The organism is Neglectibacter timonensis (genome assembly GCF_900048895.1).
Classification (GTDB): domain Bacteria; phylum Bacillota; class Clostridia; order Oscillospirales; family Acutalibacteraceae; genus Acutalibacter; species Acutalibacter timonensis.
This window is the reverse complement of record NZ_LT160639.1, coordinates 466372-524042: the sequence shown is the minus strand read 5'-3', so window position 1 is coordinate 524042 and position 57671 is coordinate 466372. Positions and strand designations below refer to the sequence as shown.

General features: G+C 53.5%; 48 protein-coding genes (2 of these 48 only partly in view). 31 read left to right on the top strand and 17 right to left on the bottom strand.

What is annotated here, in order from left to right:
• Positions 1 to 527, bottom strand: the 5' portion of a protein-coding gene (locus BN3911_RS07465) for a Gfo/Idh/MocA family protein (RefSeq protein ID WP_066863495.1). It extends 694 nt beyond the left edge of the window; only the first 527 of its 1221 coding nucleotides appear in the window; its start codon is at positions 525 to 527; its stop codon lies beyond the left edge, outside the window.
• Between the two features lie 14 nt (positions 528 to 541).
• Positions 542 to 1333 carry a sugar phosphate isomerase/epimerase family protein gene (locus tag BN3911_RS07460; protein WP_066863491.1) on the bottom strand — a complete coding sequence of 264 codons (792 nt, stop codon included), beginning with the start codon at positions 1331 to 1333 and terminating at the stop codon, positions 542 to 544.
• Positions 1334 to 1649: 316 nt separating this feature from the next.
• Here BN3911_RS07460 and BN3911_RS07455 point away from each other — a divergent pair, with 316 nt between their 5' ends.
• Complete coding sequence (locus tag BN3911_RS07455) at positions 1650 to 3149, top strand: carboxylesterase/lipase family protein (RefSeq protein WP_066863488.1); 1500 nt, start codon at positions 1650 to 1652, stop codon at positions 3147 to 3149.
• Between the two features lie 99 nt (positions 3150 to 3248).
• Here the strand turns inward: BN3911_RS07455 and BN3911_RS07450 are convergent, their stop codons facing one another.
• Positions 3249 to 4760: a sensor histidine kinase gene (locus BN3911_RS07450; RefSeq protein WP_066863485.1), complete on the bottom strand. Its 1512-nt coding sequence runs from the start codon at positions 4758 to 4760 to the stop codon at positions 3249 to 3251.
• Complete coding sequence (locus tag BN3911_RS07445) at positions 4747 to 5472, bottom strand: response regulator transcription factor (protein ID WP_066863482.1); 726 nt, start codon at positions 5470 to 5472, stop codon at positions 4747 to 4749. The genes BN3911_RS07450 and BN3911_RS07445 overlap by 14 nt, the downstream gene beginning before the upstream one ends.
• Before the next feature lie 196 nt (positions 5473 to 5668).
• Between BN3911_RS07445 and BN3911_RS17485 the strand changes: the two genes are divergently transcribed.
• The 3 genes from BN3911_RS17485 to BN3911_RS07425 all read left to right on the top strand — a co-directional run bounded on the left by BN3911_RS17485 (position 5669) and on the right by BN3911_RS07425 (position 11367).
• Positions 5669 to 6265: a hypothetical protein gene (locus BN3911_RS17485; RefSeq protein ID WP_207644507.1), complete on the top strand. Its 597-nt coding sequence runs from the start codon at positions 5669 to 5671 to the stop codon at positions 6263 to 6265.
• Between the two features lie 260 nt (positions 6266 to 6525).
• On the top strand, positions 6526 to 8124 hold the full coding sequence (locus BN3911_RS07435; RefSeq protein WP_066863479.1) for a peptidoglycan D,D-transpeptidase FtsI family protein: 1599 nt from the start codon (positions 6526 to 6528) through the stop codon (positions 8122 to 8124).
• A 405-nt stretch (positions 8125 to 8529) separates the two neighbouring features.
• Positions 8530 to 11367 (top strand): alpha-mannosidase, encoded by a 2838-nt coding sequence (locus BN3911_RS07425; RefSeq protein WP_187127705.1) that lies wholly within the window; start codon positions 8530 to 8532, stop codon positions 11365 to 11367.
• 65 nt (positions 11368 to 11432) lie between these two features.
• On the opposite strand, the gene BN3911_RS07420 is transcribed toward BN3911_RS07425, so the two are convergent.
• From BN3911_RS07420 to BN3911_RS07390, 7 genes are all read right to left on the bottom strand, one after another.
• Positions 11433 to 13106, bottom strand: coding sequence for a sensor histidine kinase (locus BN3911_RS07420; RefSeq protein WP_066863473.1), 1674 nt, complete (start codon positions 13104 to 13106; stop codon positions 11433 to 11435).
• A 9-nt stretch (positions 13107 to 13115) separates the two neighbouring features.
• Entirely contained in the window at positions 13116 to 13793 is a 678-nt protein-coding gene (locus BN3911_RS07415) for a response regulator transcription factor (protein WP_066864297.1), read from the bottom strand.
• A gap of 77 nt (positions 13794 to 13870) precedes the next feature.
• Positions 13871 to 14557, bottom strand: a complete 687-nt coding sequence (gene phoU / locus BN3911_RS07410; RefSeq protein ID WP_066863470.1) for a phosphate signaling complex protein PhoU — start codon at positions 14555 to 14557, stop codon at positions 13871 to 13873.
• Positions 14558 to 15307: a phosphate ABC transporter ATP-binding protein PstB gene (gene pstB / locus BN3911_RS07405; RefSeq protein ID WP_066863466.1), complete on the bottom strand. Its 750-nt coding sequence runs from the start codon at positions 15305 to 15307 to the stop codon at positions 14558 to 14560.
• Positions 15308 to 15359: 52 nt separating this feature from the next.
• The gene (gene pstA / locus BN3911_RS07400; protein WP_147578544.1) at positions 15360 to 16250 is read right to left on the bottom strand and encodes a phosphate ABC transporter permease PstA; all 891 of its coding nucleotides are present in this window, start codon (positions 16248 to 16250) and stop codon (positions 15360 to 15362) included.
• Positions 16247 to 17128: a phosphate ABC transporter permease subunit PstC gene (pstC, locus tag BN3911_RS07395; RefSeq protein ID WP_066863463.1), complete on the bottom strand. Its 882-nt coding sequence runs from the start codon at positions 17126 to 17128 to the stop codon at positions 16247 to 16249. Before pstC ends, pstA begins: the two co-directional genes overlap by 4 nt.
• A 91-nt stretch (positions 17129 to 17219) precedes the next feature.
• On the bottom strand, positions 17220 to 18176 hold the full coding sequence (locus BN3911_RS07390; RefSeq protein ID WP_306286934.1) for a substrate-binding domain-containing protein: 957 nt from the start codon (positions 18174 to 18176) through the stop codon (positions 17220 to 17222).
• Between the two features lie 300 nt (positions 18177 to 18476).
• Here BN3911_RS07390 and BN3911_RS07385 point away from each other — a divergent pair, with 300 nt between their 5' ends.
• The 14 genes from BN3911_RS07385 (at position 18477) to BN3911_RS07320 (ending at position 38845) form a co-directional block, all read left to right on the top strand.
• Complete coding sequence (locus BN3911_RS07385; protein ID WP_066863459.1) at positions 18477 to 19943, top strand: UDP-N-acetylmuramoyl-L-alanyl-D-glutamate--2,6-diaminopimelate ligase; 1467 nt, start codon at positions 18477 to 18479, stop codon at positions 19941 to 19943.
• 94 nt (positions 19944 to 20037) lie between these two features.
• Entirely contained in the window at positions 20038 to 21372 is a 1335-nt protein-coding gene (locus BN3911_RS07380; RefSeq protein WP_066864291.1) for a C1 family peptidase, read from the top strand.
• 128 nt (positions 21373 to 21500) lie between these two features.
• Positions 21501 to 22865 (top strand): UDP-N-acetylmuramoyl-tripeptide--D-alanyl-D-alanine ligase, encoded by a 1365-nt coding sequence (locus BN3911_RS07375; protein WP_066863457.1) that lies wholly within the window; start codon positions 21501 to 21503, stop codon positions 22863 to 22865.
• Positions 22866 to 22887: 22 nt separating this feature from the next.
• Positions 22888 to 23271 carry a VOC family protein gene (locus BN3911_RS07370; RefSeq protein ID WP_066863454.1) on the top strand — a complete coding sequence of 128 codons (384 nt, stop codon included), beginning with the start codon at positions 22888 to 22890 and terminating at the stop codon, positions 23269 to 23271.
• A 190-nt stretch (positions 23272 to 23461) separates the two neighbouring features.
• Positions 23462 to 24235: a PHP domain-containing protein gene (locus tag BN3911_RS07365; protein ID WP_066863451.1), complete on the top strand. Its 774-nt coding sequence runs from the start codon at positions 23462 to 23464 to the stop codon at positions 24233 to 24235.
• Positions 24236 to 24719: 484 nt separating this feature from the next.
• On the top strand, positions 24720 to 25175 hold the full coding sequence (gene spoVAC, locus BN3911_RS07360) for a stage V sporulation protein AC (protein WP_372496197.1): 456 nt from the start codon (positions 24720 to 24722) through the stop codon (positions 25173 to 25175).
• 13 nt (positions 25176 to 25188) lie between these two features.
• Entirely contained in the window at positions 25189 to 26193 is a 1005-nt protein-coding gene (locus BN3911_RS07355) for a stage V sporulation protein AD (RefSeq protein ID WP_066863445.1), read from the top strand.
• Between the two features lie 526 nt (positions 26194 to 26719).
• On the top strand, positions 26720 to 27673 hold the full coding sequence (locus tag BN3911_RS07350; RefSeq protein ID WP_066863443.1) for an ABC transporter permease: 954 nt from the start codon (positions 26720 to 26722) through the stop codon (positions 27671 to 27673).
• A gap of 14 nt (positions 27674 to 27687) precedes the next feature.
• Entirely contained in the window at positions 27688 to 28611 is a 924-nt protein-coding gene (locus tag BN3911_RS07345; RefSeq protein ID WP_207644506.1) for a carbohydrate ABC transporter permease, read from the top strand.
• Between the two features lie 75 nt (positions 28612 to 28686).
• A complete protein-coding gene (locus BN3911_RS07340; protein ID WP_066863437.1) occupies positions 28687 to 30348 on the top strand; it encodes a type 2 periplasmic-binding domain-containing protein in 1662 nt (553 codons plus the stop codon).
• Positions 30349 to 30466: 118 nt separating this feature from the next.
• Positions 30467 to 33058 carry a glycoside hydrolase family 2 protein gene (locus BN3911_RS07335; protein ID WP_066863434.1) on the top strand — a complete coding sequence of 864 codons (2592 nt, stop codon included), beginning with the start codon at positions 30467 to 30469 and terminating at the stop codon, positions 33056 to 33058.
• Between the two features lie 36 nt (positions 33059 to 33094).
• The gene (locus BN3911_RS07330; protein WP_066863431.1) at positions 33095 to 35956 is read left to right on the top strand and encodes a glycoside hydrolase family 3 C-terminal domain-containing protein; all 2862 of its coding nucleotides are present in this window, start codon (positions 33095 to 33097) and stop codon (positions 35954 to 35956) included.
• A 75-nt stretch (positions 35957 to 36031) separates the two neighbouring features.
• Positions 36032 to 37579, top strand: coding sequence for an ADP-ribosylglycohydrolase family protein (locus tag BN3911_RS07325; protein WP_066863427.1), 1548 nt, complete (start codon positions 36032 to 36034; stop codon positions 37577 to 37579).
• A 159-nt stretch (positions 37580 to 37738) separates the two neighbouring features.
• Complete coding sequence (locus BN3911_RS07320; protein WP_066863424.1) at positions 37739 to 38845, top strand: class I mannose-6-phosphate isomerase; 1107 nt, start codon at positions 37739 to 37741, stop codon at positions 38843 to 38845.
• 44 nt (positions 38846 to 38889) lie between these two features.
• On the opposite strand, the gene BN3911_RS07315 is transcribed toward BN3911_RS07320, so the two are convergent.
• Together BN3911_RS07315 and BN3911_RS07310 are read right to left on the bottom strand one after the other, a co-directional pair.
• Positions 38890 to 40398 (bottom strand): phosphohexomutase domain-containing protein, encoded by a 1509-nt coding sequence (locus tag BN3911_RS07315; protein ID WP_066863421.1) that lies wholly within the window; start codon positions 40396 to 40398, stop codon positions 38890 to 38892.
• 23 nt (positions 40399 to 40421) lie between these two features.
• Positions 40422 to 41075, bottom strand: coding sequence for a CatB-related O-acetyltransferase (locus tag BN3911_RS07310; RefSeq protein WP_066863419.1), 654 nt, complete (start codon positions 41073 to 41075; stop codon positions 40422 to 40424).
• Between the two features lie 741 nt (positions 41076 to 41816).
• Here BN3911_RS07310 and asnB point away from each other — a divergent pair.
• The 4 genes from asnB (at position 41817) to pyrE (ending at position 45698) form a co-directional block, all read left to right on the top strand.
• The gene (gene asnB / locus BN3911_RS07305; RefSeq protein WP_066863416.1) at positions 41817 to 43397 is read left to right on the top strand and encodes an asparagine synthase B; all 1581 of its coding nucleotides are present in this window, start codon (positions 41817 to 41819) and stop codon (positions 43395 to 43397) included.
• 213 nt (positions 43398 to 43610) lie between these two features.
• Positions 43611 to 43877: a hypothetical protein gene (locus tag BN3911_RS07300; protein ID WP_242871088.1), complete on the top strand. Its 267-nt coding sequence runs from the start codon at positions 43611 to 43613 to the stop codon at positions 43875 to 43877.
• 103 nt (positions 43878 to 43980) lie between these two features.
• Complete coding sequence (locus BN3911_RS07295) at positions 43981 to 44961, top strand: ComEC/Rec2 family competence protein (protein WP_066863413.1); 981 nt, start codon at positions 43981 to 43983, stop codon at positions 44959 to 44961.
• A 74-nt stretch (positions 44962 to 45035) separates the two neighbouring features.
• Positions 45036 to 45698 carry an orotate phosphoribosyltransferase gene (gene pyrE / locus BN3911_RS07290; RefSeq protein WP_066863410.1) on the top strand — a complete coding sequence of 221 codons (663 nt, stop codon included), beginning with the start codon at positions 45036 to 45038 and terminating at the stop codon, positions 45696 to 45698.
• 277 nt (positions 45699 to 45975) lie between these two features.
• Here the strand turns inward: pyrE and BN3911_RS07285 are convergent, their stop codons facing one another.
• The 4 genes from BN3911_RS07285 to BN3911_RS07270 form a co-directional block, all read right to left on the bottom strand.
• On the bottom strand, positions 45976 to 46557 hold the full coding sequence (locus BN3911_RS07285) for a GNAT family N-acetyltransferase (protein WP_066863407.1): 582 nt from the start codon (positions 46555 to 46557) through the stop codon (positions 45976 to 45978).
• A gap of 204 nt (positions 46558 to 46761) precedes the next feature.
• Positions 46762 to 47184, bottom strand: coding sequence for a hypothetical protein (locus BN3911_RS07280; RefSeq protein WP_066863404.1), 423 nt, complete (start codon positions 47182 to 47184; stop codon positions 46762 to 46764).
• Positions 47185 to 47451: 267 nt separating this feature from the next.
• On the bottom strand, positions 47452 to 49950 hold the full coding sequence (locus BN3911_RS07275; protein WP_066863401.1) for a cation-translocating P-type ATPase: 2499 nt from the start codon (positions 49948 to 49950) through the stop codon (positions 47452 to 47454).
• Positions 49951 to 49974: 24 nt separating this feature from the next.
• Complete coding sequence (locus BN3911_RS07270; protein ID WP_066863398.1) at positions 49975 to 50814, bottom strand: sugar phosphate isomerase/epimerase family protein; 840 nt, start codon at positions 50812 to 50814, stop codon at positions 49975 to 49977.
• A 301-nt stretch (positions 50815 to 51115) separates the two neighbouring features.
• On the opposite strand from BN3911_RS07270, the gene BN3911_RS07265 reads away from it, so the two are divergent.
• From BN3911_RS07265 to BN3911_RS07230, 9 genes are all read left to right on the top strand, one after another.
• Positions 51116 to 51808, top strand: coding sequence for an RICIN domain-containing protein (locus BN3911_RS07265; protein ID WP_066863396.1), 693 nt, complete (start codon positions 51116 to 51118; stop codon positions 51806 to 51808).
• A 184-nt stretch (positions 51809 to 51992) separates the two neighbouring features.
• Positions 51993 to 52430: a LytTR family DNA-binding domain-containing protein gene (locus BN3911_RS07260; RefSeq protein ID WP_066864286.1), complete on the top strand. Its 438-nt coding sequence runs from the start codon at positions 51993 to 51995 to the stop codon at positions 52428 to 52430.
• 13 nt (positions 52431 to 52443) lie between these two features.
• Positions 52444 to 52920, top strand: a complete 477-nt coding sequence (locus BN3911_RS07255) for a hypothetical protein (protein WP_147578543.1) — start codon at positions 52444 to 52446, stop codon at positions 52918 to 52920.
• Between the two features lie 29 nt (positions 52921 to 52949).
• Positions 52950 to 53084 carry a hypothetical protein gene (locus tag BN3911_RS17690; RefSeq protein WP_256191449.1) on the top strand — a complete coding sequence of 45 codons (135 nt, stop codon included), beginning with the start codon at positions 52950 to 52952 and terminating at the stop codon, positions 53082 to 53084.
• Between the two features lie 139 nt (positions 53085 to 53223).
• Complete coding sequence (locus tag BN3911_RS07250) at positions 53224 to 54153, top strand: ABC transporter ATP-binding protein (RefSeq protein WP_066863390.1); 930 nt, start codon at positions 53224 to 53226, stop codon at positions 54151 to 54153.
• Positions 54146 to 55000, top strand: coding sequence for an ABC transporter permease (locus BN3911_RS07245; RefSeq protein WP_066863387.1), 855 nt, complete (start codon positions 54146 to 54148; stop codon positions 54998 to 55000). The genes BN3911_RS07250 and BN3911_RS07245 overlap by 8 nt, the downstream gene beginning before the upstream one ends.
• A 150-nt stretch (positions 55001 to 55150) precedes the next feature.
• On the top strand, positions 55151 to 55297 hold the full coding sequence (gene scfA / locus BN3911_RS07240; RefSeq protein WP_066863385.1) for a six-cysteine ranthipeptide SCIFF: 147 nt from the start codon (positions 55151 to 55153) through the stop codon (positions 55295 to 55297).
• Between the two features lie 79 nt (positions 55298 to 55376).
• On the top strand, positions 55377 to 56753 hold the full coding sequence (gene scfB / locus BN3911_RS07235) for a thioether cross-link-forming SCIFF peptide maturase (RefSeq protein ID WP_066863382.1): 1377 nt from the start codon (positions 55377 to 55379) through the stop codon (positions 56751 to 56753).
• 26 nt (positions 56754 to 56779) lie between these two features.
• Positions 56780 to 57671, top strand: partial view of an Orn/Lys/Arg family decarboxylase gene (locus BN3911_RS07230; protein ID WP_187127704.1) — the 5' portion only. It continues 458 nt past the right edge of the window; only the first 892 of its 1350 coding nucleotides appear in the window; the start codon lies at positions 56780 to 56782; its stop codon lies beyond the right edge, outside the window.

Genomic DNA, 57671 nt, shown 5'->3' with positions numbered 1-57671 from the left:
TGAGATCCGGCCTTGGGGTCTGCGGGGTCGCCTGCCGCATAATGGCTGTTATAACCGCGGTAGCACATTGCGTGGGCAATCAGGGGCTTGCCGATGGCGCCGTCGTCCAGCAGCTTCCGGGCAGTCTGGAAAGCTGAGCCCATGTAGCAGTCGGGCGCGCAGCCCAGGCGCAGGCCTTTGGAGGCGGCTAGGTCGTAGTTCGCCTTGGCTCCCTCGTAGGTGTCGCCCATAGCTTTTTCAGAGTAGACATTTTTGCCTGCTTCCAGGATCTGGCGGGTGACGGCTGAATGATTCCACAACTGGGTAGTATTGATGACAATTTCAATTTCAGGGTCGTTCAGGATTTCCTCGTTGGTCATCTGGCGGATGCCGAACAGTTCGGCCCGGGCCTTGCTGCGTTCCGGAATCAGGTCGGAACAGCCCACTACATCGATGATGCTGAAACCGCCGTTGACCAGGGTGTTCAAATAAGTATAGCTGATATTTCCGCTGCCGATCAATGCAACTTTGACTGGTTTGATAGACATGATAAATTTCTCCTTTATACGATTTTCAACGTGCCGCGCATATAGTCGATGCTGATTTTCAGGCTTTCGAAGACAGGCCGTTTGGTCTGGTCCTGCTCCACGCAGTACCATTCCACACCGGCCGCCCGGCAGGCCTCGGTGATCAGGGGCCAGTTCAGGTTGCCCTGGCCGATCTCAGCAAATTGTCTCGGTACTTCTCCCAGGCCTGTGTTTTCCGCCTGACAGTTCATAGCCATGTCCTTGTAATGAACAACGGGAATTCTTCCGGTAAGCTTATGGATCCACTGGGCGGGATCGCATCCGGCGGCGGAAGCCCAGAAAACGTCCAGTTCAAAGGCTACGGTTTCAGGATCCGTCTCATCGATCAGAATATCCATTCCAGATTTGCCGTCAAGCTCGGGGAAGTTGCGGAACTCCTGGCTGTGGTTGTGGTACTGCAGCCGGATTCCGGTACCCTTGAAGGGCTTTGCCCAGGCATTGATCTGTTCGGCATAGGCATGGAAGCCGTCCGGAGAACGCATCATCTCCCCGGGGATAGAAGGCATTCCGACAACGCTTGCGCCATAAAGACGAGCCGCTTTTATGACTTCCTCCGGGTTTTTAATATCCCCATAGGCGCCGCAAACGCGCAGGCCATTGGAACGGATCAGTTCCAGATCCTCTTCCGGACTGAGGCCGGCGCTGCGGCCCATTCCATTTTCCAGTCCGTCATACCCCAGTTCGTGCAGGGTACTATAAATTGTCTTCACCTGTTCCAGGTTGAAGGCGTGGTGACGCAGCGTATAGGGCACTACTGCAATTGACATTGATAACTCCTCCTTGTACGATCATGTCTCCCTAATTGGTTTCATGGTTTGAAGCCGCCGGTTTACGCCTGTTTTTATCCCTTCCTTTCCCGGCGTTTTATCCCGGATTTGGAAATTGCTTCTTCATCCCACAGTGTAGAGGAAAAAACTGCATTTGTCAAATAAAAAAAGATATTTATGAGCTGAAAATAGTGCAGATTGCCGAGAAAAAATAGATTTATCCAGGAAATCGCACTTTTCTCTTGTTTCCTTTTTTATCTCTTTCGTAGTAAGATGAAAAGCAGGATTGCTGAAAGCAGAAGAAGGAGAGGTATCTATGAGAAAAGGGATCGGCATTGTCGACATGGAATACGGCAGGGTAGCGGGGGAGGAACAAAACAGTATCACTCTGTTCCGGGGCATTCCCTATGCGAAACCGCCTGTGGGGGAGCTGCGCTGGAAGGCGCCGCAGCCGGCGGAACCTTGGGAAGGTGTGCGGGAATGCCGCAGGTTTAGGGATATGTGCATTCAAAATCCCGGATGGGTGGGGATGGACGCCTTCGAACACCATTCCCAGAGTGAGGACTGCCTGTATCTGAATATCTGGACACCTGCAGCTTCAGCGGAAGAAGAACTGCCGGTGCTGTTTTGGATTCACGGCGGCGGTTTCCAGGGAGGTCTGGGGGATGAGGAACTCTACCATGGATGGTCCCTGGCAGCAAAAGGCGTACTTGTGGTCAGTATCAATTACCGGCTGGGCGCTTTGGGCTTTCTGGCCCATCCGGAGCTGAGCCGGGAGTCGGAGCATGGCGTCAGCGGCAATTACGGGCTTTTGGATCAAATCGCGGCTTTGCGCTGGGTCAAAAAGAATATTCGCGGCTTTGGCGGAGATCCCAACCGGATTGTGCTGGATGGCCAGTCCGCAGGCGGAATGAGCGTGGGCGCGCTGATCTCCTCTCCTCTGACCAGCGGATTGTACTCCGCGGCCATCATCCAGAGCGGCGGGCCAACTGCCGGAAGGGCGGTGACGCTCAGCCAGGGGGAACAGATTGGCGTGGAGCTGCTGGAAAAGCTGTCCTGCAGAAATTTAAGGGAGCTGCGTTCCCTGCCGGTGGAGCAGGTGCTTAAGGCTTCCTGTCCCGAGCCGGGCGACCCTCTTCAATACCAGCCCTTTGTGGACGGTTACGTGCTTCGGGAGGATCCTTATGAGGCCATCTCCGCAGGGCGTATCGGCCAGGTACCTCTTATCATCGGCGGAAATGCGGACGAAGGCCTTTTTGCCCCGTTTGGAGGAAAGGAATATGTGGATTTTCTTGCGAGCGTGCGTGCCATTTTTGGAGAAAATACAGAGGACTTCCTGAAACTTTACAAGGTGACGGAGGAAAATTTTCAGCGGGCCTGCCTGGACGCACAGCGGGATTACGGGTTTTTGAATATTCAGAGGGTTTTGTCCCGGCTGAGTAAGGTTCATCCCTGCCCGGTTTATCAGTATTATTTTGTGGAACCCATCGTCCTGGAGGATGGAACCTTTGTAGGGGCCACCCATTCCGCAGAACTCTTCTATGTATTCCATACCTTGTCAGTCATGGGGGGCAGCACGCCGGAGGGGAAGCCGATGAAGCCCAGGCTCTCCCAGGCGCAGTATGCCTTGTCGGATGCGATGGGGAGTTATTGGAGCAATTTTGCCAAACATGGAGATCCCAACAGTCCGGGGCTTCCGGGCTGGGAACCGCTCAGCAGCACGGCGCCGCAGTACCTTCGGTTGGAAGCGGAAGGAATCCAGACGGAAGCCACCCGTTTCCCGGAAAAGCTGGAACTTCTGAAATCCAAGCTATAAACAGAGAAATGCCCCAGAGTCTTTGCGGAAGCATAGACCCGGGGCATTTCTCTGCCGTAGTTATGGAGGAGACATTCTCAGGAAAAGGTTTTCCGGCGGTTACTCGCCATCGGCACTTCGAAACAGAAAGGTAAAAACGGTGTTCCCGGGACGGCTTTCTACCTGAATGGTTATCCCGTGCCGGACGGCAATTTGCCGGGCGATGGGAAGGCCGAGGCCGGTTCCGGTTCGGTTTTCCACTGTCCCGCTTGTGCGAAAGCGTTCAAAAATACGGGGCAGGTCTTCAGGGGAAATCCCCGGTCCGTGGTCTGTGATGGAAAGGGCTGGTTCGCCGTCCTGTTGGAACAGACGCATAGAGACTGTTTCGTCCGGAGGGGAAAACTTTATGGCATTGTCCACCACAACAAGCAGCATCTGACGGAGTCTGCCATAATCGCCGGTAAAGGAGAATTCCTGAGGGCCGCTCTCCAGGTGCAGGACGACGCCCTTGGGTTCCGCCAGCCTTCGTGCGCTGCGCCTGACGTCCTCTGCCAGCTGACGAAGCTCCAGCGGCGCCTTTTCAATCCGGAAATCGGCATTTTGCAGCCGGGTCAGTTCCAAAAGGTCATCGACCAGGCGCTGTAGGTGCAGGCTTTCCCGGAGCATCTGCTGTTGATACTCCTGTATCTGAGCAGGCTCCGTTATAATGCCGTCTGTGATGGCCTCCAGGGAACCCCGAAGCACGGTGACAGGGGTGCGCAGTTCGTGAGAAACGTTGGAGATAAAATCTCTGCGCATCTGTTCCAGCCGGCTGCTCTCTTGAGAGGCATCCTTCAGCCGGACAGCCAGCAGGTCCATAGTAGCCGCCAGTTCCCCAATCTCATCGTTTTGCCGCAGGGCGTTTACCGCGGAAAAATCACCGTCTGCCAGGCGGACGGCGGTGTCCTTCATCCGATTTAACGGTTTTGTAAATTTCAGGGAGAGCAAAACCGCAGCAGGAACCGCTAAAAGCAGGGCGGCCAGTACACTGAGTAGCAGAAGCCACAGGCCGTCTGACACCGCATCGGAGATTCCCTGGACCGGTGTGTGAAGCAGAACGGCTCCGACAGGCTCTGCCGTGTCGTCTTGTCTGATTGGAACACCGACCGACAGAGTGCGTTCCCCCAAAACATCGCTGAAGCTTTCACTGAAGGAAATACTGCCGTTCAAGGCCTCGTCTATGACGGCCTCCCCGTCTTCAGGGAGCTCTTCATACTCGATTACATCGCTGTGTTCGGAACCCGGCGTAATGGTTTTGGAATTGGAATCTACCACCCAGACATCAGCCATGGCAATGTCGTCTAAAAACCGCATGTAAGCGCCGAAGCCAGTTCCGTGGAGAGGATTCCCGCCTGAGGCTTTCCCCTGGCCTTTGCCGGAATGTTCCCCATTCATAGGTTTGGCTGTGCCGCTGAGGAAGCCGTAAACCGTTTTGGCAATGGTTTCCGCCCTGCCCTGCAAATCCTGCCTGCGCAGTTCCATGGTATGACGGGCAGACAGGAAAGTGAAGGCGCCTCCTACGATCAGGGCGAACAACAGCAGGGCGGCGGAAAAGTAGAGGATCAGCCGACATGCGATTTTACTGTGTTTCATGGCCTGCATCCTTTCCGGAGCTGGACGGAAGCTCAAAACGATACCCCATTCCCCAAATCGTTTTTATTTCCCAGGGACCGTGGGAATGAGCATCCAGCTTTTGGCGCAGCCGCTTAATATGAGAATCCACAGTGCGGGTATCGCCGTAATAATCGGCGCCCCAGAGCAGGTCCAGCAGAGTGTCGCGGGTGAAGACCCGTCCCGGCGAGGAGGCAAGCGTCCACAGCAGCTCGATTTCCTTTTTGGTGAGAGCTACGTCCGTGCCGGATATACTGGCAGTAAAGCTGTCGAGATCTACGGTCAAATCCCCGGCCCGAAGAATTTGGGAGGATCCTTTTGGCACACCGGTACGCTCGATCCGACGGAGCACAGCACGCACCCGTGCCATCACCTCGTTGGGGGAAAAAGGCTTGACGATATAGTCGTCTGCCCCGATGTCCAATCCCATAATACGTTCAAAATCCTCTCCCCGTGCGGTGATCAGTATGACAGGTACATTGGATTCCTCTCGGATATTCCGGCAGACCTCGAATCCGTCTTTTTTCGGCATCATCACATCCAGCAGGACCATTTCATAAGCTCCGGCCCGGAAGAGGCGCAGCGCCTCTTCTCCGTCATAGGCACGGGTAACGGAAAAGCCTTCTTTTTTGGCGTATTCAGATAGGATATCGGTAATCTGACGGTTGTCATCGGCAATGAGCATGCTTGGCATCAGCACCACCCGCTTTCTTATATATAGGATTGCTGCCTATTCATACTATCTGTTGGATTTGTCTTTTTTGTGTCTTTTTTTCTTATTTTATCATAGATTTATACCGGGAAAAACATATATTTGCCATAAGTACGCGGTAAACTGTATTCACAGCCCGGAGATACGGGAAGATTTCATGAAAGGTATGTGATTTAAAATGAAAAAGATGGTTAAAAGGCTGGCCCTGATTGGAGTGGCGGCATTGATGGCTGCTACGGTGGGAGTGACCGCATCCGCAAAAGGGCATCGCGGTGTGGGCTATCAGGAAAACATTCAGGCGGCTGCCAATGTAGTCGGCGAATCGGTGGAATCCATGATTGACCGTCTGCAGGAATACCGCTGCGTAGGTACCCTGATGGCAGAACTGGGGCTGCTGGAGGAGTTTCAGGAGGAAAAATTTATTCTGGCTTCTGACAGGCTGAATGAGTATGTGGAAAACGGTACCATGTCTCGGGAAACAGCAGATGCGGCGCTGGCTGCTATACAGGAACGTCAGAAGAACTGCGACGGCACTGGAAACGGTCAGGGCAACGGCCAGGGGAACGGCCAGGGGAACGGTTATGGTCAAGGCAATGGAGTCTGTGATGGAACCGGGAAAGGCCAGGGTAACGGCGTCTGTGACGGAACTGGAAACGGCCAGGGCAACGGCATCTGTGACGGTACTGGAAATGGCCAGGGCAACGGTGTCTGCGACGGTACCGGGTATGGCCGGGGCAATGGCGGCGGCCACGGCAGGGGAAGGCACTGCGGCTGACAAAGAAAAAAGCGGAGCTATAAGGCTGCCGCTTTTTTTTCTTTGTCAAAAAGAAGCTGTATCATGGAATGGATGAATGGAAAAAGAAGAAAAACGCATACTGTTTAAAAATGGTATTTCATGAATTTGTCTTTCAGACCGCTATGAAGCTTACAGACATAGCGGATCTTCCGACGCCTGAAGCGGGGACAAGAAGAAAGACTTAATGGGGCGGAATAAAATATCCGTCTGGAATCCCAAAGAAAGCAGAGGGTCTTTTTGTGAAGAAAAAAGCGTATGCGTTTTTCTGCGTCTTAATGGCATTGCTGTGCGCAGCCTGCCTGTCCATCGTCAATGTCTCCAGCGGGGCGGAATACGTGATGGCAGCGGGCAGTCAGAGCATCTATCGGTTGGATGTGGCAAAGGCAAGGGGCTCCATTTACGACTGCAATCTTCAGCCTTTGGTAGGGGAAAAGAAGCAGAATGTTGCTGCAGTAGCCCCCACAATTGAATCTATCGGCGCCCTGGATCAGGCTACAGAAGGGGAAAAAAGGGGATATCTGGCCAATGCGTTGGAAAATGGAAAGCCCTTTGCCATGGAGCTTTCCCGGAAAATTAAGGACAGCTGCATCAATTTTTTCCAGGTGCCGGAGCGGTATTCAGAAGAACAGCTGGCTCCCCACGTGGTGGGCTATGTAGACGGGACAGGCCATGGCGTAACTGGCGTAGAGTTAGCCATGGACGATCTTTTGGGCCGGAGTTCCGGAGAAGTTACCGTATATTACCAGGTGGATGCTTTAGGGAGGGTGATTCCCGGTGCGGAGAAAAAAATTGTGGATACATTGGAAGAGACCAAGGCCGGTGTGGTGCTGACGCTGGACAGTAAAATACAGCGTTTGGTGCAGGATGCATCGGAGAAGCTGGAGAAAGGGGCGGTGGTAGTTACCGAGGTGCCGGACGGGGAGATACGGGCGCTTGCCAGCGTGCCGGGCTATTCCCCAAACGACGTGGGCAGCGCGGCAGCGAATGAGGATTCTCCTCTGGTAAACCGCGCCTTTTCCGCCTACAGCCCAGGATCTGTGTTCAAACTGGTCACAGCGGCAGAAGAACTGGAAGAGGACAGCTACGGTTATGATTTCACCTGCACCGGTTCCATCAACGCAGGCGGGCTGATGTTCCACTGTATCAACAGCACCGCTCACGGCAGGGTGAACCTGAGCACGGCGCTGCAAAAATCCTGCAATTGTTATTTCGTGGCGGCGGCCCGGGCACTGGGACCTCAGGCAGTTTTGGGAATGGCCTATAATCTGGGGTTCGGCGCCAGCCAAGAATTCGGCAGAGGGCTCTATACCAATACCGGTGTTCTTCCCGCACTTGAGGAACTGGATAACGCCAGGGCCCTGGCCAATTTTTCTTTCGGACAGGGAGATTTGACTGTAACGCCCATGCAGGTGGCAGGGATGATGAACTGCATTGCGTCCGGGGGGACCTATTCTACCCTGAAACTCATCAGCGGCACGGCGGACAGCAGCCTGAACGTCACACCGGTGGAATCGGCGGCGGAGCGCACGGTACAGGTGATGGAGCGGTCCACCGCACTGCGCCTGCAGAGCTATCTGGAGGGCGTAGCGCTGTACGGAACCGCCAACCCGGGAGCGCCGGGGAACTGTACGGCGGGGATCAAAACCGGCACCGCACAGACGGGCGTGTATGAAAACGGTGAAGAGCTGCTCCATTTCTGGTACAGCGGCTATATCGAAGATGAAAACGGGCCAAGATATACCGTTACCGTACTGCGGGAGGCTACACCGGATGACAAGGGGGTTACAGCCCAGGTATTCAGAGAAATTGCGGAAGGAATTGCGGAGCAGTATTTCTAAAAGCACTGAGGATGCTTTGTTCAACCAGAGAGACGGTAAATTTTTTACTTTTCGCCCCCTGTTTTTTACCTTTCTGAAAAACCTCAAGCTCCTGTTCTTTTTCCTGTGGTATAATGACCGCGAAAGCCGATGGCGCGTGGAACTGGCCGGGAAACTGCAGAAGCCAAGAGGCGCGGCCTGCCCACCGCAGGTGTGGTATAATGACCGCGAAAGCCGATGGCGTGTTGAATTGGCTGGGAAACTGCAGAAGCCAAGAGGCGCGGCCTGCCCACCGCAGGTGTGGAATCACAAAGCTGCGCCGGTCCACAGAAGCGGCTGGGAAGAGCACCGAAAGTAGAACTGTACGGTATGGTACTGCAGGCGCTGCGTCATGGGGCTGAAACCATGTGGAAAGGAAGGATTGACTTGACATTAGCTGAAAAATACAGACGGTTAAAAATCAGGGTAGGAGGAAACCGGGAAAAGGTTCATTATGAAGAGACCTTTGGCATGCCCCAGGAGGAATTCTGGAAAATTACCATGCCGAATCCCTATATCCGCCGAATCCTGGCGGAAACAGAATTTTGTATCGGGCTTTCAAAGAAATTGGATGGCTGTTATGACGGGGCCGTGGAAGCGACCCTGGATTTCCTCCGGGAGAGGATGGACGAGGACGGCGTGCTGACGAAAGAAGCCTGCCTGGAGGGGGAAAAGCTGCTGCTGCCCCTGCAAAAGGAGGCAAAGCAGTACGCACTGATTCTGGCGGCCCATGCCCATATCGATATGAACTGGATGTGGAGCTGGCATGAGACTGTGGCGTCCACTGTGGCCACCTTCCAGACCATGCTCAAGCTGATGGAGGAGTATCCGGATTTCTGTTTTTCCCAATCTCAGGCTTCCGTCTATCAAATCATTGAAGAGTATGCCCCTGAATTGAAGGAATCCATTCAGAAGCGGATTCAGGAAGGGCGCTGGGAGGTTACTGCATCGGCGTGGGTGGAGACGGATAAAAACATGCCCTCTGCCGAATCCCTGCTGAATCATATCCGGTATACTAAGAAATACTTACAGGAATCCTGGGGGATCGATCCTCAAGCCCTCAACATTGATTTTTCACCGGACACTTTTGGCCACAGCGCCAATTTGCCGGAATTGGACGCGCTGGGCGGCGTTAAATATTATTATCATTGCCGCGGCTTGGATGGGGACAACGCCTTGTACCGCTGGCGTGCGCCTTCCGGAAAAGAAATGTTGGTTTACCGAGAGCAGTATTGGTATAACAGCGGCATCACACCGCTTCCAGCATTGGGGCTTTTGGATGTTTCCCGCCGTTCCGGCGGGCTGAAAACCGGGTTGGTTGTATACGGCGTGGGCGACCACGGCGGCGGGCCCACCCGGCGGGATCTGGAGCGGGCAAAGGAAATGATGGAATGGCCCGTCTTTCCGCAGCTTCGTTTCGGTACCATAGGCGAATTTTTCCGGGAGGCGGAAGCTGTGCGGGAGAAGCTTCCTCTGGTGGAGCATGAGCTCAACGTTATCTTCCCCGGCTGCTACACCACCCAGAGCCGGATAAAGATGGCGAACCGGCACAGCGAGGCCGCTTTGTTTGACGCACAGCTTTGGAACACATTTGCCGCAGCCCGTGACGCTTTGCCTTATGAGGAAAAGGCGTATGAATCCGCTTGGCGAAGCGTGCTGTTCACCCATTTTCACGATATTCTCACCGGATCCTGCGTGCAGGACAGCCGGGAGCATGCCATGGGGCAGTTTACCCATGCCATGGCCATCGCCAACACCAGAACCAGCCTGTCCCTGCAGGGGCTGTGCAGACAGATCGATACCACGGGTTTTCCGTTCCAGAAAGATCCGGACAGCCAGTCCTTCGGCGCGGGCGTGGGCTACGGGGTGGAACGCTTTACCGGCGTGCCCGCTCCGGAAAGAGGAGGCGGGAAAACCCGGCTTTATCATTTCTTTAACTCCGCGCCTATAGACCGGGAGGAGGCCGCCGAGATCACCGTGTGGGACTGGACAGGCGACCTGCGCCTGCTGCAGGCGGTTGGGGCAGACGGACAGATTCTGCCCTTCCAGCTGCTGGACAGGGAGCTGCAGACCTATTGGGATCACAAATATTTCCGTATGCTGATCTCCGTGCACGTTCCGGCCTTCGGCTATACCACAGTTTCCCTTTCGGAAAAGGAAATGGAGGACTATCCGGTGTATCTGCAGCCGGAAATTCGCACCCATAAGCCCTTTGAAAACTATGTGCTGGAAAACAGCCGCCTGCGGGCTGAGTTTTCCCGCATGGACGGGGCGCTGCTTTCTCTGACAGATAAAACCAGCGGGGAAGAGCTGCTTCGTCCCGGAGAACGGGGCGGTCTGCGGTTTGTGTGGACGGAGCGCGGGACCTCCGACGCCTGGAATATCGGCCGCTATGAGCGGATGACCGATGCCTTTGAAACGATGAGCATCCGGCCCATTTCCGGCGAGCTGATGAATGGGTTTGAAATAGAGCAGAAATTTGCCCATTCCAGCGCCGTGGCTGCCGTCACCCTGAAAAAGGACTCCTCCAGCCTGGACGTTGCGTTGAAGGTGGACTGGAGCGAGGAGAGCGCCCATGAAGGGCCGGTGCCCGTACTGATTTATTGGCTGCCGCTCAGACAGGCGGAACGCTATCTCTATGATGTCCCCGGCGGAACGCAGTGCCGGAAGCAGGCTGGAATCGACGTGCCCGCCCTTCAGTATGCCGCGGCAGTATACGGGAACCGTGCGGCGGCCCTGGTCACAGACAGCAAATACGGCTACCGGGCACATGAGAACAATCTTTCCTGTACGCTGATCAATGCCACCTATACCCCGGATCCCTATCCGGAACGTGGCGTTCACGAAATTCGGCTGCATATTGTCCTATGCGGGAACTGTCCCAAAGAGTTGGAGGATACAGCCTTTGCGCTCAATCATCCGCTGGCCTATCAGTCCGGAAGCTTTCAGAAGGGAGAGCTCTCTCCAGAGGGCGCGTTCCTCAAGACGGAATGTGGTACGGCAGTGGTCTCCGGCGTTCAGACCTTGGACGGCGGCATGGCTGTGAGGCTCTATGAAACCTGTGGAAAAGAGACCTCGGTATCGTTAACTCCGACATTTCCGGTGTATTCCGCTGTTTTCTGCGATGTGCTGGGAAATCCTCTGCCGGGGAGCATTGAGGTTAGGGAGAATACGGTATCTTTCCAGATGGCACCCCATACGGCGGCAATTGTGAAGCTGGCATAAAAAGAAGAGACCAATGAATAAAGCAGGAGAGCCGCAGGAGTAAAAACTCCTGCGGCTCTCCTGCTTTATGTGGGAATGTTCGGAAAAATCAGAGTGACGGCAGTTCCCACGCCCTCTGTGCTTTCCAGAGTGACACGGGCGTTATGGTAAGCCGCGCCGTGCTTGACAATGGAGAGGCCTAAGCCTGTGCCGCCGATCTCCTTGGAATGGCTTTTGTCCACCCGGTAAAAGCGTTCAAATACACGGTCCAGATCAGCAGTGGGGATGCCGATGCCAGTGTCCGCCACGGTGAGGGAGACGCCTTCTGCGGTCTTCTGCACGGCAATGGAAATCCGCCCGTTTTTTCGGTTGTACTTGACTGCATTGTCGCAGAGGTTGTAGACCATTTCATCCACAATGCTTCTGACGCCGCTGATCTCGGTTCTCTCTCCGGATACTGTGAGGACCACGCCATTCTTTTTGGCCGTGGACTTCAGGCGGGCTGCGACATCCTCCGCCAGGGCCAGAAGGTTGATGGCTTCCCACTTCAGAGGAACCTCACCTTCGTCCAGGCGAGAAAGGTTCAGAATGTCATCCACTAAGGAGATCAGCCGCTGGGATTCCAGATAAATATTTCCGGCAAACCGTGGAATGTCTTCCTGTTTTACTATCCCGTTCTGGATAATCTCAGCAAAGCCGGAGATGGAGGTAAGCGGGGTTTTCAGCTCATGGGAGACGTTGGCTGTAAACTCCCTGCGCAGGTTTTCCCGTTCTTCCCGCTCCGTGATGTCCAGAATGACCACCACAGCACCCATTACCTTCCCGTCGCGTAGTACCGGGTTGGCCATCACCTGGCAGCACCGGCTGTCCAGATGAAGAACTTGTTCGCTTCGGGTTCCTTTCAGGGCGGTATCCACCGCTTTGCGGAAGCCTGTGCTTCGGTTCAGGGTCAGGGCGCTGGCATGGATTTCAGAGGGGGAGAGGTCCACAGCGCCCAGCAGCCGCAGGGCGCTGGTATTATAAGAAAGAATATCTGTGTTCTGGTCCAGAACCAGGAACCCCTCGCTCATGTTTTCAGTGATGGAGGTGAATTCCTCCTGCTTTTCTTTAAGAGAGCGCATCTGACGGGAAATGACTTCGTTCTGCCGGTTGATTTTTGCCAGCAGCGGGGCCATTTCGTCATAGGCCATGTTGTCAGCCGGATGCTCCAGATCCAACCTGTTGATGGGCTCCACAATCTTCCGGGTGAGAAAGCTGGAGAAGACGGAAGTGACGGCGGCTACCAGCAAAGCAGCTCCCAAAATCCAGGGAAGCAGACCCAAGATGGCGGCCAAAACCGTATCTGTGGTGGAGGCTACCCGCAACACCTGGCCGTCTGCCAGCTTTACCGCATAGTAGAAGGTCTGTTTTGAGAGTGTGTCGGACGTGCGGGTATCTTCGCCCGCACCGCCGGTCTGGGCTTTTTGAACCTCTGGCCGGTCTCTGTGGTTCTCCATGGTGGAAGGGTCCGCATAGCTGTCGTAGAGCACCCTGCCGGTTTCGTCAATGAGAGTCACCCGGTTCTGGGAATCAGGCAGGCCAGAGAGATAGCCGGCGCCGGAAAGCTCTACCGCGCTTTTGATATAATCCGTTTCTGCCCGGACTTCACTTTTCATCCGGGATTCAAAATCGCCGTAATACACTACCGTGATGAGCAGGGAGGAGAGGAGGATCGTGAGCAGCGCTGTCAGGCACATACTTTTAAATATCTTTTTTCTCATGGGTTTCTGTTACCCTTTCCAGTCTATTTTGTACCCCACGCCGCGTACGGTTTCCACAATGCCGCCGCAGCTGCCCAGCTTTTGGCGCAAGGTGCGCACGTGCACATCCACGGTGCGGGTTTCGCCGTCAAAATCATAGCCCCAGATCCTGGTGAGGATCTTGTCGCGGGTGAGTACCACGCCGTCATTTTCCAGCAGATAGCAAAGCAGTTCGAATTCCTTCAGGGTAAGCTGCACTTCCTTGCCGTCCACCTTCACCAGATGTCTTGCAGGGGAGACGAAGAGCCCGCCCAGCGCATATTCCCGTGCGTTTTCCTCCGCGGCGCCCGCACGCCGCAGCAGGGCCTTAATACGGGCCATAAGCTCCATCATGCCGAAGGGCTTGGGCATATAGTCGTCCGCGCCGCTATCCAGACCCAATACCTTGTCGTACTCGCTGTCCTTGGCGGTGAGCATCATTACGGGAAGCTTTTTGGTGGCGGAGGCGGCACGCAGCTTTTTCAGAATCTGCAGGCCATCCTCTTCCGGAAGCATGATGTCCAGAAGTATAAGGCTTGGCAGCTCCTGTTCCATAGCGGCCCAGAACTCTCTGGGTTTTGAAAATCCCACAGCGTCAAAGCCAGTGGAATTCATGGTATAAACCACCAGCTCCCTGATGCTGTTGTCATCTTCCAAAAAATAGATCATATCGAATACCGCGACGGCTCCGTGCCGGGCGGCCCCTTCCTTTCTGCGTGGGTTTTTCAGACGGACAGGACCGGCAGTCAGGCCATGTCTTCTGTCCATGGAATATCATCTGCATCCGCCAGGAGCGAGCCTTTTCTGCCTGTCAGGGAATACTGTACCCATTCCGCTACATTGACCGCGTGATCACCGATGCGCTCGAAATATTTTGCCACCATCAGCAGATCGATACAGAATTCGCCGTTATTGCTGTCCTCCGAGATCAGGCGGATCAATTCTGTTTTTACCTTGTTGAATAATCCGTCCACCACATTGTCGTATTCCACGACGGACCGGGCGAGCGGCAGATCCCTGCGGACAAAGGATTCGATGCTGTCGGTCACCATTTTGATGGTAGCCTGCGCCATTTCCTTGATATGCAGCTTGCTCTCGGAAACGCTCCCCTGCAGATAGGGCAGGATTTCCGCGATGTCGGAAGCCTGGTCGCCGATGCGCTCCAGGTCGGAAATCATCTTTAGAGCAGAGGATATCTGCCGGAGATCTCTTGCCACCGGCTGCTGCTGCAGGAGCAGTTTCATACATAGGGATTCGATATCCCGCTCTTTTTGGTCAATCTCGCGTTCAATGGGCTTGACCCTCCGTGCCAGTTCTCTGTCATTGTCGATCAAAGCCTTGGCCGTGGTGGAGATGGCGTCCTCGCACAGGGCTCCTGTCTTGATCAGCTCCACGTTGAGCTGTTCCAACTGTTCGTCAAATCTGTTTCTCACTTATCCAAACCTCCCAGTGATATAGTCTTCGGTGCGCTTATCGGAGGGCATGGAGAACAGTTTCTCCGTGGGGCCAAATTCCACCAGCTCCCCCAGAAGGAAGAAAGCGGTCTTGTCGGAAATGCGTACTGCCTGCTGCATGTTGTGCGTGACAATAACGATAGTATAATCTGATTTCAGTTCTGTTGCAAGGTCCTCGATTTTTGAGGTGGAAATAGGATCCAGGGCGCTGGTGGGTTCATCCATCAGGAGTACCTCCGGTTCCACGGCCAGGGCACGGGCAATGCACAGGCGTTGTTGCTGGCCTCCGGAAAGGCCCAGAGCGCTTTTTTTCAACCGGTCTTTCAGCTCGTCCCAGATAGCGGCCCGCCGCAGGGATTTTTCAACGAGCTCATCCAGCTTCACTCTGGAACGGATGCCGTGAGTGCGCGGGCCATAGGCCACATTGTCGTAGACGCTCATGGGGAAGGGATTGGGTTTTTGAAAAACCATGCCAACGCGTTTCCGCAGATGGTTTACATCGATATCACCATAGATATCTTCCCCGTCCAACAGAATTTTTCCCGTGATTCTGCAGCCCTCGACCAAGTCGTTCATACGGTTCAGGCTTTTGAGCAGCGTGGATTTTCCGCAGCCGGAAGGACCGATAAAGGCGGTGACCTCGTTGGGACTGACACGAAGGTTGACGTTTTTCAGCGCTTTGAAATCACCGTAGTAGAGATCCAGATCGCTGACCGAAATTTTATCCATAAGTAATTTCATCCATCCTTATCTTGAAAATCATCCGGAATAGGCGGCCCGGCTATATTTTGGAGAATTTCTTTGCCACAAATGAGGAGAGCGCGTTAATGGCCACCACCAGCAGCAGGAGCACTACCGCAGTGGCGTAGGCCGCTTCACGGGCAAGTCCCTCGTTCAGGAGGTTATACATGTGAACGGCCAGAGTACGTCCTGAGCTCATGGGGTTCAGGGCAACCTTAGCCACTGTGCCGGAAGTGAACATCAAGGCCGCCGTCTCCCCGACGATACGGCCGATTCCCAGAATCACGCCGGAAAGTATGCCGGGCATGGCAGAGGGAAGGATAATCTGAAACACAGTGCGGAGTTTGCCGGCGCCCAGGCCAAAGCTGCCCTCCCGGAAGGAATCGGGGACGCTCATGAGCGCTTCCTCCGTGGTGCGCATGATGAGGGGCAGAATCATAATGGCCATGGTCAGCGCTCCGCCCAGCATGGAATAACCCCAGCCAAAGGACACTCCGAAAAACAGGAAACCGAACAGACCGTAAACGATGGAGGGAATGCCGGAGAGTGTCTCAGCGGTCACACGTACCACCTTCACCAACCGGTTGCCGCGGCGTGCATACTCCACGAGATAGATAGCGGAAAAAATACCGATGGGCACTGCGACGATCAGGGAGAGCAGCGTCATCAGCACGGTGTTGATCAGGGCGGGGAAGAGAGAGGCGTTTTCGCTGTTATATTCCAGCGAAAAAAGCGAGGGCTTCAGGTTGGGTACGCCCATGACAACGATATAAGCGATCAGGAACAGCAGCACCGCCACAGTCAGGATTGCCGACAGAGTCACAAGCAGGCGCAGGATCAGGGAAAGAGGAGAATTCCGGTACCGGCGGAGCGCCTGCTGCGGTGTAACTTTATTGATAGGGGTGATTTTAAGGGCCTCCATATCGGTCATCCGTTATTCTCCCTCCTTTTCAAGATAGAAAACAGCAGGTTAATCAGCAGAATAAAGACAAACAGCACCACTCCCGTAGCGATCAAAGCTTCCCGGTGCAGGCCGGTGGCGTAGCCCATCTCCATGACGATATTGCCCGTCAGGGTGCGTACGCCCTCCAGAATGCTGCTGGGAATTCTGGGCTGATTGCCGGCGATCATGATAACCGCCATGGTTTCACCGATGGCCCGGCCCACGCCCAGCACCACTCCCGCTAGAATTCCTGATTTGGCGGCCGGTACGGTAACAAAGAATACGCTGCGTTCGTGACTGGCGCCCAGAGCCAGAGCGCCCTCATAATAGCTGTCCGGTACGGCGCGGATTGCCGTTTCGGAGACGCCGATTATGGTGGGCAGAATCATCAGGCCTAACAGGACGGAAGCGGTGAGAATGCTCTTTCCGCTGCCGCCGCACAGGGTTTGCATCACGGGCACGACGACCATCAGCCCGAAAAAGCCGTATACAATGGAAGGAATGCCTGCCAGCAGATCTACCGCAGGCTTCAAAAACCGGTAGAGCCGTTTGGGGCAGAAACGCGCCAGGAAGATGGCGGTAAGCAGACCCAGAGGCACTCCCACCAGAATGGCGCCGGCGGTCACATAGATGCTGCCTAAAATCATGGGAAAGATACCGAATTTATCATTACTGGGGGCCCATTTTGTTCCCAGAAGGAAATTGAAGGGCCCGATTTCGGCAATGGCTGGGATACCGTTCAGAAAAAGGTAAAAGCAGATCAGCGCCACACAGAGAATCGAAACGCAGGCGGCAATCAGAAATACCAGGCGCATCACGCGCTCTCGCAGATGGCCGCTGGTTCTCGCGGCCCGTATCGTCTTCATAAGTTTGAATCGTCCTCCTACGAGGAAAGGGGGCCGTAGGGGCGGGGAAGCCCGCCCTCTGCCAGTCCCTTTCTGTCAGTGTTCGAGTATTTTAGGCAAGCTCGGACCAATCGGTGGTTTCACCGGTATAGATGGCTTTTACCTGGTCGCTTGTCAGTTCGTCGATGGGAGAATCATTGTTTACAATGACCGCTATGCCATCGGTGGCAATCACTGTGTTTACAAGGCCTGCATCCAGTTCTTCCTGTTTGAGCTCACGGGAAGCCATGCCCAGATCGCACACGCCGTCAATGGCGTTGGTCATACCGGTGGTGGAATCGCTGGTCTGAAGTTCGATGTCGGCGCCGGGGTTCAAAGCCTGATAAGCTTCAATCAGTTTTTCCATCAGCGGAGAAACCGAGGAGGATCCGGCTACGGCAATTTTGCCGGAGGGCTTGGTGCCGGCGTAGGGCGCGGCGCTGTCGTCACCAATATAACCTTTTTCAGAAACTACGGCCTGGCCTTCCTGGCTCATGATGTAGGCGAGAAAATCTTTGGCAACCTCATTGGCGGAGTCGCCCTTCATGGCAACGTTAAAGGGTCTTGACACCTTGTAAGTACCGCTCTTGATGTTGTCTACGGTAGCTTCTGCACCGTCGATTTTTACAGCTTTTACCGTCTCGTCCAAGGAACCCAGGGAGATGTAGCCGATAGCGGCGGTGTTTCCGGCCACAGACTGGATCATGACCTCGGTGCTGTTTGAGATTTCCGCATCCTCGGTGGTGTAATCCACTTTTGCTCCGCTGTCATCTTTCTGCTCCACACCGAAGAGCTCGATAAATGCGCCCCGTGTGCCGGAACCGTCTTCCCGGGAGATCACGGTGATGGGGCCGGAAGCGGAAGTGCTTGCAGCGCTGGACTCGCCCGATGCTGAAGAGGCGGAAGTGGAGGCGGAGTTCTCATTGGATGCGGGAGATGTGGAGGAGCCGAAGTTTTCCGTACTGCCGCAGCCTGCGAGAAGCGCGGCGCACAGGGTGACTGCCGCAATGGCTGATACTGCTTTTTTCATACAAATTACCTTCCTTTGTAAAGTTTGGTCTATTGCTTTCTGTCTACGGCCGTAATCATACCCTGCCTATGTTAAATACCGAATCTGTAAATTGTTAAATAAAAGTAAAGTAAAATCGGATGTTTCGGAAATGTGTAAAGCGGCTTTTTTGTTGACAATATTATTGGAAAAGAGTATCATGAAAGACACTTTCAGAGCGTAAAATTTTAGGAAAGAAGACCTGGGGAACCCTTATGAAAGGATTCTTCGGACTTTCTGTTTTTCAGCAGCTTTCTTTTTCAGAAAGGATGGATCGGCCACATGAAGTTATCGAAACTGTTGTCTTCCCTGGGAATTTCCAGCGGGTTCCAGGAGGTGGAGGTGTCGGATATTGTTTACGATTCCCGGAAGGTAAAGCCGGACTGTCTCTTTGTCTGCCTGCGGGGTTCTGCTTCTGATGGACACCGCTACGCGGCAGATGCGGCGCGTGCGGGCGCCTGCGTCATTGTGGCGGAGGAGCCGGTGGAAGCCCCGGGCGCGCAGGTTCTCCTCACCGGGGATACTAAAACAGCGCTGGCGTTGCTCAGCGCCGCTTTTTTTGGGAATCCGGCGGAGCGTGAACTCAAGGTGATCGGCATTACAGGCACCAAAGGGAAGACCACAACGGCCTATATGGTGCATTCCATTCTGGAAAGTGCCGGACATAAAGCCGGCGTGATGGGAACCATCGGCGTGCTGATTGGCGATGAGGTAACCGCGCTGGAGAATACCACGCCGGCAAGCTATGAGGTGCAGAAGCACCTGCGCCGCATGGCGGACGCGGGCTGTGAATACTGCGTGATGGAGGCTTCCTCCATCGGGCTGAAGGACCAGCGGGTTGCAGGGATCCCCTTTGAGGTGGGCGTGTTCACCAATTTTTCCGAGGACCATATCGGCGGGGTAGAGCACAGAGATATGCAGGAATATCTGGAAAGCAAGGCAAAACTGTTTTCCATGTGCAAAACCGGCGTGGTCAATCTGGATGATGATAACGTGGAAGGTATCCTGAAGGGGCATACCTGCAAGGTAAAGACCTACGGTTTCGGGCAGGCGGCTCAGCTGCGTGGGGCGGACTGCCGCCATTTGACCCGCCCGGGCTTCCTGGGTATCGCCTTTGAAGTTGCCGGAGAGCTTGCCTTTACCGCAGAGGTGGGGATTCCAGGGCGTTTCAATGCCTACAATGCCCTTGCGGCCATCGCCTGCTGCCATGTTTTGGGGATCCCGGTGGAGGCCATGAAGCAGGGCGTTTCCCGGGTGAAGGTCAAAGGCCGGGTGGAGCCGGTTCCGGTACCGGGAAACTATACCCTGCTGCTGGATTATGCCCACAATGCGGTGAGTATGGAAAACCTCCTCGTCACCTTGAGGGAATATGAACCGAAACGCTTGATCTGTATGTTCGGCGCCGGGGGGAACCGGCCTAAAGTACGCCGGTATGAGATGGGAGAGATGAGCGGCAGGCTGGCGGATCTCTCTGTGCTCACGGCAGATAATTCCCGGTTTGAAAATGTGCTGGATATCATTGAGGATATCAAGACGGGAATCCATAAGACAGCTGGGAAATACGTTGAGATCCCTGACCGGAGAGAGGCGATCCGCTGGTGTCTGGAACATGCGCAGGACGGTGATATCATCGTTTTGGCAGGGAAAGGGCATGAGGATTATCAGGAAATTGAGGGGGTAAAACGACCTTTTGACGAGAGGGTCGTCATTCGGGAAATCCTGCGGGAAATGAAAGAAAAGCAGGCGTAGGGCGGCGGGCGCTGCAGAATTGCGCGGAAAAGGAACAGGACCGGCCGCCGGCAAGAGTAGCCGGGGCCGGATCAGAATTGGAGGATATATAAAGATGGAACAAAATCTTACGATAGAACAGCTGGAACGTTATGAAAGCGCTTTTGACGCCGACTTGGCGAAAAAAGTGGCCATGAGGGCTGTCACTGCCAACGGGATTGTGAAGGCGGCTACCAATCCCGAGGTTATGAGAAAAGACCGCCATCAGTTCTCCGTCATGCTGGAGCAGGGGAAGATCACCAACCAGAAGCAGTCCGGCCGCTGCTGGATGTTTGCTGCGCTGAATACCATGCGGTTCGCTGTGATGCAGAAGCTGAATCTGGAAAGCTTTGAGCTCTCCCAGAATTACACCTTGTTTTATGACAAGCTGGAAAAGGCCAATTATTTTCTCGAGAATATACTGGAAACTCTGGAGGAGCCTACGGACGGACGGCTGATCAGCCACCTGCTGAAAGATCCCCTGGGCGACGGCGGTCAATGGGATATGCTCTGCAATCTGATTGAAAAATACGGCGTAGTGCCCAAGGAGGCCATGCCCGAGACGGCGCCGTCTTCCGCTACACGGGAACTGTGCACCTATATGACCCGCAAGCTTCGGGAGTTCGCCTGCGTGCTCCGTAAGGCCCACGCAGAGGGAAAGGCGGCGGATGAGCTGCGCACACGGAAGGAAGGCATGATGGAAACGGTGTATCACATGCTTTGCATTGCGCTGGGAAAGCCGCCTAAAAGCTTCCCCTTTGAGATACGCAATAAGAAGAAGGAATTTATCCGGGAAGAGAACATCACCGGAAAAGAGTTTTTTGAGAAATATGTGGGTTGGAATATGGCGGATTATGTCAGCCTCATCAACGCGCCCACTGCAGATAAGCCGTATCACCGGACCTATACGGTGAAAATGCTGGGAAATGTGAAGGAAAGCCGTCCTGTAAAGTATTTGAACTTGCCGGCAGAGGATTTGAAGAATGCGGCAATTGCCCAGCTGAAAGCTGGGGAACCTGTCTGGTTCGGCTGCGATGTGGGGCAGTGTTCCATCCGCGACGGCGGCATCATGGACCTGGATGCGGTGTGTGCCGGGGAGCTTTTCGGAACGGAATTCGGAATGGATAAGGCGGAGCGCCTCGATTACGGCGAGAGCCTGATGACCCATGCTATGGTATTCCAGGGGGTGAACCTGGATGAAGCCGGGAAGCCCACCCGCTGGAGAGTGGAGAATAGCTGGGGCAAAGAGGCCGGGGCAGAGGGCTATTATGTGATGAGCGACGAGTGGTTCACAGAGTATACCTATCAGGTTGTGGTACATAAAAAGTATCTCACGGCAGAACAGCTTTCGGAGCTGGAACAGGCCCCTATCTTGCTGGAGCCTTGGGATCCCATGGGGTCTCTTGCCTGACTTCCCATCTGCCCGGAGCGGTATTTACCTGCGGCGGTACGATGGAATTCACAAGACTTGCCCTTGCCGCCTGTACGGCGTGCTTCCTTTCTAAAAAACATTCTGATTGAGAAGACGGAGTTATCTTTATGAGACTGAAAATTTCCGAGATTGTGAAAGCTGCCGGAGGAAAGCTCCTATGCGGCGATGGGAACACGGTAGTGACGGCCTTTTCCACAGACAGCCGTACGGTGAAAACAGGCGTCATGTTTGTGCCTATCCGGGGGGAGAAGACGGACGCCCATGTCTACATTGATTCCGTATTTGAAAACGGAGCTGCCGCCACTTTTACCGACCATGAAATTCCCCTGCGGGAGCAGCCTGTAGTGCTGGTGAACGACTGCCGGGCTGCCCTTCAAAAAACGGCGGCCTATTACCGAAGCCAGTTTGAGCTGCCCATTGTGGGGGTCACTGGCAGCGTAGGGAAAACCACGGCGAAAGAAATGATCGCCCAGGCCCTGACCGCCAGGTTCAATGTGCTGAAAACGGCCGGAAACCAGAACAGCCAGGTGGGCGTTCCTCAGACCGTCTTCGGCCTGAAAAAAGAGCATACGGCCGCTGTGGTGGAGATGGGTGTGAGCATGCCCGGGGAGATGGCCCGGATTGCCGCTGTGGTGAAGCCAACTTTTGCAGTGATCACAAACATAGGTGTCTCTCATATTGAATACATGAAAACCCGGGAAAACATCCTGGCGGAAAAACTTCATATCGCCGACTATCTGCCGGAGGACGGCATCCTGTTTGTGAACGGAGACGATGACCTGCTGCCCGCGCTGAAGGATAGCTGCAGGCGCAAGGTGGTTACCTTTGGCCTGGGCCCTCTGTGCGATTGGAGGGCTACCGGGCTGAATGAGGCGGATAAAGGAACCTTTTTTACCTGTGTTTCCAGATCCGGAGAAAAACTGGAGATGTTTGTGCCCGCTGCGGGCCTGCACAATGTGCGCAACGCCCTGTGCTCTATGGCGGTTGCCAGAAGTCTTGGTGTGCCTGCGGAAGAGGCGGTGCGGGCGATTGCCGCGTATAAGGCTCCAGCCATGCGCCAACAGGTGTTTGAGTTAAACGGCCTTGTGATCATTGACGACAGTTACAACGCCAGCCCCGATTCCATGCGCAGCGCCCTGGATGTACTGATGACCGTTCGGGCGTCGGGACAAAGGGTGGCGGTGCTGGCCGATATGCTGGAACTGGGGGAGTATGCCAGGCAGGGCCATTGGGAAGTTGGCCGGTACGCCAGAGAGAAGGGCGTAGACCGGCTTCTTGGGATTGGTCCGCTGTCAAAGGATATTGTGGCGGGCTACGGTTCAGAAAAGGCTGAATGGTTTGCCTCCAACCAGGAAGCGGCGGCACGTCTTCGGGAATTGCTTCAAGCGGGCGATGCCGTGCTGGTCAAGGGATCCCGGGGAATGAAAACCGACGAGATCGTTTCGGCATTGAAAGCTGAAACGTCCGAATAAAGCAAAAAGGAGTTCAAAAGCAATGGAAATCAAGGAGTTTGTATTGGGGCTGCAGCATATTGGGCTGCCGGCGAAAAGCATCGAGGAGACCATTCGTTTCTATGGAGAGCTGGGTTTTGAAGTGGCCTGGCAGACGGAGAATGGAAAATGCGCCTTTTTAAAGCTGCAGAATATCGTGATCGAAACTTACGAGGTGGGAGAACACGCCGCGCAGTGTTATGGCGCCATCGACCATATCGCCATCGATGTCAGCGATGTGGACAGGGTATATGCGCTGGCTCAGGAAAAGGGATATCCCGTAGTCAGCAATGGTTTGGAGACACTCCCTTTTTGGGAGAATGGTGTAAAATTCTTTACGATTGAAGGGCCGAACAAGGAGAAGGTGGAGTTTAACCAGTATCTGTGAGGAAGGCCTATAGTCCATAGACAGCAGAACAGCAGCAGGAAGGAGCTGTGACGCTAGACTGCAACAGGTATATGCTGCACTGCGGTAAAACATCGGTCAGAAGTCCGAGCGGAAATTCCATTCGGTTCACTGTCATTCTGTGATGTGGGAAAATATTGAACGATCTGCCTGCCAAAGGAAGTGAATCACCATGAAAGATGTCCATATTCATATCGAAAGAGGTCCCTACACGAAGGAATGGATCGATACCTTTGTGAAACAGGCCGTAGAGATGGGGCTGGATGAGATCTATCTTCTGGAACACTCTCACAGGTTTCAGGAGTTTTCGCCCATGTATGCCGGAATACGCAGCTATAGCGAGTATCAGAACTCATGGTATGAAAAAAGAACAGGCTGCACGATCAAGCAGTATACGGATCTCATTGCTGAAATGCGGCAATACACATTCCCCATACAGATAAAGTGGGGATTGGAAGTATGCTATTTCCCGGACTACGAAAATCTAATTTCGGATTTTATCACTTCTTTTCCCTTTGATTTTGCAACCGGATCGATCCATTGGGTAAATGGATTTGATTTTGACCATAGGGCAGAGTTCTGGAAAGATATCAATGTTGAGTTGCTTTACAACCAATATTACGATTCCATGCTTGCCCTGGTCAACAGTGGATTATTCACCGGTCTGGCTCATCCCGATTCGATAAAATGTTTTCACTTTTTCCCCGCTGGTGATCTCACTCCGAAATACAGACTTTTGGCGGACGCATTGAACCGCCACCACATGTATGCGGAACAAAGCGGAGGGCTCGCCCTGAATTACGGTTTCCCTGAAATGGGGATGAATCTGTCCATGCTAGACATTTTTAAAAGGGAAAACGTCCAAATTCAATTTGCATCCGATGCTCACAGGCCGGAGGATGTGGGTAAGAATATTTCCGAAATGCGATCGGCTTTGTACCAATGAATTCACTGTTTGCCAAATGGAAGGGGCTGTGACGCTTTTTCATTGCGTCACAGCTCCTTCCTGTTGCCCGTATTCAATGGACACGGGCGGCAGGCTGAGAAAACGAGAATAGAAATTGGAACCACCGGTTTTGGCATGCTGCAGGGATATAATAATGGAAGACGCCTGGAAAAACAAAAAATCAGGAGAGATGGAAAACTGTGAAAGAAGTAGTAGAATTTTGCAGGGAAAATTCTGAAAAAAAGCCCTGCCCCTGCAGGCGCAAAGCTTGTCCCAGGCATGGAAATTGCAGAGAATGCCGGGCGCATCATGAGCGGGAAGGTCGGTTTCCAGTTTGGTGTGAGAAATATAAAAAGAAAAACAGGGACGGAAAATAAGCGGGACAGCGGAATCTGTTTCGCTGTCTTACCGTGTGGAAGATGTATATTTTTTCAATCGGAACAAAGAATATGCTCAGCAGTTTTATTCTTGACCGGAAAGGGGAATCTCTGTTTTGAAAACCGCTTCCAAACAGCAATACAGCGAGATGGTGAAGCAGGCGTCTCCCAATTCGCCTGTTTTGAAGAATTGCGTTTTTGCATTTCTGTTCGGCGGATTTATCTGTACCATTGGGCAGGTGCTTTGCCAGCTCTATCAGAATCTGGGCCTGGAACTTAAGGATGCCAGGGCCTTTGTATCCGTAAGTCTCATTCTTATCTCCGCCGTATTCACAGCATTGGGCTGGTACGACAATATTGCGAAGGTGGCAGGCGCAGGTACGCTGGTGCCAATCACCGGCTTCGCAAATTCCATGGTATCGCCTGCCATGGAATTTAAAAGCGAGGGATTTATCACAGGGCTGGGCGCTAAAATGTTTACGGTAGCAGGTCCTGTTTTGGTATTCGGCATCACAGCGTCCGTGGTTTTTGGCTTTATCGCTTTTTTCTTCCATCTGTACTGAGGAGGCGTATTGAATGAAACGCATTGGAAAAAACACATTGGAATTTGAAATGCCGCCCACCATCCTGGGTCATGCGGCCATCGGCGGGAAAAAAGAAGCGGAGGGACCCCTGGGGGCCGACTACGACCAAACTTTTCAGGATACAACCTTAAATACGGAAAGCTGGGAAAAGGCAGAGGCGCAGCTGCAGAAGGAAGCGGTGGCGCTGGCTCTGGAGAAATCTGGATTTACGGCGGGGCAGATGGATGTCATCTTTGCCGGGGATTTGTTGAACCAGTGTATTTCCTCCACCTTCGGCCTGCTGGATTTTCAGATTCCTTTTTTGGGGCAGTACGGAGCCTGCTCCACTATGGCGCAAACCCTGCTGCTTTCCGCCGTTATGGTGGAAAGCGGAGCGGCGGAACGTGCCGTGGCGGTTACCAGCTCTCATTTCTGCTCTGCGGAACGCCAGTTCCGAACGCCCCTGGAGTATGGAGCCCAGCGTACGCCTACGGCTCAATGGACGGCCACTGCTTCCGGATGCGCCATAGTAGGGAAAGACGGAGCAGTCAAAATCCGCCGGGGGCTGGCCGGGAAGATTGTGGACCTGGGCGTGAAGGATGCGGCCAATATGGGGGCGGCTATGGCCCCGGCAGCAGCGACCAGCATCTATGAGTTTCTGGAGGACACAGGCACCGTTCCCTCCGATTACGACGGAATTTTTACAGGGGATCTGGGTTTGGTGGGGACCCGACTGCTGTTTCAGACGCTGGGGGAAAATGGAATCGACCTGAAAGGCGTTCACAACGACTGTGGCCTGATGATCTATGACCGGGAAACTCAGGATGTGCATGCCGGCGGATCCGGCTGTGGGTGTTCAGCCTCTGTATTGTGTGGCCATCTGCTCAAAAAAATGCAACGCGGCAAACTGCGCAATATCCTCTTCTGTGCTACCGGCGCGCTGATGTCTCCCACCTCCCAGCAGCAGGGAGAGAATATTCCAGGCGTGTGCCATATTCTCAATCTTACGGTGAATTAAATTCCTGGCCCTTTTTCGTACGGACTCCCTGATAGGGAGGTACCGGCGGAGAGGGGCTTTTTTGCTGGAAGCCGCAGTGATAGGCGAAAAATCCTGATAATGAGAGATCTTTTTAGTACATTTGATTGGAATACAGACAGGTCAAGATACTGGAAATAATTGTCAAAATCGTGAATAAATAATTACAATAATGAAATTGTTTATAGTTTTAACTTTTGCTATCAATTGTCATTTGTGAAAATGTATCAAAAATTCTTTACAAATTCCAATTTGTGTGCTAGAATGGTGGCAACATCGACCGAGGCCTAAAAAAGAAGGGGTACCCCTTCTTTACGTTTTGTTTCTCTTAACAGAGAAACAAAACGTAAAGAAGACATTGTTCGGGATAAAGTGAAGCGTATTTCCGGGCAGCCCGCTTTTTGAACAACAAGCGTCTCTTCTCTGCTGTTCTGCGAATCGTATCCAGGTTCGTATCCAGGCTTCCGGCAAAAGGGATGGAACAAAATTTATCGCAGGAGGGGTTCTAATGACAACTGCTAGTACGAAGCCGGTCAAAAAGCCTCGCTCGGGAGGATACTGGGCCAGGCTGGGGAAAAACCTGATCCGGGACAAATGGCTATACTTATTGCTGCTGCCCGGTCTCGTCTTTTTCTTCATTTTCAAGTACATACCTATGTATGATCTGAGAATTGCCTTTATGGATTACAATCCATTTGACCCCTCTAAGAGTCAGTGGGTGGGTTTCCAGCAGTTTACCGATTTGTTTACAAAGCCCGCCTTTCTCAAGGTATTTAAAAACACCATCGTCATCAGCCTTTGGAAAATGGTAATCGGTTTCCCAATTCCCATTATTTTGGCATTGCTGATGAATGAAATGCGCAGCATAAAATTTAAAAAAGTCTCTCAGACCCTGCTCTACCTACCCTATTTTATCTCCTGGGTTATCATGGGCGGCCTGATCATGAACTTCCTGGATCCTTCCACCGGAATCATCACCGCAATTATCAAGGCGTTTACAGGTCAGGATATGCAGGTGCTGACAAGTAAATCTGCCTTCGTCCCCATGCTGGTTATCAGCGATGTATACAAGGGCATGGGCTGGGGCACTATCATCTACTTTGCGGCCCTTTCCGGAGTTGATCCGCAGCTGTATGAGGCGGCCTCCATCGACGGCGCCAAGCGTTTTAAGCAGTTGCTGCACATCACGATTCCCGCCATTATGCCTACGGTCATCATCATGCTGATTCTCAACTGCAACAACATCTTGAACGCGGGCTTTGACCAGATCTTCATGTTGTATTCCGCACCGGTCTATGATGTGGCGGATATCATCGATACCTATGTATACCGAATCGGCATCAAGCAGACGAACTATTCCTTCAGTACGGCGGCAGGCATGTTCAAATCTGTCATCGCGCTGATCCTGATCGTCAGCGTGAACTTCGCTGCTAAGAAATCCGGCAACGAAGGTATTTGGTAAGGGGGGAACAAGAAATGGCAAAAGCAATAGATGCGATGGAATTTCCGGCAAAAAAGAATAAGATAAAGACCTCCACAGGGGAAAAAATTTTTACCGTGTTCAATTACGCTTTCTTTACCCTGCTGTGCCTGCTGATGCTCTACCCCTTCTGGCATGTGCTGATGCAGTCCCTTAGTTCCATGGAGGAGGCTCTCAAGGGCGGCGTGTTCCTGTACCCCAAGGGCTTCAACCTGGACACCTATGTATCCGTGTTTAAAAACCCGCAGATTTATTCCGGTTTTGGAACCACAATTTTTGCCACAGTGGTCGGCTCCGTACTGGGCACTCTGGTAACGGCTATGACGGCGTATCCCTTAAGCAAGACCAGGCTTCGCGGCGGCAAAATCATCATGGTTCTTGTGCTGTTCACCATGATTTTCAACGCAGGCATGATCCCCAACTATTTGCTGATCCGGAATTTGGGTCTGTACGACAACCGCTGGGCTTTGGTTTTGCCCATGCTGGTCAGCGCTTACAACTGTATCATCATGAAAAGCTTCTTCCTCTCCATTCCTGAGAGCCTGGAGGAATCCGCCCGCATTGACGGCGCCAATGATATGCGCATTTTCTTCAGCATTATTCTTCCGCTGTCCAAGGCCACCATTGCAACAATCTTGCTGTTCAACGCCGTGATGTATTGGAATGATTATTTTTCAACCGTTCTGTATATCCAGGCCACGGATAAATGGTCCTTGCAGGCGGTGCTGCGCAACATGCTCACCAACACCCAGCAGGCCATGCAGGCAGCGGGCGTCAACGTGCGGGCCCAGTCCAATACCAACGCCGTCACCATCAAGGCGGCTTCCATCGTGGTGGCCACGGTACCCATCCTTGTGGTCTATCCCTTCGTGCAGAAGTATTTTGTGAAGGGCGTTATGATCGGTGGTGTGAAGGGCTAAGCCCTTACTATTGGGATTGTCGGCGGAAACGCCGAGAATATAGACAATCTAAAAATATGCAAGGAGGAAAACAACTTGAAGAACACTCTGAAGAAAATTGTCTGTTCCGTTCTGGCTTTGGCGCTCTGCGTAAGCGCTTTCGCGGCCTGCGGCAGCGGCAACAACGAGAGCAGCAGTTCCGGAAAGGCTTCTACGGCTTCCACTGAGAGCAAGACAGAAACTTCCGGCACTACAACCAATTCTGGTGAAAAGATCGACCCTACGGCCTGCGAGGACACTATGGATGTGACTATCGCAGTTATGACTGGCTTTACCCAGTCTGACAGCCGTGTGGAGAAGATGTTGGAAGAAAAGTACAACGTCAACATCGAACTGGTGGTCCTGCCTGGCTGGACCGACGGCCAGTCCAAAATCAACCTGCTGATGGCGGGCGACGATACCCCCAACATCATGTGGTGGTGGGGCATGGATAACGACTTCCTGCAGTGGAAGAACGCCGGTAAGCTGGTGGATGTTTCCGAGTACATGAACAAGTACACCAACATCCGCGACTACTACAACAAGATGGACCCCCTGACCCTGTTCTATGCCACAGAGGACGACGGCGCTGTCTATCGCATTCCCGGCGACGTTTCCGAGCCCTCCTGCGAGTGCCTGTGGATCCGTCAGGATTGGCTGGATAACCTGAAGCTGGAGGTTCCCACCACCATCGAAGAGCTGGAAGAGGTCATGCGCGCCTTTACTGAGGATGATCCCGATGGCAACGGCCAGAAAGATACCTACGGTCTGGGCGGCGACGGTTACGACCCCCGTTCCTTCATCCCGTGGATTTACAGCTACGATTACACCCATTACAACCGCTGGACAGTGGATGCCGACGGCAACGTAGGCTACGGCCCCGCAATGCCCAACACCAAGAACTGGCTCCAGGACGTTTCCGAACTGTATGCCAAGGGCTATATCACCCCCAACATCACCCAGGATACCGACCGCGACGAGGAAATGGCCAACGGCGGCTTCGGCGTCACCTACAGCTGGTGCGCATACAATAACCCCGATGCCCAGACCATGAAGAGCTTCTATGCCAGCAACCCCGACGCCAAGTGGGTTCCCATTGACCAGGTAAAGGGTGAAAACGGCAATCCTCAGGACGACCCCGCTACCAGCGCTGCCTGGGCCTATTTCGGCATCACCAATACCGCTACGGATCCCGAGCGGCTGTATGCCATGTATGACGATATGTGCGGGCTCGACAACTACATTGAAAGACGTTACGGCGTTGAGGGTGAGGATTATACCATCGACGAAAACGGCCTTTACAATCCGATTATCGCGCCAGAATCCGATGAAAACAATACCCAGAACATCGGTTTGAACCTGTTTAACAACCTGTTCAACCGCAAGGACGAAGGCCTGATCTCCAACACTCCTGAAACCAAGGCCCTGTTTGAGAAATCCGGCGCCAACAGCCGCGACCGCGCCGCCCAGCTGGTGGAATGGCGGAACCCTGCCGACCTGACCCTCTTTACTCCCATCCAGGCCGACGTGGAAGATGAAGTCAACCGCTATATCTGGGCCGTTATCGGCGGACAGGATTCAGTGGACAACTGGGATACCTACATTTCCACTCTGAACAGCCTTGGTCTGGAAGAGGCAGTTGCAGAGGCCCAGGAAGTCTACAATGCCCAGGCTGAAAAGCTGCAGGCATATCAGGACAACAAAACCAATCAGGGCTGAGTTGAACTGAAGAGCTAAAAGTAAAATACTGGTAACCGCAGGGGAAGGAGAAATCCTTCCCCTGTGTACTTACCGGGAAATGTGAAACAATCGTGTAACAAAAAAGGAGTTGTCTGTATTGAAAAAACTGAACCTGGCCGGAGAATGGAGGCTGCGCGCTGAGTTCCTCGATGTGGGACCCGAACGTGTTGCCGAGGTGGCGGCAAAGCCTGACGGGCCGTTTACCGTCTATCATGGGAAATCCCCCAATGCCTTTCCTGCCAAAACTGGATTTATGAGAGCCCAGGTGCCCTGTGATGTGATTACCCCCCTGGTGGAAAATGGAGTGATCGAAGAGCCCCTGATAAAGACGAATACAAAAAACTGCCTTTGGATCAGGGACTTGTCCTGGTGGTTTTTCAAGGAATTTGAAGTCACGGAGGAAATGCTGCAGGAGGACGTCATCCGCCTGAATATTGAGATGCTGGACTTTAAGGCGGACATCATTCTCAATTACAGGCCGATGGCACGGCATACCAATGCCTTCTGTCCTTTCTGTGAAGATGTGAAGCGGTTTCTGAAGCCTGGAACCAACACCCTGGTGATCCGGCTGACCTCCGGCATAGAAGATCAGTATCCGAAGGATGCAATCTCCTTCTACTGCGCCAGCGACAATGCGATCTGCGACCAGCGGGTGTATCTGCGGAAACCCCAGTTCACCTACGGCTGGGATTGGTGCCAGCCTGTCCCCACCTGCGGCATCGGCCGCGCTATTTATCTGGAGGCCTTCAGCGGGGCGAAGATCATATCCTCCCGGATGGATACCTGTTTCCTTCAGGATGGGAATGCGGAAGTGGAATTCTTCTTTGAGCTGGATAAGACTAATATGACCGCCTCTGCAGAAGCGGTTTTAGAGTATGAGCTTTTGTTTGACGGCAAGCCCGTCTATCAGGGACGGCAGGAACTGCTGCTGGTGGGAGGCCTCAATTACGCTCAGGAAAAGGTGGAACTGCAGCAGGCAAAACTTTGGTGGCCCAACGGCTACGGGGAACAGAATCTCTATGAATTGCACGCCCGCTGCACCTGTATGGGGAACACCGTGGAGGACCGGGTGAAAAAGGTGGGTGTGCGCACAGTGGAGATCGACCATTCGAAGCTCTCCGACGGCACCCGGAATTTCTTCTTCCGTGTAAACGGAGTGCGGGTATTCTGCAAGGGCGGCAACTGGGTCCCCACTGACTCCGTCTATCTGCGTACGCCCGATTCCACCTACCGCACTCTGGTAGAAGAAGGCAAGGCCGCAGGCTTTACTATGTTCCGCATGTGGGGCGGCGGTACTTATGAGCCGGACTGCTTCTACGAGTACTGTTCCGAGTGCGGTATCTTGCTGATGCATGATTTCATGTATGCCTGTGGCTTCTACCCCGATACGCTGAACAGCTTCCTTTTTGAGGCGCAGCGTGAGGCGGACTATCAGACCAAGCGCCTGGCCCACTATCCCTGTATGGCGGTATGGACCGGAAATAACGAGATTTCGGAATCCATCACCGACTGGTTCCCGGAACCCATCGCTCCGGACCGCTTCTATGGAGAGAAAATTTTCAACTACATCCAGCCCAGCGCGGTGCATCAGAACAGTCCCCGTATTCCCTATATGCCTTCCTCCCCTTATTTTGGAGGCAAGGCGAACCAGGTGGACGACGGCGACGTGCACGCTTGGACCTATCTGGGCAGGGATCCCAAAACGAAATTTAAATTCAGTTATGAATTGGAAGCCTTCGACCGCATGCCGGCCCGGTTTTCCAGTGAATATGGCTTCTTTGGCGCACAGATGGAGAGTACGGTGCAGCGGTATCATGACGGAGAAGAAGTGGTGCGCGGCGGCGAAATCTGGAAGCATCACGGCGAGTTTGACCGCAAGCGCAATGGGATAGATGGTGCAATCAACCGTCATCTTACGGATTTTTCCAAACTGGATATGCAAGGCTATCTGCTTTACAGTGGAATCATGCAGGGCTGTCTGTATTCAGAAATGTCGGAGGCCATGCGCCAGAAGCCCTATGGTGCGGGCGACTTGATCTGGATGTACAACGACTGCTGGCCGGAAACCGGCTGGACGGTAATCGACTATTACCTGACGAGGAAGGTGTCTTTCTATTTCCTGAAGCGGGCGTTTGACACCCGCAAGCTCATTGTGCGCAGCCGTGAGGGCGGCGCAGTCGTCACGGTAATTAACGAGACGCCGGAAACCGTTTCTGCAGAAATCCGGTATGGGTATATGAAATTCACAGGTGAGAAGGCCTGCACGGGAAGCAAAACCCTTCAGGTGCCGGCTCATTCCTGGCAGCAGTTTGACTTTGACGGCGAGGGGGATCTCCGGGAGGGCTTCTTCTTTGCAAGCGCCCTGGAAAGCGGTTTTGAAACTGCAGACAGCCTGCGGGCTTATTACCGGGATGTGGCCTTCCCCAAAGCACAGGTGAAGGTGGATTCTGTTGAGAAAGACGGAAATGATCTGATGGTCACGGTCTCGGCAGATGCCTATGTGCCGGTGGCATATCTCAAGACCTCGGATGACCGGGTCCATTACAGCGACAATTATTTCAAGCTCTATCCCGGTGAAAAGAAAACCGTGCGCGTCCTGAACTGCACGGAGGAACCCGTTGTTTATACGGCGGAGATGGAGCCTGGCGAACGCTCTGCAGCAGACGAATTTCAGGAAGCATCCTTCTGACAAGGGTTTGCTTCTGCATAGAAAGGAAGAGAACAGATGAAAACTACCTATCGGTTTCAGGATTCCTCCCTCCCTGCGGAGGAGCGGGCCCGTGATATCGTCTCCCACCTGACGCTGGAGGAAAAGATCGGCATGGTCACCTCCAATTTGGACGCAGTGCCTCGTCTGGGGATTTCCAAAGTGCATTTTGGCGTGGAGATTGCCCGGGGCCTGGTACAGAGAAACGGAAAGAGGGAAACCACCATACTGCCCCAGCCCTGGGGCATGGCGTCCATGTTCGACGATGTCCTGATGGAAAAGCTGGGAGATATGGCTGGCGACGAGGTGCGCATCAGCAGCCAGATGGAGGAACAGCCCAGCTCTTTGGTGCTGTTCGGCCCAACCGTCGATATGGAACGGGACCCCCGCTGGGGCCGCAACGAGGAGGCGTACGGAGAGGACCCCTGCCTGACAGGCCGCATGTCGGTTGCCTATACCAGGGGGCTTGCGGGTAAAGATCCCAAATACTTAAAATCCGCGCCGCTGCTGAAGCATTTCTATGCCAACAATTATGAGAACGAACGGCAGACCACCAATGCCAATGTGACGCCGCGGCTCAAGCATGAATATTATTTGAAGGCCTTTGAGCCTGCCATCCGGGAAGGCGGCGCGGTGGGGCTGATGACGGCCTACAACCTGATCAACGGTGTAGAGGGCGTTAACAATCCGGAAGTGACGGAGCTTTGCAAAAAGCAGTGGGGCATGGTTTTTGCTGTCAGCGACGGCGGCGATTTTGGGCAGAATGTAGCGGCGCACCGCACCTTTGAGGATCATGCCAAATCGATCGGGGATATCTTGGGCAAGGGCGCCGATATGATGCTGGACAGCAGGGACATGGTGGATCCCGCCGTGCGGGAGGCTCTGGAGAGAGGATACCTGACGGAAGAAAATCTGGACAAGGCTCTGATCGACATGTTCCGGCTGCGGTTTTTGCTGGGCGATTTTGACCCTGAGGAGAACCCCTATGGGAAGATGGACCGTTCCAGACTGGCCTGCTCCGACCACAAGAAGCTGGCGGTACAGGCGGCCAGAGAGTCTGTGATTCTGCTGGAAAACAAGGGGCTGCTACCCCTTCGGGACGACGGCACAGGCAAGGTTGCCGTTGTGGGGCCGCTTTCCAATGAGAACTATACCTGCTGGTACTGTGGGTATGCCCCGGATCAGACGCCGGTGGTCAAGGGCCTGCGGGAAAAGCTGGGACAGAACAGAGTGCTGTTTGACGAAGGTTTTGACAATGTGATACTAAAATCCCGTAAAACGGGAAAATACGTCCGCCTGGGGAACCAGGGCGAGCTTATAGCGGATGCGGACGCAGACGGAGCAGAGGTATTTGAGAAGAATGACTGGGATTTCGGTTCCTGGACATTTCGCTCGCTGAAAACTGGAAAATATGTGACAGAGGGCGGAGGCTTCGCTCAGGTAGAACAGCAGGAGAAGAAGACCACGCTGGATTTGAACATCGGTATGAACTGTGTGGCCGGCGAGGCCTTCGGCTGGTTTGTCATGGAGCTTCTCAAAGCCAAGGAAGAGGAAGGCATTCTCTACCTTTCTTCCTGGCAGGGCCGTTCCATTCTCACTGAGGAGACGGGGCGCGTAGTCTCTTCCCCGGAGCCCGGAGACGGGCCGGAAAAAGAATTTGAGCTGACAGTGGTTTCTGACGGAAAGGCGCGGGCCGCCAAGCTGGCCCAGGAGGCGGACTACGCTGTGGTATGCGGTGGAAACCATCCGCTGATCAATGCCAGAGAGGAGTACGACCGTCCCGATATCCGCCTGCCCAGGGCGCAGAGCGCGCTTTTGGACGCCGTGTGTGAAAAGAACCCCAATACGGTGCTTTATTTGGTGACGGGCTATCCCTACTCCATTACAGAGGAGCGGGAGAAGGCAGGGGCTGTGCTCTGCTCTACCCATCTGGGACCTTGTCTGGGCCATGTGGCCGCGGAGACGCTTTTCGGGGAAAATAATCCGGCGGGCCGTACGCCCACAACCTGGTATCGCTCCATTCGGGACTTGCCTGCTCTGGATGACTATGATATCATGAAGAACAGAACGACATATCTCTATTTCGATGGAAAGCCCCTCTATCCCTTCGGCTATGGCCTGAGCTATACCAGTTTCGACTATACCGGCGCCGAAACGGAGAAGACCTCCTATGGGACAGAGGATACCGTCACGGCTTGGGTGACGGTGGAAAACACCGGGGACCGCGATGGCGACGAGGTGGTACAGCTTTATGTGGCGCCGCCGGAATCTGTCTATACCCGGCCGCGGAAAATGCTGAAGGCCTTCGCCAGAGTGCCCGTAAAGGCGGGTGGTAACACAAAGATTTGCCTTTCTTTCCCGGTTTCTGATTTGGCCTTCTGGAATTCTGAGGAGGAGCGTTTTGCGGTGGATGATGGGGAGTATGTACTGGAATTCGGCGCTTCCTCCGAGGACATCCGGCAGCGGCTGAGCATTCATATCTGCGGAGAGGAACGCAGGGGAAGGGATGCCCGGAAAAAGATCAACGCCATCGATACGGCGGACTGCCGGAACGTGCAGTTCCTCACGGATAAGCGGGACGGCGTCCCCTATCTGGAGGCCAAGGATTTCCGAAGCTTCGCCGTCTATGAGGGCTTGGATCTTGGGGATTGCAATGCCTTTGAGGCGCAGCTTTCCTCTCCCGCCGGACAGGTGGAGCTGATGTTGGCGGACAACACAACGGGAGAGATTCTCGGCGTCTGCAGCAGAATCGGCACGGGCGGCCTCACCAGGTTTGACGCGGCAGACTGTGAAATTCAGCCCCGCACAGGCGTGCTGAATCTGCGGATTTGCTTTACCAAGCAGACCTCTTTGAAATCGTTCCGTTTTTACAGGAAATAACTGCAGCAGGATGGCAGGGCGGAGCCGGGATGCGCCGGTTTCCGCCCTGTTTTCACAGAAAGGAATGATAATTTGATGAAATTGAACGCAGAGGACTATAGAAAGAAGGTAGAGGGTTGCTGGATCGGCAAGAATATCGGCGGTACGCTGGGAATGCCCATGGAGTGGAACCGGAGTAAAAACGACGTCTCCTATTACACCCACGATATCAGTGGGGAGCCCCTGCCCAACGATGATTTGGACATACAGGTGCTCTGGCTGCTGGCACTGGAGGACCATGGCCTGAAGGTGGACGCGAAGATTCTGGGCCAGTATTTCAACGAGCTGATGATTTTTACCCATGCGGAGTACGGCACAGCCAAGGCCAATCTGCGGGTGGGGCTGGAACCGCCCTACAGCGGGATTTATAACAACGATTTCAAGGACAGCTGCGGCTCTTTCATCCGTTCGGAGATTTGGGCTTGCCTATTCCCAGGCTACCCGGAGCTGGCGGCAAAATATGCCTTTGAAGACGCATTGGTGGATCATGGCGACGGCGAGGGCGTATATGCCGAGGTATTTACCGCCGCTGTGGAGAGCGCGGCTTTTTTTGAGAACGACACAAAGAAGCTTCTTCAAATAGGTCTTTCTTATCTTCCGGAGGACTGTGCGGTGGCCCGAGCCGTACGTGCGGGATGGGACTGCTGGGAAAAAGGGTTGGAGCCCATGGCAGCCCGGGAGCAGATGCTGCAGAACTTTATCGGCCATATCGAATGGCACTATATTTCGCCTGAGGATGAGGCAAAGGGGTATGGAGAAGGCCCCTTCGGCTGGGATGTACCTTCAAATCTGTTCATCATTGCCTACAGTCTGCTCTACGGAGAGGGAGACTTGGAAAAAGCCATGTGCACCGCCGTCTCCTTTGGGGAGGACACGGACTGCACCGCCGGGACTATTGCCTCCCTGTTCGGCATACGGTATGGGATCGATTCCATCGACCGGAAGTGGATCGACCCCATCGGCACCAGGCTGAAGACCATCAGTATCGATCCCTTCCGAATGGAAAACCGGATTCCCAAGGACATCTACGAATTCTCGGCCCGGGTGGAAAAGCTGCATCAGGCTGCGGTGGAGCAGTTTGGCCTGTACCGGGAAGAGGACATCCCCTCCTTTGAGGCGAAGCCATATTTTAAAAATATCTACGACGAGATGCATGTAGTGCGTTACTGCTTCGACTATCTCAACGTGAGGGTGGATTACTGCGGCGACCCGGTTCTGCGGGCCGGAGAGCAGAAAAGGGTTCGTTTCCGGGTTTCCAACACGGCAAAGAGCGTTTCTTCCGAGCGTCTTTGGCTGCATCTGTACACGCCGGATGAGGTAACGGTATCCCCTTCCAAGGATCTGAGCACCTTTGTGACCATGGGCCATATGGGTTCCGGCATCCGCGCAGTGGATTTCCTCCTGGAAGTAGAGCAGGCTGTCCGGCCGCTGTACCGCTTTGTGCTGGAAATCGGCTTTGAGGACAGCAAGCGGGGCAGAATTTACCATGTGCCCTTTGTGCTGCTGAATGAAAGGGGCGAGGTGATCCCCGCAAAATTCGAGAAAAACGGCCCGCCTGCCTGCCCGAACCAGCCCAGGGTGTAAAGCTGTAGCTGGAAAAGGAAGTTGGAATACACAGGGAAAGAGGCCGGCAGCTTTCCGGAGCTGGAAGCGGCGCTGCTGGCCTTTGAGGAAAGAGAATAATAAGTGGCTGCGGCCTGAGAACAGCTCACCGCAGAACGTAAATGGAGGAAGGAGTTTGTTATGGAATGGTATGAATATCCCTGGAAACTGGTACAAAACAAGATTGTACGCTATCCGGGCGGAAGAGAGATCGACAGGTTCCGGGGAATATTCCCCGGAGAGGACGACGGCAGGCCGGAAGCCTGGGTGGGGTCCGATACCCGTACCTCGGACGCGGCAGAGAAGGGAGGTCCCAACGATGGCTGCGCAGAATGCATTCTGCCGGACGGCAGGCGCTGCTATCTGTTCGAGGTCATTGACGCCTGTCCGGAGCAGGTGCTGGGAAAGGCGCATCAGGAGAAGAACGGGGGAAAACTGGGAGTGCTGGTGAAGCTGCTGGATGCGCAGCGGCAGCTGGGTCTGCAGACGCATCCCACCCGCGACTATGCCAAGGCGCAGTTTGACAGCGATTACGGCAAGGTGGAAAGTTGGTATGTCCTCAGCAAGCGGGAAGACAGTGCGGAACCTCCTTATGTGCTGTTGGGCTTTAAGGAGGGGGTTACCCGGGAAGATTTTGCCCGCGGATTTGATGACGGCGATATTTCAGCCATGGAAAACTGCTGCCATAAGATTCCAGTGGAGGTGGGGGATACCTATTTTATCGAGGCAGGCACGCCCCATGCCATCGGTGGGGGCTGTTTCGTGGCGGAGGTGCAGGAACCTTCCGATATCACTGTGGGGGCCAGGAAACTGAGGGAGGCCTCGCCGGAAGAACAGCTTCGCCACAGGGATCGGCTTCTGGGCTGCTATCATTACGATGGGGCGGATTACGAAGAGAACCTGAAAAAATACCGGATCCCGCCGCAGACGGTGCGCAGAGGGGACTGGGGGAAAGAACAGCTGCTCATCGGCCCCGGACAGACGGAGTATTTTTCCTTTACCCGCCTCGACCTGACTGGAGAGACGGAGCTGGTACGTACCGGCTATCCCCAGGTGGCAATTGTGCTTTCTGGCAGCGGAACACTTTTCTGCGGCGGCTGTGAACTGCCCCTGAAGCAGGCGGATGAGCTCTTTTTCCCCAATTCCTGCGGGGCGCTCACCGTACGGGCGCAGGAGGGAGAGGCCCTTTCCCTGCTGCTCTGCAACCCGGCGGGCGTCAGCTTCACTCCAGAAAAGTACAGGCCGTGACAGGAAGGGAGGCCGTGGAGAAAATTCTCCACGGCCTCCCTTTTTCATTTCAGAATGGGCGTGAGATCGATGCCCTCACTGTGCGAAGAAAAGAATTCCTTCAGCTTTTCTATGATCTGCCGGACGCCGCCCGCCATGTTGCTCTCGATATTCAGCGGGAGGATGGGGTCATGGACGGAGAGCCGCAGCAAAAACCAGCCGTCCCCTTCTCCCTTGGGGAAAGAGATGCGGATGCCTTCCCGGTTGTCCGGGGCAATCGCCCAGCCCTTTTCTTCGGCATATATTTCCAGTGCGGCGATCAGCTGTTCTCCCCGCGCCCTGAAATTTTCCTCTGTAATGGGCAAACGGATTTCGGCGGCCTCCGCCGGCTCCTTTAATGGAGCCAACAAGTCCTCCAGATTCCTGCCTTCCTTTTTTACAGATGCCATTTTGATGATGATTTTTGTCACCAGGTAAGCCCCGTCGTCCAGAAAGTAGTTTTCCCGCATGGCGGCATGTCCGCTTGTCTCGATGGCCAACGGGCAGTTAATGCCCTCTCGATTGAGCCGCAGCGCCTCGTTGATGACGTTTTTATAGCCGCGTTTAAAGCGATGGTGTTTTCCGCCCAGGGTGGTTTCAATATAATCCTTCAAACCGTCCGAGGTGATGGAATCCGTGACAATGGTACCGCCGGGGTTGTCCTCCAGTGCGATGGCCGAGGCAATCGCCACTAGACGGTTGCGGTTGATTTCCTCGCCTGCCTTGTCTACCGCGCCGCCGCGGTCTACATCGGTGTCGAAGATGACGCCCAAATCCGCGCCTGCCCTTACGGTTGCCTGAGAGACGGAACGCATGGCCTCTTCATTCTCGGGATTGGGGATGTGGTTTGGAAACCTTCCGTCCGGCTCCAAAAACTGGCTCCCGGAAATATCCGCCCCTAAAGGCGCCAGCACCTCGGTGGCATAGAAACCGCCTGCGCCGTTTCCGGCGTCCACCACAATGTGAAAGCCGTGCAGCGGATGTTCGTACTCTTCTGCACGAACGCCTTCCTGAATCGTTTTTCTCAGCCGTTCCGCATAGGCGGACATGTAGCCGACACGTTCATAGACGCCTTCCCGCAGGACGCCGGGCTTCGCATTTTCCTGCGCACCCTGCAGTATTTCAGTGATGTCGGGCGAATCCAGACCGCCCTCTCCCGTAAAGAACTTCAGGCCGTTACGGTGGAAGGGATGATGGCTGGCGGTGATTTGTACGGAGCAGTCACAGGGCAGGTCCATAGTCGCCATAAACATGGACGGGGTGGATGCCAGGCCGCAGTCCAGCATGTGCACGCCGTAGCACAGGAATACCCGTTTGAGGCAGGCGGAAATCCGATCTGCCGAGATGCGGGAATCGTGTCCTACCGCGACGCGCAGGCCGGCGCTCGTCTTTTCCAGATGCCTTTCGCACCAGACCAGGAAGGAGGCGGCGATAGCCTCCACCACTTCGTCTGTGAGGGTGACCGGCTCAGCGGCTACGCCGTCGCTTGCGACGCCGCGGATATCCGTTCCGCTTTTGAGCTTGAGAAATTCCATAAAATACTCCTTTCAAATGAACCCTATGACAGTATGGCGTGCAGTTTGTCTTTTACCTGGTCCAGATTGGAATCACACAGCAAGGACAGGAAGTCTACCAGTCTGGCGGGCTCCAGGTTCCACCACTGAAATTTTAGAAGCAGGGCGGTAAGCTCAGGGTCAAATCTGTCCTTCAGAAAACGCGCTGGATTTCCACCTACCAGGGTGTAGGCATCTACATCCCGTGTCACCACTGAGTAGGCGGCTACAATGGCGCCATCTCCAATGGTTACGCCGGGCATAATTACGGACTCCCTGCCGATCCACACGTCGTTTCCCACAACGGTGTCTCCCTTTCTGGGCAGCTGTTCCAGATGGGGAGGCGTATGTTCCTCCCAAGCTCCGCCGAAGACGTGGAAAGGGTAAGTGGTGACACTGCTGAGGCGATGGTTTGCAGCGCCCATAATAAATTTAGTACCGCTGGCAATGGAACAAAATTTACCTATAACCAGCCTGTCGCCAAATTCCGGATAGTGAAACAGGATGTTGTTTTGTTCAAATCCAGTGGGATCTTCAGGGTCGTCATAATAGGTGTAATCCCCAATGAAGACATTAGGAGAGGAGACTACATTTTTGAGAAAACAGGACGTCTTGTAGGTGTTTGGAAAAACCACATTTGGGTCTGGGATATTTTTCATTGTTTCAGAAACCTCTCTTTGTCAGATAATCACCTCCGGTATAAATTTTTCCGGCCGTTGCCACGGCCTTCAGTTTTCTAAGCCCACTGAATTTCATGGGATCATCACATCCAAATCAAATGTTCTAATTCTGCAAAACATAAAAAGTCTATCGTCAAGCCCTATTAGTTGATTTCTGAATTCCAGTAACTCAATTTGTTCTCTACATAACTGATAGACCATTTTGTTAGTATAATAACAAAAAACATAACGCGATTCAACAGGAGAAAAAATTTTGCAGACATAGAATGTTAAACACAGTGAGATCTGAAATTTTACTTGACGAATGGTGAGAAAAGTGATATAAATTATAAAAATAAAATATGTTCATGGCTTGGATGGAGAGAAGTAGCGGCGGAACCGCCTCCAGAGAGTGAGGGATGGTGAGAGCCTCACGGTATGGACCGGCGCGAATAACACTCCGGAGCCTCGAACCCAAAGGCTGATTCCCGTTTTCTGGGGAACAGGCCCGGTAGGGGAGACGCGTGGCGGCGCGTTACAGCCGTTCCCGCTTTGATGGAAGCGGAACAAGGTGACCGGAAACGGTAAATTAGGTGGCACCGCGAGTAACGACAGCTATTCGTCCTAAGATTTTAGGATTTTGGCTGTCGGTTTTTATTTCCCACCGTTTGGCAGAGCAGGCCTACTCTATTCGAACGCTCTGCCCTTACGGAGAAAAAAATACTCGGAGGTGCTTTTGTCATGTGTTCGATCATGGGTTACACGGGAAAAGATTTGGCGCTGGACGCGCTGCTGCAGGGGTTCGAAAAGACGAAGTCGCGGGGCCCCGATATGTCCAGGCAGTTGGATACTCCCTCGGGAACGTTGTTTTTCCACCGTCTGGCCGTTATGGGGCTGGAGGAGAGCGGCATGCAGCCCTTTACTTTGGGCGGAGATTCCGTAGTCTGCAATGGGGAATTGTACGGTTTCCGTACATTGAAAGGACAATTGGAAGAAAAGGGCTACCGGTTTTACAGCAACTCGGACTGTGAACTGCTGCTTCCGCTCTACCGGGAGTACGGCACTGCCATGTTCGGAATGCTGGATGCGGAATTCGCGCTGATCCTCTATGATGGCGAACAGGATTTGTTCCTGGCGGCTCGAGATCCCATCGGTATCCGTCCGCTGTACTATGGCAGAAGCTCTTCTGGAAAAATGTTGTTTGCCAGCGAAGCCAAAAACCTGGTGGGACTTGCGGCTGAAATCATGCCTTTTCCTCCCGGTCACTACTGGGACGGCGAACGGTTTATCTGCTATCGTGACCCCGCTGCAGTGGAGGAGGTGTGCAGGGACGATGTGGGAACGATTTGCAGAAACATTCGGGAAAAACTGGTGAGGGGCATTGAAAAGCGGCTGGACGCGGACGCTCCTCTTGGCTTCCTTCTGTCCGGAGGATTGGATAGTTCTCTGGTCTGTGCCGTGGCGGCAAAGCTGCTGAAAAAGCCCATCCAGACCTTTGCCATTGGAATGAAGGAGGACGCCATCGATCTGAAATATGCCCGGGAGGCGGCAGACTATCTCGGCAGCGACCATACAGAAGTGCTCATCGACCGGGAAATGGTGCTCTCCTCTCTGGAGGAGGTGGTATCGGTGTTGGGAACCTATGATATCACCACAATCCGTGCCAGCATGGGCATGTACCTGCTTTGTAAATTCATCCATGAGACAACCGATGTGCGGGTTCTGCTGACGGGGGAAATCTCTGATGAACTGTTCGGGTATAAGTATACGGATTTCGCGCCCGACGCCCAAGCCTTTCAGGAGGAAGCGGAGAAAAGAATCCGGGAGCTGCACATGTATGACGTACTTCGGGCAGACCGCTGCATTTCCGCAAATTCTATGGAAGCACGCGTCCCTTTCGGCGATTTGGATTTTGTAAGCTATGTGATGAGTATTGATCCGGAGAAGAAGCTCAACCGGTACGGCAAGGGGAAATACTTGCTCCGCAGGGCTTTTGCTGGGGGATATCTGCCCGATTCTATCCTGTACCGGGAAAAGGCCGCCTTTTCCGACGCTGTCGGGCATTCCCTGGTAGACGACCTCAAAGAATATGCGGAAGAGTGTTACACGGACAGGGAATTTCGGGACCGGGCGGGGGCCTATCGCTATGTAAGGCCCTTTACCAAGGAATCTTTGCTGTACCGGGAGCTGTTTGAACGGCACTATCCGGGGCAGGCAAACATGGTGGCGGGGTTCTGGATGCCCAACAGAGAATGGGAAGGCTGCGATGTGGGGGATCCCAGTGCAAGAGTTCTCCCTAACTATGGGACCAGCGGCGTCTGAAACGCCGCTGGTCCGTCATCCGGCTGCAGGAGAGCGGCATCTTTCTGCAATATCTGGACCAAAGCTGAATAGTGCGGATCCCAGCTCCTCACATCAAGACAGTCTGCAGAGGGAAACGGCTGCGGCAGAGGAGTTCTCTGTGAAAGGTATGTTGCCATTTTTTTAGGTTTGTGTTATGATGGCAAAGGAATCCAAAGAGTGAAGGAGGAAAGAATGATGTCTCCCAAAATGGTGGAACTGCACGATATCGATGTGCCTGAGTTCCTGAAGGTGCTGGACAGCTGCGAGGGCGAGGTTTATCTGATGACCCGCGACGGCAACCGGCTGAATTTGAAGAGCAAGCTTTGCCAGCTGGTGGGTTTGACGGCCTTGATCGAAGGCGGCAAAATTGCGGAGGCCTTTGTCATGTGTGAAAAAGAATCTGACGAATCGAAGCTTTTCCGCTTCAATCTCTACAAGTCGGGAAATCCCGAAGAATAGGCTGGGACGGCTTGCGAAAGGCCTGTGCCCCTGGATGTTTTGAAAGGGGTATTGGCTGTCATTTTTCGCAAAGCCGCCCCCTTTTTTAGGAGAAAAGTCTGGTATGGGAAGAAAAAGGGGAAGCGGTGTAAACCGCAGGGCCAGTTTTTCTACGCTGGCTGTCGTATTTGTCATAGCCCTGGCTTTCATAGCGCTGAACCGATTGGGCATTCTGGAACTGCCGGAGGAGCAGGGAGTATCGTCTTTGGCTTCGCAGGCCATACCTGCCTCCGCCGAGGGAAAAACGCAGGTGTTTTTTCTGGATGTGGGCCAGGGAGACAGCGAGCTCATCCGGATTCCGGGAGAATCCGGCTATTTCAATGTGTTGTTGGATACGGGGGAATATGAATATGCGGAAGGCCTGATCCAGTACCTGCAGGAACTTGGAATAGAGCGTATCGACCTTCTCATAGAAAGCCACCCGCATACCGATCATATGGGCTGTATGGCCCGGATTGTACAGCGCTTTGAAATCGGAAGTATCTATATGCCCTTATTGCCGGAGGAGCAAACGCCCACCACAAAGGCGTATGAAAAGCTGTTGGATGCAGTGATGGAAAAGAATTTGATTGTCAATGAGCTTTACGCAGGCGCCTTTTTGGAAGGTCCGGAGGACGCCAGCTTTGAAGTTCTGGCGCCCCGCAAGGATGAGGTTTGGGAGGACGTGAACAATTATTCTGCGGTCATCCGTTTTACTTACGGAGAAGATACCTTCCTGTTCCCCGGAGATGCGGAAAGCCCGAGCGAAAAAGAAATTCTGAACGCAGGATACGACGTATCGGCGGATGTGCTCAAATGCGGCCATCATGGTTCAAGAACCTCCACCTCCGCCAAGTTTTTGAAAGCGGTGAATCCCAGCTATGCAGTCATCAGCTGCGGGGCGGAGAACAGTTACGGCCATCCTCATGACGGGACGCTGCAGAAGCTGGAAAAACTGGGGGTGGAGATTCTCCGAACTGATGAGGACGGCACGGTGCTGATTGCCAGCGGCGGTCATGGATTGGAGCTATGGACCGGGTTGAATTCCGTGGAGGCCAAATATTAGGAAGTGAGGTTTTCTGAAAAACAGAGCCTTAAAATGAAAAAATTATCATTTATTTTGAGAAAGAGGGGTCTTCTATGCTCACACAGCAAAAAAAAGAATTTATCGAGTTTATGATGTCTGCCGACGTGCTTCGCTTTGGAAATTTTGTCACCAAAAGCGGACGGAATACGCAGTATTTCGTAAATACGGGAAACTATAAAACCGGCGCACAGCTGGCCCGGCTGGGCGGCTATTATGCACAGCTGGTCAAGGATACGGTGGGCGGGGAGTTTGAAGCCATGTTTGGTCCGGCATACAAGGGAATCCCTTTGGCTTCCGCCTGTGCAGTCGCCCTGTATAGGGATTTTGCAATTGACAAGCCTTATTTCTTCAACCGCAAAGAGGCGAAGGATCACGGCGAAGGCGGAAGCATTGTGGGTTATAAGCCCCAGGATGGAGACCGCATTGTCATTATTGAGGATGTGATCACGGCCGGGACTGCGGTGCGGGAAACCATGCCCATTCTGAAGGCATGTGCCGGAGTAAAGGTTCCGCATATGTTTATCAGTGTGGACCGCTGTGAAGTGGGACAAACCCCCGGGAAGACCGCCATTATGGAAGTGGAAGAGGAATTTGGCGTAAAGGTGCATCCTATCGTCACAGTGGTGGACATTCATGAATACCTCCAGCAAAACGGCACAGACCCGGAGCTGCTGAAGGCCATGGAAGGCTATATGGAGCAGTATTGCGTGCTCTGATAGAGCAGACAGAGAGGGAAAAAAGGATGCCGAAAGAGAATGAACTTTCTCTTTTGCTAACGCCATATAAGAAAGTTTTTTAAATTGAAAACGGTGCAACTCGTTAAAATGGGTGCACCGTTTTCTTACTTTCGGAAATTGTCAATACAGCTTCCCTGCTTGCTGCTGCGGTATGCGACGAAATTCTATTTTTCCCACTCGTTTCTAAAATAATACCGTAATAAGATATATTGAGAAATTTCAAACATTGCTTGAGAATCGTGAACAGTAAATTTGATTACAGTTTCCTTCTTACGACACGGCAGCCTTCAATTCGATTGCAAAGAATAAATCCGTTATTCTCAAATAAAGCTGTTGGACCGTGGTATGCGGCATTTTCGTCATGCTCAAACGGATAAGCTTCCACATATTCAAATCCGTCGTTTCGGGCATCCTCGCATACATATTTAAGTAATGCAGTAGCAATGCCTTTCCCTCTATTTTCGGGTGCAATAGCGAAGCAAACAACTGACTTGATCTTTTCGCCATTGTCGGGAATTTCCTCGGCAAAATTGAAATTTACATTATCGTAGGCTTTCTTTTCATTTGAGTTGCACCATCCGACCACTTTACCGTCGCTATAAGCTAGGTAGCCTTGCATACGCCCGGTCTGAATAAAGTCAATGGCCTTTGCTCGGTTGAGTGGGGCGCATTTTTTATCGCAATCCCAAGCTCTTTCTTTGGCGAGTTGCTGAGTCCAATGATAGCACATACAATAACAACCGCACCATCCCCGGTTGTCCTCAAATGCCACATTGTCAAAGAAGTAAAGCCAATCATCAAGTAGGTCTGTTATCAATTTGCATACTTTGATTTCCATTATATATTCCAACCTTTCCAAGCGTTTTAATATTTCTGTTGTCAACAATGATAGCGCCATCGCCCGAATATGTGGCATATACCGTTTTGCCACGCTTCTGGGTTACTTTGCTGATAACAACACCTTTTTGATTATAACTTTCCAATTATTTCCCTATGTGGCATTGCCATTCGGCATCTTTTTTATCTGAGTTTGTGTGAATGGTTATTCATTATGAGCCGGTCTGTTCATCAATGCGCCGCCCATATACAGCAAGGGCAGAATGAGGGAGAGAATCAGAGAAAATCCGAAATTTCCGAGGTAGAAGGAAAGCAGGATATTCAGAATGGCGATGAGAACCAGAATGATCCCCATGACAAGGCAAGTCTTTGCTTTTTGGGGTTTGTTCCGGTTTGCAATTCCATAGATGGACGCCACTATTTCAAAGATGGACATGAGGAAAACCGTAATGAAATAGACAAGAAACAGAACTGCCAAAGTACTCGCTCCCGCAGTATCCTTTTCGCTTGCAAACAGGCCTCCCATTGCAATGCCAACGATAGAACTGAGAAAAGTAACAACTCCGCCGATAAGCAATAGAATGGAAGCTGCCAGGATCATGTTTTTTCCGCTTGGTTTGTTGTCCATGGACCATACCCCTCTTTCCGGCAAGAAAATTTGCCGAAGAAATTTATACATTGTCTTCTTTTAGTATATCTTTGTATGGAAAATTGTCAAAGAAAAAAGAAGAAACGCACCAGATCTGCCTTGATTTTCACATAAAGCAGGAAAACGGAAAAACATTTATTTTACTGCAAAAGGGACATAGAAGACCCCAGAGTGGAGGGCAAAAACGAAACCGGCCATGTCAGAAGAGCTTTATAGAGGATTCTTTCCTCAAAGCCCGGCGCTTTATCACCTGGCTGCATGTCGGGATTGACGGGAATTCTGTATGGCCTGACGCGGCTGTTTCTTTGCTTTCCCTTTTCCTCCTTTGAAGGGATAAACGGGGCTTTGTGAATTGGCGATTACATGATCCACCAGATGAAGCAGGGCCAGCATCAGGATAATGGCGAACAGCGTCATGGGCGCCAGGGCAATCAGCATGGGCAGAGAGAGATCCGTAAGGTAGAACAGGTCGCGGAAAAACAGAAGGGCGATGATGAATGCAATCAGCAGGCCGCCGAACAGGGTGCCGCGCAGGCCGTTAAAAGGGGTGCATACCTTGAAAAGCATGATGAAGCCTGCCAGCGAGGTGACGATTACCGCCAGGGTGGACATCTCATCCACGGTCAGCCCCAAAGGACCGCTCAGAGTACAGAGGACGACGATATTGGCCGTCATGGTCAATGCCGCCGGGATGCACATCTTGATCACATTGAAAATAAACTTTCCGCGGATCCGGTCCCGGTTAGGCTCCAGCGCCAGGATAAAGGAAGGGATGCCAATGGTCAGAGAGCTGATCAGGGTCTGCTGGATGGGACGGAAGGGATAGGAGTAATTGATGAAGATGAAGAGCACGCCAATCAGTGCGGAGAAGATCGTCTTCACGAGAAACAGGGAGCTGGAGCGCTGCAGGTTATTGATGGAGCGCCGGCCTTCCTGTACCACCAGGGGCATGGAGGCAAAGTTGGAATCCAGCAGCACCAGATTGGAGACGGTGCGTGCGGCGTCGCTGCCGGAGGCCATGGCCACGCTGCAGTCCGCTTCCTTCAGGGCGAGCACATCGTTTACGCCGTCTCCGGTCATGGCGACCGTATGCCCTTCAGACTTCAGAGCCTTGACAAAGGCCAGCTTTTGCTGGGGCGTTACACGGCCGAATACCGAATACTCCTGCACCGCCCGCCGCACGTCCTCGTCGGTTTCCAGCGTGGTGGCGTCCACATATTTGTCCGCGTTTTCCAGACCTGCCTTTTTAGCAATGTTGGACACTGTTACGGCGTTGTCTCCGGAAATTACCTTTAAGTCCACGCCTTGGTCCGCAAAATAGCGCAGGGTTCTGGGAGCCTCCCGGCGGATTTTGTCACTGATGAGCACGAGGCCGATACAGTCCAATGCGGCTGGAACTTCCTTGTCCTCAAAAGCTTCAGGAGAATGAGCCAGCAGCAGGACTCTCTGCCCGTTTTCCGAATAGCCCTCCACCTGTTCTCTAATCCGTTCAAAATCATCGTGCAGGATGAATTCTCCTGCGCCCATCAGATAAGACCCCTTTCCCGGGAAGAAAGCCCCGCTCCATTTTCTGGCGGAGGAGAAGGGGATGAGCTCGGAGGCGCGCCACTGAGAAGAGGAGGGGAACCGGTCCTTGATTGCCAGAAAGGTGGGGTTGTCATCCTGCAGATTGTCCACCAGGGCCCCCAGCGCCTGAGTCATGTCCTCTTCTGTGTGTCCATCGAAGGGAACAAATTCGTCCACCTGCATGGTACCTTCGGTAATGGTGCCGGTCTTATCGAGGCACAGGGTGTCCACACGGGCCAAAGTCTCCACGCAGTACAAATCCTGCACCAATGTCTTGTGGCGGGAAAGCTTGAATACACTGACAGCAAAGGCAAGGCTGGTAAGCAGCACCAGGCCCTCCGGAATCATGCCAACCATAGCGGCCACCGTGCTGCTTACAGAGTTGGGCAGAACGTCGCCCAGCACAAAATACTGTTTCCAGAAGAGCAGGGCGCCGATGGGCAGAATGCCGAAGCCGATGATCTTGACAATAAAATCGATGGAATCCATGATTTCTGAATTGCGCTTTTTGATGTATTTGGCGTCTCCGGCAATCCGGTTGGCGTAGTTTTCAGCGCCCACATGCTCCACCTGGGCGGAACAGTTTCCGCTGACAACAAAGCTGCCGGAAAGCAGTGTATCGCCCGGCCGTTTTACAATGGGGTCGGATTCACCCGTAAGCAGGGACTCGTTGACCTCGCATTCCCCTGCTACCACAATGGCGTCGGAACAAATCTGGTTGCCGGAGGCCAGCAGCAGAATATCATCCAGGACGATCTGTTCTACCCGCACATGCAGGTGCTGGCCGCCCCGCACGACTCCGGCTTTTGGGGCGGAGATCAGGGAGAGCTTGTCGATGGTACGTTTGGCACGGATGCCCTGGAAGGAGCCAATGACGGCGTTGGAAACGATGATGCCCATAAACAGGGCGTCCCGGTAAGAGCCCACCAGGATGACGGCCATGGCCAGAAGAAAGTTCAGGATGTTGAAAAAGGTGATCAGGTTTTCACGGATGATCTGCCCTTCCGTTTTCGTCTTGATGCCGGTGTTGCCGTTGTGAAAGCCCTGCTGTACTCTCAGCTTGACTTGTTCAGGGGTGAGTCCTGCTTCGGGAGCGGGATGAAATCTCTCAACACTTCGGGTGTGTTCGGTGCGGCGCCCTGATTCCTGGGGCGCAATGCGCTTTTCTCTACGGGACAAAACAGTTTTTCCTCCTGTTGCTTGTTATCTTGAAAGGCTGCAGACGGATCTCACCCGCGCCAGCGCTTCATCGTACTCCGCCTCGCCGGAAAGGTGTTCCAGCAGGACCGGCATATCGGGATCCAGCCGGCCGACACAGGCCAAATAATGAGGGATGTCCAGCATACCTGTGCCGGGAATCACTTCTTCCACCATCAGGGAAGTGGCGTCCTTCAGCCGGAAGTCCTTCAGGTGGCAGCTGCGTATCTTCGGCCCCAGCAGGCGGAACGCCTTGTCGATCACTTCGTTGTGGTGGGTACACAGGTAAGGATCCTTCACGAAATTTACGGCATCCATGTGTACTGCAAAACGCTCCCTGTCAACATCTTGAAGAAAGCGGGCGTATTGTTCCGGAGAATCCGGTAGCATCCACTGCATCACCTCCAGGGTATAATAGGTGTTCCGGGGTTTGGCCTCGTCGCAGAGGAATTGAATAAAGGCCACGTTCTCCGCATACACTGCCTGGGAGTAATTGTCCCGGTAGCATCCGTACCAGACCGGACCCGCGGCTCCGGAGACGTTGACTGCGCACCGGGCGTTCACATAGTCGGCCAGCCGCAGCTGCTCCAGACAGGCTTCCTGGGCCAGTGACCTTTCCCGGGGGTCGGTATGGTGAGGGGAATTCCAGATACCCACCTCAGCAATGAGAATATCGCGTTCCTTCGCGGCCTGTACATAGGCGTCGATCTGAGAGACAGGCGCGTGATAATCCAGGGGAAACGCAGTGGCACGCACCCCTTTTTGATACAATTTTTCCGCCCAATCCTCCGGAGAGGAATGAGGCGGGGTGAAGTTAAGGCCTAGCCGCACGGCAAATTCCCCCATTCTTTATTTCTTTCAGTATACACCATGAAAATGAGGTTTCCAAGGCGGTTTTCCCAAATTTACCGAAATTTAATTTTTGCTGAATTTCAGTGAAATGGAAAAGGAGGAAATGCCTATAATTGCCAAAAGCGGCGCGCCTTTGCCTGCAAACAGGAGCGAAATGAAACAGTTTTGGCCGAAAACCGCGGTGCTATGCGGTTTCCGGCCGGTGATCAGGTTTGACAAGATGCCTGTTAAAGTTTATAATACATGCAGTAACACAGTGAAAATTCGCTTTTATCTTTGAAAGGATGGATATGATATGGCAGCAAAAAAGGCAGCGGAATTTCGGATCGTTAACCGCAGAAGCGGCAAGGCTCTGCAGGCTACCGGGCTGGAAAACGGCCTTGTGGTGGAGCAGGCGGAGATATCAAAAAGCGACGCCCAGCTCTGGTACACCGTGGAGAACGGCGATATGGTAAAGGTATTCAATAAGGCGTCCGGCAAGGTGTTGGATGTGATGGCTAACGGTACGGTCAACGGTACCTGGGCACAGACCTGGGAAGACGTAGATGGCGAGAGTCAGTTCTGGAAGCTGGTCACAGTGCGGCCTTCTTATAGAAAGCTGCTTCATGTGATGTCCGGCAAGGTGCTGGATATTGCGGATATGAGTGAGGAAGATGGTGCGCCTGCCCAGATTTGGGAAGATGTAAACGGCGAAAACCAGCAGTGGAAACTGGTTGCAGAGGAGGCAGAAAAAACCACTGTGACGAAAACCGTAAAGAAGCCTGCGGCGAAAAAGACTGCCGCCAAAAAGACGGAAGAGACTAAGGCTCAAGCGGTAAAGTCCACGGAGGTCAAGAAAGCCCAGCCGAAGAAAGCCGCGGCTAAGGCGCCCGCGGCCAAGTCTGCGGAGCCCAAGAAGGAAACCGCGCTCAAGACCGAACCGGAGAAAAAACTGACCAAAGCGGCTGAACCTCAAAAGCCTGCTGCAAAAATAGAGGAAAAGAAGTAAACGGGAGATAGAGAATGACGGCGGTTGCAGTTTTGCATACCGCCGTTTTTTCATGAACAGTCAACTTACCACAAAAAAAGGGCAGGTTGCCAAAGCAGCGTTGCAGCACAGCGGAAAGCTGTGCTACCATAGGGACAGAAGGGAAAAAACGGCCTCTCCGGCGGCAGAAAAGGAATGGATACGTATGAAGCTGATTATCGAACAAGAGCTCTCCCGGCAAGAACCTGAGATCATCATCCGGTGCGGGCTGATGGACGAACGGCTCAAACGGCTGATCGAGCAGATCAAGCTGTATTCCTTTTCTGTACCGGCTAAAAAGGACGGTGTGCTGCGGCAGATGCCGCTGGAGGAAATCTGCTACTTTGAATCTGTGGATAACCGCACCTTTCTCTATCTGGAGCATGAGGTGTTGGACTGCGATTTGAAGCTCTATGAGTTGGAGGAAAAGCTGCGGGGCACCACCTTTGTGCGCATCAGCAAAAACTGCATTCTGAATGCCGCAGTGGTGGCGGGTGTGAGGGCGCAGCTCAACGGCAGGTTGGAGGCCATACTGAAAAATCGGGAAAAGCTCATTGTTTCCAAGCATTATGTCAGAGGATTTCGGGAAAAATTTGAAGATTGAGGAGGGAAATGCTGTGAAGCGAAAGCTCTTTGGTAAGGGCTGGCTCAAGAGTTTTTGGACGATGTGCGCCACCTCCTTCACCGGAGTGGTGCTTTTGATGGCGATACTGAAGCCGCTGGGCTGGGAGGGATATATGACTCCGCTGACAGTGTGGCAGCTGTTCGGCATGTGCGCCACGATCTCCGCTGCGATGCTTCTGTGGGACTATCCGGAGGGGTGGCTGGAGAGGCTGAACTTCTCTCCGAATGCGTTTCTGTTTCTGAACCCTTTGCTGCGCTGCGCGGTGGTATGCCTGATTGTGCTGTTTGAGGGCGTACTTTTTGGCTTCTATCCGCTGAGCTGGGAGTCTGTGATAGGGTTGCTGCCTGTGGTGGTGCCGGTTTTCGCGGTGACCTATGCCGTTACGGCGGTCAACTCCCATTGGGCGAAGAAGAATGCCGAGGAGATCAACCGGAAGATCATGGAGAAAAAGACCGGAAAAAGGGAATAGAGAGGCAGGACTGTGAAGTCACGCTTCGCGTGGAAGAACAGGATTTTGTTGAGGACTGCTTTGAACTTTTGGAGGAAGTGGATTGGAAGGAGGCGGGCTATCTGTATCGCTGGAGAATACGGGATGGGATACTCCAGCTCAATCAGCTGGGCACGCTGGGATAGGCGGCGCCTTACCCGTGGATTCCGGCATGCTGCCCCTTTAGTTCTCCCTCTTGCCGCCCGCCTGCTTGTGCGGGCGGCTTTTTTTGCATAGAATGAGGAAAACAGGCGGGAGTACCGCCCTTTGGGAAGGGAGAGCAGGATGGAGAAAATCATAGAGGTTCACGGTCTGCAGAAGAGCTTTGGAAAGGTGCAGGCGGTGTGCGGCATCGAGTTCTGTGTGGAGAGGGGAAAACTCTTTGCATTTCTGGGCCCTAACGGCGCGGGAAAGTCCACCACGATAGACATGCTCTGTACACTGTCCCGGCCGGACGGCGGCAGTGCGCTGATCGACGGTTATGAACTGGGAAAAGAGGACGGGCAGATCCGAAAGAGCATTGGAGTGGTGTTCCAGGACAGTATGCTGGACCCCCTTCTGACCGTGCGGGAGAATCTGATGACCCGCGCACGATTTTACGGCATGGGCCGGAGGGAACTCCGGGCAGCGGTACGCACGGCTGCGGGGACGGCGGATGTGCTGGAGTTTCTGGACCGGCCTTACGGCAAGCTTTCCGGCGGCCAACGCAGACGGGCGGATATTGCACGGGCTCTGGTACACACGCCGAAAATCCTGTTTTTGGACGAGCCTACCACCGGCCTTGACCCCCGAACAAAGGAGGGGGTATGGCGCACTATCACAGAACTGCAGAGACGTACGGGAATGACAGTGTTCCTGACCACCCATTACATGGAGGAGGCTGCCGCTGCAGATCATATTGTCCTGCTGGCAGGAGGAAAGGTTGCCGCCATGGGCACACCGTATGATCTGCAGGAACGGTACAGTTCGGACCGGCTATGTGTCAAGCCGAAGAAGAAGGATGAGTTTGTGGAATTCTTGATAGAACGCGGCGTTCCATTCACGGAGAAAGCGGGGGTTTTCACCATGAAGCTCCGGCATACTGTGGATGCCCTGCCCCTTTTGCAGCAGGCAGGCGACAGGGTGGAGAGCTTTGAGGTGCTCCATGGTTCCATGGAGGATGTGTTTCTGAATCTGACCGGAGGGACATTTCAGGAGGTGGATGGAGATGCTTAACTTTACACAGCGAAATTTAAAGGTGTTTTTCCGACAGAAGAGCGCCGTGTTTTTCTCCCTGTTGGGAGTGATCCTTGTGATTGGGCTGTACGTGCTGTTTTTAGGGGATGTTTGGATCCGGAATTTTCCGGAGATACAAGGCGCAAAGGGGCTGATGGGAACTTGGGTCATAGCGGGAATTGTCTCCATCACGCCGGTCACCACGGCCATGGGCGCTTTTGAAGCCATGGTACAGGACCGTTCCAGGAAGTTGAACCGCGATTTTTTAGCTTCGCCGGTGCAGCGTTGGAAGCTGGTTGGAGGCTATGTGTTCAGTGCCTATCTGGTTGCACTGCTGATGAGTCTGGTGGCCCTGGCGTTGGGAGAATTGTATATTCTTTCCTGCGGCGGCAAGGTGCTTGCTTCTGGAGCGCTGGGAAAGACGCTGCTGATCCTGCCGCTTTCCACCTTGGCCTCAAGTACGATGGTGTTTTTCTTTGTGAGCTTTTTCCAAAGTCCCGCCGCCTTTTCCACTGCCAGCACGGTGATCGGTACCCTGATCGGTTTTTTGACAGGCATTTATCTTCCTCTGGGCAGTCTGCCCGAAGCGGTGCGGTGGGTGGTAAAGCTGTTTCCGGTTTCACATGCGGGCGCATTGCTGCGGCAGGTGATGCTGGAGGCTCCCACTGCTGAATGCTTTGCCGGTGCGCCGGAAGCTGCGGTGCGGGATTTCCAGGAGTCCATGGGCGTGCTGTACCGCTATGGGGATTTTACGGCGGGGCCGTTCACCCATGTGCTGGTACTGCTGGGAGTCTCCATCCTGTTTTTCCTGCCGGCCTGGTGGAATGTATCCCGGAAAAAGAGTTGAACTTGATTATGTGCGGCGGGGATACCTGTCTTGACATCCACACGTCCTTTTGATAAAATAAACAGGAAATTTGTGTAGGCTTGCCTGCAGCCTGCGGCAGAGCGCGGGCGCACAGAGAAAGAATGAAACTTTCAGATAGGAGATTGCATCATGGAAAGAATTAAGACCATCGAGACCAGAGACCTGAAGAAGAGCGCGGCTGCCGGCGGCTGCGGCGAATGCCAGACCTCCTGCCAGTCTGCCTGCAAGACTTCCTGCGGTGTTGCCAACCAGCAGTGTGAGAACAAAAAGAAATAATTGTGCTATAAAAGGAAAGACGCCGCCTTCCGTGGGCGGCGTCTTTGTTGTATCTGTGTGGAAAAGAAGGAGAAAGTGAATGGTACATCAGTATAAGTTGAATGGGTATAACATTGTGTTGGATACCTGCAGCGGGTCGGTGCATGTGGTGGATGACGTGGCCTACGATATCATTGCCCTGTACCAGCAGCACGAGGCTGAGGAGATTGTGAAGGAAATCCTTTCAAAATACGACGGCTTGCCCGATATCACCCGTGAGGAGGTACTGCTCTGCCTGGAGGATATCAGGGCTCTGGAAAAGGCTGGAAAGCTGTTTTCTGCAGATATCTATGAAAACATGGCGTTCGATTTTAAAAACAGGAGCCAGGTGGTAAAGGCCCTGTGCCTGCATGTGGCGCATACCTGCAACCTGAATTGTTCTTACTGCTTTGCAAGCCAGGGAAAATACCAGGGGGACCGCGCCCTGATGTCATTCGAGGTGGGAAAACAGGCCTTTGATTTTCTGATCGCCAATTCAGGTTCCCGCAGGAACCTGGAGGTGGATTTTTTCGGTGGGGAACCCTTGATGAATTGGGAAGTGGTCAAGCGGCTGGTGGCCTATGCCCGGGAGCAGGAAAAGCTGCATGACAAGAATTTCCGCTTTACGCTGACCACCAACGGCATGCTGCTCAGCGACGAGGTGGATGATTTTCTGAACCGCGAAATGAGCAACGTAGTGCTGAGCCTGGACGGCCGGAAGGAGATCCACGACCACCTGCGCAAAGACTATGCGGGGCGCGGCAGCTATGACGCCATCGTCCCCAAGTTCAAACGGCTGGTGGAAAAGCGCGGCGGGAAAAATTATTACATGCGCGGCACGTTTACCCACAACAATGTGGATTTCACCAACGATATTTTTCACATGGCGGATCTGGGCTTTACGGAGCTGAGTATGGAGCCGGTGGTCTGTGCGCCCACAGACCCCTATGCCCTGACTGAAGAGGACCTCCCAGAGCTGTTCCGGCAGTACGAACTCCTGGCCGAGGAAATGATCCGGCGGAAAAAAGCGGGAAACGGATTTGTCTTCTATCATTACATGCTGGACTTGAAAAATGGCCCGTGCATTTATAAGCGGATCACGGGCTGCGGTTCCGGCACGGAGTACATGGCGGTCACGCCCTGGGGAGAGCTGTTCCCCTGCCATCAGTTTGTGGGGGACCCCAAATACAGCTTGGGAAATATCTGGGATGGCGTAACCAACCTTGCGGTGCAGGAGGAATTCCGGCATTGCAATGCTTACGCCAGGCCGGAATGCAGGGATTGCTGGGCGAAACTTTACTGCTCCGGCGGCTGCGCCGCCAACGCTTATCACGCCACGGGTAAGATCAGCGGCGTGTATGAATACGGCTGCGAGCTGTTCAAGAAGCGGATTGAATGCGCCGTGATGATGCAGGTGGCGGAAAGCGAAGAGGCTTGAGTCACGAGGAGAGGAGACCTTTGAACGTGAACACTCCTGTTGTAGATTTTGTGGACCAATACCTTCAAAAGGATCTCTCCCGCCTTCACATGCCGGGACACAAGGGACAGGGATTTTTGGGATGTGAGGCCAGAGACATCACAGAAATCCCGGGGGCGGATGTGCTGGACCAGGCCTGTGGGATTATTGCGGAAAGCGAAGCCAACGCCGCGGCTCTGTTTCAGACTGGCCGCACCTTCTATTCCACTGAAGGTTCCTCCCTGTCGGTCAAGGCCATGCTGGCTTTGGCAGCCGGGAACGCGGTGCAGGAGGGAGAAAGGCCGTTAATCCTGGCGGCGAGAAATGTGCATAAAACCTTTCTTTACGGCTGTGCCCTCCTGGATCTGGACGTGGAATGGCTGTATCCGGAGCAGGGACAGAGCTTGTGCAGCTGTCCGGTGTCTCCCGGAGAGCTGAGCAGGCGTCTTTCCGCCCTGCAAAAAAAGCCGGCTGCGGTGTATGTCACCTCGCCTGACTATCTGGGAAACATTTTGGATATCCGGGGCCTCGCTGAGGTGTGCAGGGCCCATTCCCTGCCTCTGCTGGTGGATAATGCCCACGGGGCCTATCTGCAATTTCTGGAGCCGTCTCTTCATCCCATCGCCCTGGGGGCCGCCATGTGCTGCGATTCCGCCCACAAAACGCTGCCCGTCCTGACGGGAGGCGCTTACCTGCACATCTCCCAAAATGCGCCTGCTGCCTATCTTTCCGGGGCCAGAGGGGCCCTCTCCCTGTTCACTTCCACCAGCCCTTCCTACCTGATCCTCCAATCCCTGGACCTGTGCAACCGGTATCTGGCGCAAGGATATAGGGAAAAGCTGGAGGCCTGCATCCGGCGGGTTTCTATCCTGAAAGAGGAACTGGAGCTGGCCGGCTGGC

Coding starts and splice junctions, on each gene's coding strand:
- BN3911_RS07375 (WP_066863457.1), top strand. CDS start 21,501: ATGAGACTGAAAATTTCCGAGATTGTGAAAGCTGCCGGAGGAAAGCTC.
- BN3911_RS07450 (WP_066863485.1), bottom strand. CDS start 4,760: ATGAAACACAGTAAAATCGCATGTCGGCTGATCCTCTACTTTTCCGCC.
- pyrE (WP_066863410.1), top strand. CDS start 45,036: ATGCTCACACAGCAAAAAAAAGAATTTATCGAGTTTATGATGTCTGCC.
- scfA (WP_066863385.1), top strand. CDS start 55,151: ATGGAAAGAATTAAGACCATCGAGACCAGAGACCTGAAGAAGAGCGCG.
- BN3911_RS07260 (WP_066864286.1), top strand. CDS start 51,993: ATGAAGCTGATTATCGAACAAGAGCTCTCCCGGCAAGAACCTGAGATC.
- BN3911_RS07265 (WP_066863396.1), top strand. CDS start 51,116: ATGGCAGCAAAAAAGGCAGCGGAATTTCGGATCGTTAACCGCAGAAGC.
- BN3911_RS07245 (WP_066863387.1), top strand. CDS start 54,146: ATGCTTAACTTTACACAGCGAAATTTAAAGGTGTTTTTCCGACAGAAG.
- BN3911_RS07345 (WP_207644506.1), top strand. CDS start 27,688: ATGGCAAAAGCAATAGATGCGATGGAATTTCCGGCAAAAAAGAATAAG.
- pstC (WP_066863463.1), bottom strand. CDS start 17,128: ATGAAGACGATACGGGCCGCGAGAACCAGCGGCCATCTGCGAGAGCGC.
- BN3911_RS07300 (WP_242871088.1), top strand. CDS start 43,611: ATGATGTCTCCCAAAATGGTGGAACTGCACGATATCGATGTGCCTGAG.
- BN3911_RS07385 (WP_066863459.1), top strand. CDS start 18,477: ATGAAGTTATCGAAACTGTTGTCTTCCCTGGGAATTTCCAGCGGGTTC.
- BN3911_RS07350 (WP_066863443.1), top strand. CDS start 26,720: ATGACAACTGCTAGTACGAAGCCGGTCAAAAAGCCTCGCTCGGGAGGA.
- BN3911_RS07325 (WP_066863427.1), top strand. CDS start 36,032: ATGAAATTGAACGCAGAGGACTATAGAAAGAAGGTAGAGGGTTGCTGG.
- scfB (WP_066863382.1), top strand. CDS start 55,377: ATGGTACATCAGTATAAGTTGAATGGGTATAACATTGTGTTGGATACC.
- BN3911_RS07280 (WP_066863404.1), bottom strand. CDS start 47,184: ATGGACAACAAACCAAGCGGAAAAAACATGATCCTGGCAGCTTCCATT.
- BN3911_RS07420 (WP_066863473.1), bottom strand. CDS start 13,106: ATGAGAAAAAAGATATTTAAAAGTATGTGCCTGACAGCGCTGCTCACG.
- BN3911_RS07370 (WP_066863454.1), top strand. CDS start 22,888: ATGGAAATCAAGGAGTTTGTATTGGGGCTGCAGCATATTGGGCTGCCG.
- BN3911_RS07315 (WP_066863421.1), bottom strand. CDS start 40,398: ATGGAATTTCTCAAGCTCAAAAGCGGAACGGATATCCGCGGCGTCGCA.
- BN3911_RS07270 (WP_066863398.1), bottom strand. CDS start 50,814: ATGGGGGAATTTGCCGTGCGGCTAGGCCTTAACTTCACCCCGCCTCAT.
- BN3911_RS07365 (WP_066863451.1), top strand. CDS start 23,462: ATGAAAGATGTCCATATTCATATCGAAAGAGGTCCCTACACGAAGGAA.
- BN3911_RS07330 (WP_066863431.1), top strand. CDS start 33,095: ATGAAAACTACCTATCGGTTTCAGGATTCCTCCCTCCCTGCGGAGGAG.
- BN3911_RS07250 (WP_066863390.1), top strand. CDS start 53,224: ATGGAGAAAATCATAGAGGTTCACGGTCTGCAGAAGAGCTTTGGAAAG.
- BN3911_RS07455 (WP_066863488.1), top strand. CDS start 1,650: ATGAGAAAAGGGATCGGCATTGTCGACATGGAATACGGCAGGGTAGCG.
- BN3911_RS07390 (WP_306286934.1), bottom strand. CDS start 18,176: ATGAAAAAAGCAGTATCAGCCATTGCGGCAGTCACCCTGTGCGCCGCG.
- BN3911_RS07415 (WP_066864297.1), bottom strand. CDS start 13,793: ATGATCTATTTTTTGGAAGATGACAACAGCATCAGGGAGCTGGTGGTT.
- BN3911_RS07310 (WP_066863419.1), bottom strand. CDS start 41,075: ATGAAAAATATCCCAGACCCAAATGTGGTTTTTCCAAACACCTACAAG.
- pstB (WP_066863466.1), bottom strand. CDS start 15,307: ATGGATAAAATTTCGGTCAGCGATCTGGATCTCTACTACGGTGATTTC.
- pstA (WP_147578544.1), bottom strand. CDS start 16,250: ATGACCGATATGGAGGCCCTTAAAATCACCCCTATCAATAAAGTTACA.
- BN3911_RS07295 (WP_066863413.1), top strand. CDS start 43,981: ATGGGAAGAAAAAGGGGAAGCGGTGTAAACCGCAGGGCCAGTTTTTCT.
- BN3911_RS07380 (WP_066864291.1), top strand. CDS start 20,038: ATGGAACAAAATCTTACGATAGAACAGCTGGAACGTTATGAAAGCGCT.
- BN3911_RS07445 (WP_066863482.1), bottom strand. CDS start 5,472: ATGCCAAGCATGCTCATTGCCGATGACAACCGTCAGATTACCGATATC.
- BN3911_RS07320 (WP_066863424.1), top strand. CDS start 37,739: ATGGAATGGTATGAATATCCCTGGAAACTGGTACAAAACAAGATTGTA.
- BN3911_RS07355 (WP_066863445.1), top strand. CDS start 25,189: ATGAAACGCATTGGAAAAAACACATTGGAATTTGAAATGCCGCCCACC.
- asnB (WP_066863416.1), top strand. CDS start 41,817: ATGTGTTCGATCATGGGTTACACGGGAAAAGATTTGGCGCTGGACGCG.
- BN3911_RS07285 (WP_066863407.1), bottom strand. CDS start 46,557: ATGGAAATCAAAGTATGCAAATTGATAACAGACCTACTTGATGATTGG.
- BN3911_RS07460 (WP_066863491.1), bottom strand. CDS start 1,333: ATGTCAATTGCAGTAGTGCCCTATACGCTGCGTCACCACGCCTTCAAC.
- BN3911_RS17485 (WP_207644507.1), top strand. CDS start 5,669: ATGAAAAAGATGGTTAAAAGGCTGGCCCTGATTGGAGTGGCGGCATTG.